59 protein-coding genes and 2 riboswitches (2 of these 61 only partly in view) are annotated in these 54,751 nt (G+C 72.8%); of the genes, 30 read left to right on the plus strand and 29 right to left on the minus strand.

Translation table 11 applies throughout. The annotated features are described in order from the left end of the window. From gcvP to thiM, 6 genes are all read right to left on the minus strand, one after another. A protein-coding gene (gene gcvP / locus B5M43_RS01910; RefSeq protein ID WP_230667551.1) for an aminomethyl-transferring glycine dehydrogenase crosses the window boundary here: on the minus strand, positions 1–229 show its start. It extends 2,582 nt beyond the left edge of the window; the window shows 229 of its 2,811 coding nt (coding positions 1–229); it begins with the start codon at positions 227–229; its stop codon lies beyond the left edge, outside the window. Positions 230–285: 56 nt separating this feature from the next. Beyond that, on the minus strand, positions 286–663 hold the full coding sequence (gcvH, locus tag B5M43_RS01915; protein WP_055989756.1) for a glycine cleavage system protein GcvH: 378 nt from the start codon (positions 661–663) through the stop codon (positions 286–288). Next, on the minus strand, positions 660–1,805 hold the full coding sequence (gcvT, locus tag B5M43_RS01920) for a glycine cleavage system aminomethyltransferase GcvT (protein WP_134745352.1): 1,146 nt from the start codon (positions 1,803–1,805) through the stop codon (positions 660–662). Before gcvT ends, gcvH begins: the two co-directional genes overlap by 4 nt. A 160-nt stretch (positions 1,806–1,965) precedes the next feature. Further along, positions 1,966–2,081: riboswitch (glycine riboswitch) on the minus strand. A gap of 49 nt (positions 2,082–2,130) precedes the next feature. Beyond that, positions 2,131–3,642, minus strand: a complete 1,512-nt coding sequence (gene thiD / locus B5M43_RS01925) for a bifunctional hydroxymethylpyrimidine kinase/phosphomethylpyrimidine kinase (RefSeq protein WP_134745351.1) — start codon at positions 3,640–3,642, stop codon at positions 2,131–2,133. Next, positions 3,642–4,316: a thiamine phosphate synthase gene (gene thiE, locus B5M43_RS01930; protein ID WP_082543015.1), complete on the minus strand. Its 675-nt coding sequence runs from the start codon at positions 4,314–4,316 to the stop codon at positions 3,642–3,644. Before thiE ends, thiD begins: the two co-directional genes overlap by 1 nt. Further along, entirely contained in the window at positions 4,313–5,146 is an 834-nt protein-coding gene (gene thiM / locus B5M43_RS01935) for a hydroxyethylthiazole kinase (protein WP_134745350.1), read from the minus strand. The genes thiE and thiM overlap by 4 nt, the downstream gene beginning before the upstream one ends. Next, positions 5,138–5,234, minus strand: a riboswitch (TPP riboswitch). (Overlaps the previous gene by 9 nt.) Before the next feature lie 132 nt (positions 5,235–5,366). On the opposite strand from thiM, the gene B5M43_RS01940 reads away from it, so the two are divergent. From B5M43_RS01940 to B5M43_RS01965, 6 genes are all read left to right on the plus strand, one after another. Further along, positions 5,367–5,999 (plus strand): NUDIX domain-containing protein, encoded by a 633-nt coding sequence (locus B5M43_RS01940; RefSeq protein ID WP_055990594.1) that lies wholly within the window; start codon positions 5,367–5,369, stop codon positions 5,997–5,999. A 343-nt stretch (positions 6,000–6,342) separates the two neighbouring features. Beyond that, positions 6,343–7,686 (plus strand): quinolinate synthase NadA, encoded by a 1,344-nt coding sequence (gene nadA / locus B5M43_RS01945; protein WP_134745349.1) that lies wholly within the window; start codon positions 6,343–6,345, stop codon positions 7,684–7,686. A 1-nt stretch (position 7,687) separates the two neighbouring features. After that, positions 7,688–9,274, plus strand: a complete 1,587-nt coding sequence (nadB, locus tag B5M43_RS01950; protein WP_134745348.1) for an L-aspartate oxidase — start codon at positions 7,688–7,690, stop codon at positions 9,272–9,274. Next, on the plus strand, positions 9,268–10,140 hold the full coding sequence (gene nadC / locus B5M43_RS01955; protein WP_134745347.1) for a carboxylating nicotinate-nucleotide diphosphorylase: 873 nt from the start codon (positions 9,268–9,270) through the stop codon (positions 10,138–10,140). The genes nadB and nadC overlap by 7 nt, the downstream gene beginning before the upstream one ends. Before the next feature lies 1 nt (position 10,141). Further along, entirely contained in the window at positions 10,142–11,287 is a 1,146-nt protein-coding gene (locus B5M43_RS01960) for a cysteine desulfurase family protein (protein ID WP_055989772.1), read from the plus strand. Between the two features lie 155 nt (positions 11,288–11,442). Further along, complete coding sequence (locus B5M43_RS01965; protein WP_230667528.1) at positions 11,443–12,333, plus strand: glycosyltransferase family 2 protein; 891 nt, start codon at positions 11,443–11,445, stop codon at positions 12,331–12,333. A gap of 1 nt (position 12,334) precedes the next feature. Here the strand turns inward: B5M43_RS01965 and B5M43_RS01970 are convergent, their stop codons facing one another. Next, positions 12,335–14,347, minus strand: coding sequence for an ABC transporter ATP-binding protein (locus B5M43_RS01970; RefSeq protein ID WP_374198147.1), 2,013 nt, complete (start codon positions 14,345–14,347; stop codon positions 12,335–12,337). A 237-nt stretch (positions 14,348–14,584) separates the two neighbouring features. Here B5M43_RS01970 and B5M43_RS01975 point away from each other — a divergent pair, with 237 nt between their 5' ends. Further along, a complete protein-coding gene (locus B5M43_RS01975; protein WP_134745346.1) occupies positions 14,585–16,072 on the plus strand; it encodes a DHA2 family efflux MFS transporter permease subunit in 1,488 nt (495 codons plus the stop codon). 37 nt (positions 16,073–16,109) lie between these two features. On the opposite strand, the gene B5M43_RS01980 is transcribed toward B5M43_RS01975, so the two are convergent. Then, positions 16,110–16,274, minus strand: a complete 165-nt coding sequence (locus B5M43_RS01980) for a hypothetical protein (protein WP_156377123.1) — start codon at positions 16,272–16,274, stop codon at positions 16,110–16,112. 43 nt (positions 16,275–16,317) lie between these two features. After that, positions 16,318–17,091, minus strand: coding sequence for a DeoR/GlpR family DNA-binding transcription regulator (locus B5M43_RS01985; RefSeq protein WP_167626751.1), 774 nt, complete (start codon positions 17,089–17,091; stop codon positions 16,318–16,320). A 127-nt stretch (positions 17,092–17,218) separates the two neighbouring features. Between B5M43_RS01985 and B5M43_RS01990 the strand changes: the two genes are divergently transcribed. The 3 genes from B5M43_RS01990 (at position 17,219) to B5M43_RS02000 (ending at position 19,471) form a co-directional block, all read left to right on the plus strand. Then, positions 17,219–18,175 (plus strand): MFS transporter, encoded by a 957-nt coding sequence (locus B5M43_RS01990; protein WP_205829460.1) that lies wholly within the window; start codon positions 17,219–17,221, stop codon positions 18,173–18,175. A 114-nt stretch (positions 18,176–18,289) separates the two neighbouring features. Continuing rightward, positions 18,290–18,706, plus strand: coding sequence for a CBS domain-containing protein (locus B5M43_RS01995; protein ID WP_055989781.1), 417 nt, complete (start codon positions 18,290–18,292; stop codon positions 18,704–18,706). 63 nt (positions 18,707–18,769) lie between these two features. Then, positions 18,770–19,471: an SGNH/GDSL hydrolase family protein gene (locus B5M43_RS02000; RefSeq protein WP_055989784.1), complete on the plus strand. Its 702-nt coding sequence runs from the start codon at positions 18,770–18,772 to the stop codon at positions 19,469–19,471. Positions 19,472–19,496: 25 nt separating this feature from the next. Here the strand turns inward: B5M43_RS02000 and B5M43_RS02005 are convergent, their stop codons facing one another. Then, entirely contained in the window at positions 19,497–20,495 is a 999-nt protein-coding gene (locus tag B5M43_RS02005; RefSeq protein WP_055989787.1) for a magnesium and cobalt transport protein CorA, read from the minus strand. A 157-nt stretch (positions 20,496–20,652) separates the two neighbouring features. Between B5M43_RS02005 and B5M43_RS02010 the strand changes: the two genes are divergently transcribed. Both B5M43_RS02010 and B5M43_RS02015 read left to right on the plus strand, forming a co-directional pair. After that, the gene (locus B5M43_RS02010) at positions 20,653–21,015 is read left to right on the plus strand and encodes a nuclear transport factor 2 family protein (RefSeq protein ID WP_134745344.1); all 363 of its coding nucleotides are present in this window, start codon (positions 20,653–20,655) and stop codon (positions 21,013–21,015) included. An 80-nt stretch (positions 21,016–21,095) separates the two neighbouring features. Beyond that, on the plus strand, positions 21,096–22,982 hold the full coding sequence (locus B5M43_RS02015; RefSeq protein WP_134745343.1) for a penicillin-binding transpeptidase domain-containing protein: 1,887 nt from the start codon (positions 21,096–21,098) through the stop codon (positions 22,980–22,982). 67 nt (positions 22,983–23,049) lie between these two features. Here B5M43_RS02015 and B5M43_RS02020 read toward each other — a convergent pair whose 3' ends face one another. Further along, positions 23,050–23,274, minus strand: a complete 225-nt coding sequence (locus tag B5M43_RS02020; RefSeq protein WP_134745342.1) for a hypothetical protein — start codon at positions 23,272–23,274, stop codon at positions 23,050–23,052. Between the two features lie 168 nt (positions 23,275–23,442). On the opposite strand from B5M43_RS02020, the gene B5M43_RS02025 reads away from it, so the two are divergent. Together B5M43_RS02025 and B5M43_RS02030 are read left to right on the plus strand one after the other, a co-directional pair. Further along, a complete protein-coding gene (locus tag B5M43_RS02025; RefSeq protein ID WP_134745341.1) occupies positions 23,443–25,257 on the plus strand; it encodes a PTS transporter subunit IIC in 1,815 nt (604 codons plus the stop codon). After that, positions 25,257–25,949 carry a sugar isomerase domain-containing protein gene (locus tag B5M43_RS02030; RefSeq protein WP_055989798.1) on the plus strand — a complete coding sequence of 231 codons (693 nt, stop codon included), beginning with the start codon at positions 25,257–25,259 and terminating at the stop codon, positions 25,947–25,949. The genes B5M43_RS02025 and B5M43_RS02030 overlap by 1 nt, the downstream gene beginning before the upstream one ends. Here B5M43_RS02030 and B5M43_RS02035 read toward each other — a convergent pair. Then, a complete protein-coding gene (locus tag B5M43_RS02035; RefSeq protein ID WP_055989801.1) occupies positions 25,900–26,646 on the minus strand; it encodes a GntR family transcriptional regulator in 747 nt (248 codons plus the stop codon). The genes B5M43_RS02030 and B5M43_RS02035 overlap by 50 nt on opposite strands. Positions 26,647–26,762: 116 nt before the next feature. Here B5M43_RS02035 and B5M43_RS02040 point away from each other — a divergent pair, with 116 nt between their 5' ends. Beyond that, entirely contained in the window at positions 26,763–27,179 is a 417-nt protein-coding gene (locus B5M43_RS02040) for a pyridoxamine 5'-phosphate oxidase family protein (protein ID WP_167626750.1), read from the plus strand. A gap of 27 nt (positions 27,180–27,206) precedes the next feature. Here B5M43_RS02040 and B5M43_RS02045 read toward each other — a convergent pair whose 3' ends face one another. Then, positions 27,207–27,749, minus strand: coding sequence for a dihydrofolate reductase family protein (locus B5M43_RS02045; protein ID WP_055990606.1), 543 nt, complete (start codon positions 27,747–27,749; stop codon positions 27,207–27,209). Between the two features lie 74 nt (positions 27,750–27,823). Between B5M43_RS02045 and B5M43_RS02050 the strand changes: the two genes are divergently transcribed. Further along, positions 27,824–28,117, plus strand: coding sequence for a DUF1905 domain-containing protein (locus B5M43_RS02050; protein WP_134745339.1), 294 nt, complete (start codon positions 27,824–27,826; stop codon positions 28,115–28,117). A gap of 110 nt (positions 28,118–28,227) precedes the next feature. Continuing rightward, on the plus strand, positions 28,228–28,659 hold the full coding sequence (locus tag B5M43_RS02055; RefSeq protein ID WP_055989809.1) for a CHRD domain-containing protein: 432 nt from the start codon (positions 28,228–28,230) through the stop codon (positions 28,657–28,659). A gap of 101 nt (positions 28,660–28,760) precedes the next feature. Here B5M43_RS02055 and B5M43_RS02060 read toward each other — a convergent pair whose 3' ends face one another. Next, positions 28,761–29,222 carry a phage tail protein gene (locus tag B5M43_RS02060; RefSeq protein ID WP_134745338.1) on the minus strand — a complete coding sequence of 154 codons (462 nt, stop codon included), beginning with the start codon at positions 29,220–29,222 and terminating at the stop codon, positions 28,761–28,763. Between the two features lie 161 nt (positions 29,223–29,383). On the opposite strand from B5M43_RS02060, the gene B5M43_RS02065 reads away from it, so the two are divergent. Further along, positions 29,384–30,352, plus strand: coding sequence for a bile acid:sodium symporter family protein (locus tag B5M43_RS02065; RefSeq protein ID WP_055989815.1), 969 nt, complete (start codon positions 29,384–29,386; stop codon positions 30,350–30,352). A 71-nt stretch (positions 30,353–30,423) separates the two neighbouring features. Further along, complete coding sequence (locus tag B5M43_RS02070) at positions 30,424–31,122, plus strand: hypothetical protein (protein ID WP_055989817.1); 699 nt, start codon at positions 30,424–30,426, stop codon at positions 31,120–31,122. Positions 31,123–31,153: 31 nt separating this feature from the next. On the opposite strand, the gene B5M43_RS02075 is transcribed toward B5M43_RS02070, so the two are convergent. Together B5M43_RS02075 and ychF are read right to left on the minus strand one after the other, a co-directional pair. After that, a complete protein-coding gene (locus B5M43_RS02075; protein WP_156377125.1) occupies positions 31,154–31,324 on the minus strand; it encodes a hypothetical protein in 171 nt (56 codons plus the stop codon). Positions 31,325–31,368: 44 nt separating this feature from the next. Beyond that, on the minus strand, positions 31,369–32,442 hold the full coding sequence (gene ychF / locus B5M43_RS02080; RefSeq protein ID WP_055989820.1) for a redox-regulated ATPase YchF: 1,074 nt from the start codon (positions 32,440–32,442) through the stop codon (positions 31,369–31,371). An 82-nt stretch (positions 32,443–32,524) separates the two neighbouring features. Between ychF and B5M43_RS02085 the strand changes: the two genes are divergently transcribed. Together B5M43_RS02085 and B5M43_RS02090 are read left to right on the plus strand one after the other, a co-directional pair. Beyond that, complete coding sequence (locus B5M43_RS02085; protein WP_055989823.1) at positions 32,525–33,112, plus strand: 3'-5' exonuclease; 588 nt, start codon at positions 32,525–32,527, stop codon at positions 33,110–33,112. A 37-nt stretch (positions 33,113–33,149) separates the two neighbouring features. Continuing rightward, positions 33,150–34,460: a DNA recombination protein RmuC gene (locus B5M43_RS02090; protein WP_055989826.1), complete on the plus strand. Its 1,311-nt coding sequence runs from the start codon at positions 33,150–33,152 to the stop codon at positions 34,458–34,460. Here the strand turns inward: B5M43_RS02090 and B5M43_RS02095 are convergent. Together B5M43_RS02095 and glpX are read right to left on the minus strand one after the other, a co-directional pair. Then, positions 34,447–34,662 carry a hypothetical protein gene (locus B5M43_RS02095; protein ID WP_055989829.1) on the minus strand — a complete coding sequence of 72 codons (216 nt, stop codon included), beginning with the start codon at positions 34,660–34,662 and terminating at the stop codon, positions 34,447–34,449. The two genes, B5M43_RS02090 and B5M43_RS02095, sit on opposite strands and share 14 nt — an antisense overlap. A gap of 120 nt (positions 34,663–34,782) precedes the next feature. After that, the gene (glpX, locus tag B5M43_RS02100) at positions 34,783–35,763 is read right to left on the minus strand and encodes a class II fructose-bisphosphatase (RefSeq protein WP_134745337.1); all 981 of its coding nucleotides are present in this window, start codon (positions 35,761–35,763) and stop codon (positions 34,783–34,785) included. 178 nt (positions 35,764–35,941) lie between these two features. On the opposite strand from glpX, the gene fbaA reads away from it, so the two are divergent. Then, entirely contained in the window at positions 35,942–36,970 is a 1,029-nt protein-coding gene (gene fbaA / locus B5M43_RS02105; RefSeq protein WP_055989835.1) for a class II fructose-bisphosphate aldolase, read from the plus strand. A 72-nt stretch (positions 36,971–37,042) separates the two neighbouring features. On the opposite strand, the gene B5M43_RS02110 is transcribed toward fbaA, so the two are convergent. The 3 genes from B5M43_RS02110 to B5M43_RS02120 all read right to left on the minus strand — a co-directional run bounded on the left by B5M43_RS02110 (position 37,043) and on the right by B5M43_RS02120 (position 39,722). Next, a complete protein-coding gene (locus tag B5M43_RS02110) occupies positions 37,043–38,005 on the minus strand; it encodes a D-alanyl-D-alanine carboxypeptidase family protein (RefSeq protein WP_134745336.1) in 963 nt (320 codons plus the stop codon). Between the two features lie 92 nt (positions 38,006–38,097). Further along, complete coding sequence (locus B5M43_RS02115) at positions 38,098–38,649, minus strand: DUF6264 family protein (protein ID WP_134745335.1); 552 nt, start codon at positions 38,647–38,649, stop codon at positions 38,098–38,100. Further along, on the minus strand, positions 38,646–39,722 hold the full coding sequence (locus B5M43_RS02120) for a 4-hydroxy-3-methylbut-2-enyl diphosphate reductase (protein WP_205829459.1): 1,077 nt from the start codon (positions 39,720–39,722) through the stop codon (positions 38,646–38,648). The genes B5M43_RS02115 and B5M43_RS02120 overlap by 4 nt, the downstream gene beginning before the upstream one ends. 92 nt (positions 39,723–39,814) lie before the next feature. Between B5M43_RS02120 and xseA the strand changes: the two genes are divergently transcribed. From xseA to B5M43_RS02145, 5 genes are read left to right on the plus strand one after another with little or no spacing between them, the layout of a single operon-like run. Further along, complete coding sequence (xseA, locus tag B5M43_RS02125; RefSeq protein WP_055989843.1) at positions 39,815–41,128, plus strand: exodeoxyribonuclease VII large subunit; 1,314 nt, start codon at positions 39,815–39,817, stop codon at positions 41,126–41,128. A gap of 9 nt (positions 41,129–41,137) precedes the next feature. Further along, on the plus strand, positions 41,138–41,386 hold the full coding sequence (locus tag B5M43_RS02130; RefSeq protein WP_055989846.1) for an exodeoxyribonuclease VII small subunit: 249 nt from the start codon (positions 41,138–41,140) through the stop codon (positions 41,384–41,386). Next, positions 41,386–42,027, plus strand: coding sequence for a DUF4245 family protein (locus B5M43_RS02135; RefSeq protein ID WP_134745334.1), 642 nt, complete (start codon positions 41,386–41,388; stop codon positions 42,025–42,027). Before B5M43_RS02130 ends, B5M43_RS02135 begins: the two co-directional genes overlap by 1 nt. After that, positions 42,024–42,695 carry a carbonic anhydrase gene (locus B5M43_RS02140; RefSeq protein WP_134745333.1) on the plus strand — a complete coding sequence of 224 codons (672 nt, stop codon included), beginning with the start codon at positions 42,024–42,026 and terminating at the stop codon, positions 42,693–42,695. The genes B5M43_RS02135 and B5M43_RS02140 overlap by 4 nt, the downstream gene beginning before the upstream one ends. 54 nt (positions 42,696–42,749) lie before the next feature. Continuing rightward, the gene (locus tag B5M43_RS02145) at positions 42,750–44,144 is read left to right on the plus strand and encodes an aspartate ammonia-lyase (protein WP_055989855.1); all 1,395 of its coding nucleotides are present in this window, start codon (positions 42,750–42,752) and stop codon (positions 44,142–44,144) included. A gap of 102 nt (positions 44,145–44,246) precedes the next feature. Here B5M43_RS02145 and B5M43_RS02150 read toward each other — a convergent pair whose 3' ends face one another. The 5 genes from B5M43_RS02150 to B5M43_RS02170 all read right to left on the minus strand — a co-directional run bounded on the left by B5M43_RS02150 (position 44,247) and on the right by B5M43_RS02170 (position 50,384). Continuing rightward, complete coding sequence (locus B5M43_RS02150; RefSeq protein ID WP_055989858.1) at positions 44,247–44,477, minus strand: YbdD/YjiX family protein; 231 nt, start codon at positions 44,475–44,477, stop codon at positions 44,247–44,249. Next, the gene (locus tag B5M43_RS02155; protein WP_055989861.1) at positions 44,467–46,698 is read right to left on the minus strand and encodes a carbon starvation CstA family protein; all 2,232 of its coding nucleotides are present in this window, start codon (positions 46,696–46,698) and stop codon (positions 44,467–44,469) included. Before B5M43_RS02155 ends, B5M43_RS02150 begins: the two co-directional genes overlap by 11 nt. A 166-nt stretch (positions 46,699–46,864) precedes the next feature. Beyond that, the gene (locus B5M43_RS02160; protein ID WP_230667555.1) at positions 46,865–48,151 is read right to left on the minus strand and encodes a PhoH family protein; all 1,287 of its coding nucleotides are present in this window, start codon (positions 48,149–48,151) and stop codon (positions 46,865–46,867) included. A gap of 293 nt (positions 48,152–48,444) precedes the next feature. Then, positions 48,445–49,554, minus strand: a complete 1,110-nt coding sequence (locus B5M43_RS02165; protein ID WP_205829458.1) for an aminotransferase class V-fold PLP-dependent enzyme — start codon at positions 49,552–49,554, stop codon at positions 48,445–48,447. 44 nt (positions 49,555–49,598) lie between these two features. Then, positions 49,599–50,384: an isoprenyl transferase gene (locus B5M43_RS02170; protein WP_055989870.1), complete on the minus strand. Its 786-nt coding sequence runs from the start codon at positions 50,382–50,384 to the stop codon at positions 49,599–49,601. A 66-nt stretch (positions 50,385–50,450) separates the two neighbouring features. Between B5M43_RS02170 and B5M43_RS02175 the strand changes: the two genes are divergently transcribed. After that, on the plus strand, positions 50,451–51,185 hold the full coding sequence (locus B5M43_RS02175; protein ID WP_134745332.1) for a hemolysin III family protein: 735 nt from the start codon (positions 50,451–50,453) through the stop codon (positions 51,183–51,185). A 34-nt stretch (positions 51,186–51,219) separates the two neighbouring features. Here the strand turns inward: B5M43_RS02175 and B5M43_RS02180 are convergent, their stop codons facing one another. Next, positions 51,220–51,459 (minus strand): hypothetical protein, encoded by a 240-nt coding sequence (locus B5M43_RS02180; protein WP_134745331.1) that lies wholly within the window; start codon positions 51,457–51,459, stop codon positions 51,220–51,222. Between the two features lie 56 nt (positions 51,460–51,515). On the opposite strand from B5M43_RS02180, the gene B5M43_RS02185 reads away from it, so the two are divergent. Beyond that, positions 51,516–51,911, plus strand: coding sequence for a DUF4307 domain-containing protein (locus B5M43_RS02185; protein ID WP_055989879.1), 396 nt, complete (start codon positions 51,516–51,518; stop codon positions 51,909–51,911). Positions 51,912–51,991: 80 nt separating this feature from the next. Continuing rightward, positions 51,992–52,480, plus strand: coding sequence for a transcription elongation factor GreA (greA, locus tag B5M43_RS02190; RefSeq protein WP_055989882.1), 489 nt, complete (start codon positions 51,992–51,994; stop codon positions 52,478–52,480). Positions 52,481–52,490: 10 nt separating this feature from the next. Here greA and ilvA read toward each other — a convergent pair whose 3' ends face one another. Then, a complete protein-coding gene (gene ilvA / locus B5M43_RS02195; protein ID WP_134745330.1) occupies positions 52,491–53,765 on the minus strand; it encodes a threonine ammonia-lyase in 1,275 nt (424 codons plus the stop codon). Next, positions 53,762–54,751: the 3' portion of an AI-2E family transporter gene (locus tag B5M43_RS02200; protein WP_134745329.1), read on the minus strand. 300 nt of this gene lie beyond the right edge of the window; 990 of the gene's 1,290 nt are visible here — the last part of the coding sequence; its start codon lies off the right edge, out of view — the gene reads right to left on this strand; its stop codon occupies positions 53,762–53,764. The genes ilvA and B5M43_RS02200 overlap by 4 nt, the downstream gene beginning before the upstream one ends.

The raw sequence follows: 54,751 nt of genomic DNA on the forward strand, positions 1-54,751 counted from the left end.
ACGGCGTCAGCGTGTCGCTGTAGCCCAGGCCGATCATGGGCGTGCGCACGCGGTTGCGGCCGGCCAGGGCGCGCAGCTCCGTGAGCGCCTCGGCCTCCGAGACGCCCTCGCGGGGCAGCAGGCCGGCGCCCTTCGGCGCACCGGTCCGGATGACGGCGGGGACCGCGGCGTCCATGAACCGGGCGAGCGGGCGGCGGCCGTCCGCGGCGATGCCGACGGCCGCGGCCATCTCCTCGTGGTCGCGCGCCGACGTGCCGATGTGCCGCGCGGCGTACTCGGTGGAGCTCACGCGTCGCCGCCGGTCAGCGCGACGTACGCGTCGCGGTCGAGGAGCCCGTACGGCTCGCCGGTCACGCGCACGCGGATCAGCCACGCGGCGAAGGCGTCCGCGTTGACCTGGGCGGGATCGGCGTCGACGTCCGCGTTGACCTCGACGACCTCGCCGTCCACGGGTGCGTAGAGCTCCGACACCGACTTGGTCGACTCGATCTCGCCGAACACCTGGCCGGCGGTCACGGTCTGGCCGACGGAGGGCAGGTCGACGTACACGACGTCGCCGAGTTGGTCGGCGGCGAAGTCCGTGACCCCGATGGTCGCGAGGTCGCCGTCGACGGCGACCCACTCGTGCTCGGCGGTGTACTTGAGGCTGTCGAGATCGGTCATGAGTTCCTCCGGTAGAAGGGCAGGGCGGTCACGGTCGCGGGGATGCGCGTGCCGCGGACGTCGATGGTCAGGTCGGATGCGGCGGCGCCGTCGGACGGCAGCGCGTCGGGCCGCACGAACGCCATGGCGATGGGATGGCCGAGCGTCGGGCTGAGCGCGCCGCTGGTGATCTCGCCCACGCGCTCGTCGCCGCGGAAGACGCCGTAGCCGGCGCGGCCCGCGCGGCGTCCCTCGGCCGTCAGCCCGATCAGGACGGGCGCATCGGGGCGCGGCCGCGTGGCCGCCTCCCCGACGAAGCCGGTCTTGCCGGCGGGGATCACGCGGCCGAGCCCGGCCTGCGCGGGCACGATGTCGCGGGACAGCTCGTGGCCGTAGAGGGGCATGCCCGCCTCGAGCCGCAGCGTGTCCCGCGCCGCGAGGCCGGCCGGCACGAGCCCGTGCGGCTCCCCGGCCGCGAGCAGCGCGCGCCACAGCTCGGCGGCGCGCGCGACCGGCACGAGCAGCTCGAAGCCGTCCTCGCCGGTGTAGCCGGTGCGGGCGATCAGCAGCGGTTCCCCCGCGAAGAGCGCCGAGCCCCACGCGTAGGCGCGGATCGCGCCGGTTTCGTGAGAGAGGTCCGTCACGCCCGCCGTCGCGGCGAGGATCCGCTCGGCCGCGGGGCCCTGCAGCGCGATGAGCGCGTAGTCGTCGCTCTGGTCCTCGACCGTCGCGTCGAAGCCTGCGACCCGGTCGGTGAGCTCGCGCGCCACGACCTCGCGGTTGCCCGCGTTCGCGATCACGAGGAACTCGTCGTCCTGCAGCCGGTACACGATCAGGTCGTCCACGATGCCGCCGTCCTCGGCGAGGATCATCGTGTACTTGGCGCGACCGACCGGGACGGCCGAGATGGCGCCGGCGAGCGCGTGATCGAGGAACGCGCCGGCCCCGCCGCCCTCGACGAGGATCTCGCCCATGTGCGAGATGTCGAACAGGCCGGCGGCCTGGCGCACCGCGTGGTGCTCCGCGAGGTCCGACGTGTAGCGGACGGGCATCAGCCAACCGCCGAAGTCGGTGAAGGAGGCGCCGAGCGCCTCGTGCTCGCCGCGCAGGGGCGTGTCGCGCGGCTCCTCGGCCGGGATCCCGGCGTCCGTGGGCTGATCCATGAGTTCTCCTGACGACCTGGCGTCATCCCCGGGTCTCGGATGAGAACCGGGAGAACTCCCCCTCTGTCATGGACCTGAGAGTTTCGGCGGGAGGCGCCGCGAGGGCGGCATCCCGTCTTTCACCGTCGGCGGGAGCGTGGGCTCCGCTTTTCAGAGTGGCCCGATCCACGCGGTACGTGCACCTGAGAGATTGGCGGGGAGGCTTGCTCCTTCGGTGTCGCGGTCGCGCCCGGATCCGAGGATCCCGGCGCCCGGCGACTCTCCCGCGCGGGTCATGGGGCCGTCTTCAGTTGTGCCGCGCCGTGGGAAGCGCGCGGTGTCGGGCTCAGACTACCGCGTGCGCCCCGTCCGGACGAGGCGCCCCGGCGTCCGCGTGGCGCGCGGGGCGCTGCTCGAAGAACGCCCGCTCGTGCGCGCACGACGCGAGGAACGCCTCGCGCATCCGCCCCAGCGCGTCGGGGTCGGCGCGCGTGGCCGCGCGGTCGGCGATCCGGATCGCCCGGCGCGTCGCCTCGGCGAACGCGGGGTCGCCGTAGGTCCCGAGCCAGTCGGCATACGGATGATCCGGATGGGCCGCCGTCGCGAGCCGCCGCCCGACGTCCTCGTAGATCCAGAAGCACGGCAGCACGGCGGCGACGAGCACCCCGTAGTCGCCGGCCGCGGCGGCCGCGTCGAGGTGCGCGAGGTACGCCGCGGTCTCGGCGGACGGGGCGACGGCGGGCTCCCCCACCCGCGAGCGGTGCAGCTCGAGCTCGACCTCGATGCACGTGGCCGAGGAAGCCGCCCAGAACGCGCGCTCGTCCTCGTCGCCGGCCAGCATCGCGGCGCGCGCGAGCACGGCCGAGTACGCGCGCAGGTACAGCGCGTCCTGCGCGAGGTAGTGCTCGAAGACCTCGCGGTCGAGCGATCCGTCGGTCATGCCGCGCACGAACGAGCCGGCGTCGATGGCCGCGCGGACGGGCGCCGCATCGCACCACCACCGCTCGGTGGCCGCTCGCGGGACGCCGTCGCCGCGCCAGAGCGCGTGCGCGTGCTGCAGCGGCCCGTTCCCGCCGCCGACGTCCAGCGCCTCGGCGGCGGCGATCGCTCCGCGCAGCCACTCGCGCGCCAGCCCGGTCGCCACGACCCAGTCGCCGTGGCGGGCGAACAGCGTCGCGAGCGCGGACGACAGCGAGCAGCCCGTGCCGTGCGTGCTGCGCGTCTCGATGCGCCGGCCGGCGAACTCCGCGAGCACGCCGTCGGCGGACACGAGCGCGTCGGGGCAGGCGGGTCCCGGCAGGTGCCCGCCCTTGGCGAGGATCAGAACGCCGTGTCGCTCCGCCAGCGCGCGGGCCTGGCGCAGCGCGGCGGGCCAGTCCCCCGCCACGTCCTCGCCGACCAGCACGGCCAGCTCGGGAAGGTTCGGCGTCACGACGTCGGCCCGGGCGATGAGGTCGTGGAGCGCGTGCTCCGCGTCGTCGTAGATCAGGCGGTCGCCGCTCGTGGCGATCATGACGGGGTCGACGACCACGGCGGGCCGCTCGGCGAGCGCGTCGAGCCACCCGACCACCTCGGCGATCACCGCGGCGCCGCCGATCATCCCCGTCTTGACCGCGTCGATCCGGATGTCGGACGCCACCGCGTCGAGCTGGTCGCGCACGAACCCCGGCGGCGGGACGTGCACGCCGCTGACGGCGCGCGTGCTCTGCGCCGTCAGGGCGGTGAGAGCGGCCATGCCGTAGCCTCCGCTCGCCAGGATGGACTTCAGATCCGCCTGCACGCCCGCCCCGCCCGAGGGATCGGAGCCCGCGATCGAGAGCACGTTCGGGATGCGGGTCGACGCCTCGCGCCCGCGCATCAGGCGACCTCCGCCCACTCGTTCCGCAGCGACCGCGCGGCGTGGGCGGGGTCCTCGGCGGCGCACACGGCGCGCACGACGGCCAGCCCGGCCGCCCCGGCGCGCCGCGCCTCAGCGGCGTCGCCGTGCCCGACGCCGCCGATCGCCACACAGGGCAGGCCCGCGACCGCCGCGAACTCGGCGAACCCGCGCCAGCCCAGCGGCTCGGGGTGGTCGGGCTTGGTCGGCGTCGCGCGGATCGCACCGACGCCGAGGTAGTCGGCCGTGCCGGCGGGGAGCGCGCGCAGCGCCGCGAGCTCATGCGGGCGGCTCGCGCTCAGGCCCACGATCGCGCCCTCGCCGAGCAGCGCGCGCACGCGGTCGACGGGCAGATCGCTCTGGCCCACGTGCACGCCGTCGACCCGGGCGCCAGCCGCCCGCGCGGCGAGCACGACATCCACCCGGTCGTCCACCACGAGCGCGGCCCGCCCGGCCACCGCCTCGGCGGAGCGCTCGACGACGTCGAGCAGCTCCGCTCCCCCGAGCTCCTTGCCGCGCACCTGCACGATCGTCGCGCCGCCGTCGACCGCCCGGCGCACGACGTCCGCGACGGCCGCCAGATCGCGCCCGGCTCGGGAGAGGATCGTGGCGACGTCGGCGACGACGTACGTGCACAGGTCGAGCGCGCGGCTCACGCTCCGGCTCCGGCTCCGGCGAGGAGCGGCTCGCGGGCCGCGAGGGCGGCGGGCTCGACCGTGGCCAGCGCATCCAGCAGCGCGACCGCGAAGCCGCCCGGGGCCGGCGCGACGGCGGCCGCGCGCTCCGCGGCCTCCGCGTAGAGCACGTGCGCGGCGACCGCCCCCGCGAAGGCGTCGCCGCCGGCGGCCGCGACGGCCGCGCCCACGATCGCGCCGAGCGCGCATCCGGCGCCCGTGACCCGGGTGAGGAGCGGATCGCCGCCGTGGACCCGGACGACCCGGCCGCCGTCCGCGATCAGGTCCACGGGTCCGGACACGGCGACGACCGCGCCGGTGCTCCGCGCCAGCTCGCGCGCGATTCCCGCCGTCTGCTCGACGTCGTCGGCGGCGTCGACGCCGCGGCCGCGTCCGCCCGCGCCGGCGAGCGCGAGGATCTCGGACGCGTTCCCGCGGATGACCGCCGGGCCGTCGGCGAGCAGCTCGCGCGCGAAGTCCGTGCGCAGGGACAGCGCGCCCACGCCGACGGGGTCGAGCACCCACGGCGTGCCCGCGGCTCCGGCGGCCGCGACCGCCTCGCGCATGGCCTCGCGCTGCTCGGCGCGCGGCGTGCCCAGGTTCACCAGCAGCGCCGACGCGACGCGCGCGCACTCGCGCGCCTCGCCCGGGACGTCCGCCATGACCGGCGACGCCCCCGCGGCCAGCAGCGCGTTGGCGGTGAAGTTCACCACCACGGAGTTGGTGATGCACTGCACCAGCGGTGCGTCCTCGCGCAGCCGTGCCAGCACGGCTCCCGCATCCGGACCGGACGACAGATACACGTCACTCATCAGCGACATCCCTCCGCTCGTACTAACGAGATCAGGTCGATACGGGTGTGATCTCAGTCCCCCGGTGGGGACACCCCGTGCCACTGCGAGCGATCCTATCCGGGTTGCGCCTCCCGGGCGGGCGACCTCGACCGCATAGGCTCGAGGGGTGAGCAGGACGTCGGATGCGCAGGATCAGGAGCGGGGCGCGACCGCCTCGGGCGACGAGATCCGGGTGGCCGTGTCGACCGTGATCTTCTCGCTGCGCCCCGACCCGGACTCGGACCGGCTGATGATCCCGCTCGTGCGGCGCACGCGCGACCCCTTCGAGGGCATGTGGGCCCTGCCCGGCGGCTGGCTGGACGTGGACGAGGGCCTCGGCGAGGCCGCCTCGCGCACGCTCGAGGAGACCACGGCGCTCACGCCCAGCTACCTGGAGCAGCTGTACACGTTCGGCGACGTCGACCGGTCGCCGACGCGCGTCGTCTCGGTCGTGTACTGGGCGCTGCTGCGCTCCGACCTCGTGGACGCGCAGCGCTCGGTCGTCGGCGCGCCCGAGAACGTCGAGTGGTTCGACGTCGACCACCTGCCGGCGCTCGCGTTCGACCACAACCGGATCGCCGAGTACGCGCTGTGGCGCCTGCGGAACAAGGTGGGCTACAGCCGCATCGCCGCGGGCCTGCTGCCCGACGAGTTCACGCTCACAGAGCTGCGCGAGGTGTACGAGTCCGTGCTCGGCCGCCGGCTCGACCCCTCCAACTTCCGCCGCCTGCTCGAGGGCTCCGAGGCGCTCGTGCCCACCGAGTCCTTCCGCACCGGCAAGCACCGCCCCGCCCGCCTCTACCGCTACAACGCGGAAGCTGAGTCTTTCTAGAAGCGCCTCGCACGCTCGCTTTGCTCGCACGACCGTAGATGCAGGGAGTTGCTGCCGACCCTCACCCCCGGTCGTTGAGCGACGAGCGCCAGCGAGGAGTCGAAACGACGCCGAACCTCCCCAGCCGGCCGGGACGATCCGGCCACGTTTCGACTTCGGCGCTGGCGCGCCTCCGCTCAACGACCACGGGTTGGCCATCGACCGCCGTGCGAGCGAAGCGAGTCGAAACCGCGGCTCCACGCCGGGGCGTGAGCGGAAAGTGATCGAAATTGCGGTTCTGGTCAATGTGACCTAATCTGGGCGCGACAGTAAGTGTCGTTCCGACCAGAAGGCGAGGGCTCACATGGCCGCCTCTCCCCTGACCCTCGCACCGCGCCGCGCCGTCGATGCGTCCGTCGACCACGGCATCCAGGCGATCGTGGCCGGCACGGCCACGGGCAGCACGTGCTCGACGGACCTCGCGGCCACGCCCTGGACGTTCGACACTGTCCCCGGCTACGGTCCCGGCGCCTCGATGGGCGACGTGATCCCCACCGGGTCGCCGCGCCAGGGCGAGCTGCCCGCCGAGTATCGCGAGGCGTCCGAGGACGAGCTGCACGCCCGGATCCGCGCCGCGAAGGAGACCCTCGGCGACCGCGTCGTGGTGCTCGGCCACTTCTACCAGCGCGACGAGGTCGTGCGGCACGCCGACTACGTGGGCGACTCGTTCCAGCTCGCGAACGCCGCCAAGGCCCACCCCGAGGCCGAGGCGATCGTGTTCTGCGGCGTGCACTTCATGGCCGAGACCGCCGACCTGCTGTCGGGCCCGGGGCAGGCGGTCATCCTGCCGAACCTGGCGGCGGGCTGCTCGATGGCGGACATGGCCGACATCGACCAGGTCGAGGAGTGCTGGGAGCAGCTGGAGGACGTCTACGGCCCGCTCGACGAGCCCGACGCCGACGGCTTCCTGCCGGTGATCCCGGTCACCTACATGAACTCCTCGGCGGCGATCAAGGGCTTCGTGGGCCGCCACGGCGGCATCGTCTGCACATCGTCCAACGCGCGCACCGTGCTGGAGTGGGCGTTCGCGCGCGGGCGCCGCGTGCTGTTCTTCCCCGACCAGCACCTGGGACGCAACACCGCGAAGGCCATGGGCGTCCCGCTCGAGCGGATGCCGATGTGGAACCCCCATCGCCCGCTCGGCGGCTCGTCCGAGCAGGACCTGCGCGATGCGCGCGTGATCCTGTGGCACGGCTTCTGCTCGGTGCACCGGCGGTTCACGGTCGACCAGATCGACAGGGCGCGCGCCGAGCACCCCGGCGTGCGCGTCATCGTGCACCCCGAGTGTCCGATGCCCGTCGTCGACGCGGCCGACGAGGCCGGCTCGACCGACGTCATCCGGCGCGCGATCGAGAGCGCGACCGCGCCCACGACGTTCGCGATCGGCACCGAGATCAACCTGGTCCAGCGCCTCGCGGCGCAGCACCCGCAGCACACGATCTTCTGCCTCGACCCCGTGGTGTGCCCCTGCTCCACGATGTACCGGATCCACCCGGGCTATCTCGCGTGGACGCTCGAGGAGCTCGTGGCCGGCCGCGTCGTGAACCGGATCACGGTGGCGGACGAGGTCGCGGCGCCCGCGCGGGTCGCGCTGGAGCGGATGCTCGCCGCGAAGCCCGCGTCCGCGACGCCCGCCCGGACGGCCTGACATGACGCGCGCGCTGATCGTCGGCAGCGGGATCGCCGGCCTGTTCTGCGCGGTCCACGCCGCGCATCGGGGCGTCGACGTCACGCTCGTCACCAAGGGCTCCGCGGATCAGGGCTCCACGCGGCACGCCCAGGGCGGCATCGCGGGCGTCGTGATGCCCGAGGACCGCCTCGAGGACCACGTCGCCGACACGCTCGCGGCGGGCGCGGGCCTGTGCGACGAGGACGCCGTGCGCGTGCTCGTCGAGGAGGGCCCGGAGCGGATCGGCGAGCTCGCCCGCTGCGGCGTCGAGTTCGACCGCGACGCCTCCGGTCGCCTGCAGCACGGCCTGGAGGCCGCCCACTCGTTCCCGCGCATCCTGCACGCCGGCGGCGACGCCACGGGCCTCGCGATCGAGACGGCGCTGCTGCGCACCGCGCGCCGGATGGGCATCCGCATCGTCGAGCACGCGTTCCTGCTCGACCTCGTGATCGGGCGCACGGGCGCCGTGACGGGCGCGCGCGTCCGCATCGACGGCCGCGACGCGGTGCTGTCCGCCGACGCCGTGGTGCTGGCCACGGGAGGCGCGGGCATGCTGTACGCCCGCACCACCAACCCGGCCGTCGCCACGGGGGACGGCATCGCCGCGGCCCTGCGCGCGGGCGCCGCCGTGGCCGACCTGGAGTTCGTGCAGTTCCACCCGACCGTGCTGATCGCCGACGGGCCGGCCCCCGGCGATCCGTTCCTGATCTCGGAGGCCGTGCGCGGCGAGGGCGCGGTGCTGATCGACGACGACGGGCGGCGCTTCGCGTTCGATGCGCATCCGGACGGCGAGCTCGCGCCGCGCGACGTCGTCGCCCGCGCGATCGCAAACCGGATGGCGGCGCAGGGCGGCCGTCCCGTGCGCCTGGACGCCACGGCGCTCGGCGCCGACCTGCTGCGCACCCGCTTCCCCTCGATCGATGCGGCCGTGCGGGCGCGCGGCCTCGACTGGGCGTCCGAACCCATTCCGGTGACGCCCGCGGCGCACTATCTCATGGGCGGCGTGCGCACGGACCTGGAGGGTCGCACGACGCTCCGGGGGCTCTACGCGGTCGGCGAGACCGCGCGCACCGGCGTCCACGGCGCGAACCGCCTCGCGTCCAATTCGCTGCTGGAGGGCGCCGTGTTCGGGGCGCGCGCCGCGATCGCGATCGACGAGCGCGGCCGGCGGCGGTCCGGCTGGCCGGGCCCCGAGCCGACGGCGGCCGCCGCCGAACCGGTCGCCGCGGCCGCCGATGCGCCGCCGTTCACGCGCGCCGCCCTGCGCGCGCTGATGTGGGAGCACGTCGGTCTGGTCCGCGACGCGGCGGGGGTGGCGCGCGCGGGCGCGGTCGTGGCGGCGTGGCGCCGCGACGCCACGACCCCGCGCACGGTCGCCGAGCATGAGGACGCCGGCATGCTTCTCGTGGCCGCGGCGACCATCGCCGCGGCGAGCGCGCGGACCCGATCCGTCGGCGCCCACTTCCGATCCGACGAGCCGCGGCTCTCGGGCGGGGCGCATCCCCCGGTCGAGTCCCGAGCCGCCGATCCCGCCTACGACCTCACGCCGGCAGGAGCCGCATGCTGACCCCGCAGACCATCGACCGCGTCGTCGGCGCGGCGCTCGAGGAGGACGCACCCTGGGGCGACCTCACCGCGCAGGCGTTCCTTCCCGCCGAGGCGACCGCTCGGGCCGAGCTCGTCGCCCGGGAGGCCGGCGTGTTCAGCGGCGGAGCGGTCTTCGCGGCCGCCTTCCGCCTCACGGACCCGGCCATCCGGGTCGACGTGAGCGCGCGGGACGGCGAGACGTTCGACGCGGGCGCGGTGCTCGCGATCGTGAAGGGCCCGGCGCGCGCCGTCCTGACCGCCGAGCGCGTGGGGTTGAACTTCGCGCAGCGGATGTCGGGCATCGCGACCCTGACCGCGCAGTACGTCGCGGCCGTGGCGAACACCGGCGCGCGCATCGTCGACACCCGCAAGACCACCCCGGGGCTGCGGGCGTTCGAGCGGCACGCCGTGCGCTCGGGCGGCGGCTTCAACCACCGCCACTCGCTGTCGGACGCCGTGATGGCGAAGGACAACCACCTCGCCGTGCTCGCGGCGGGTGCGAAGGGCGCCGACTACGCCGCCGCCCTCACGGACGCGCTGCGCGCGGGCATCGCACGGCTCCCCCACACGACGCACGTCGAGGTCGAGGTCGACCGCCTGGAGCAGATCGAGCCCGTGCTCGCGGCGGGCGCGCACACGGTCATGCTGGACAACTTCGCGCTCGACGACCTGAGGCGCGGCGTCGACCTGATCGCGGGCCGCGCGGTCGTCGAGGCCTCGGGCGGCGTGACGCTGGACACCGTGCGCGCGATCGCCGAGACGGGCGTCGACGTGATCTCGGTCGGCGCGCTCACCCACTCCGCGCCGGCCCTGGACCTGGGCCTCGACGTCGCGATCGGCGACTGACATGCCGCACCTCGACGCCCTGTACCTGGACCACGCGGCCACCACGCCCGTGCGGCGCGAGGTGCTCGAGGCCATGGCGCCGTACCTCACGGACGAATTCGGGAACCCGTCCAGCCACCACACGGTCGGCGAGCGTGGCGCAGCCGCCCTCGACGACGCCCGCGCGCGCGTCGCCCGCGTGCTCGGCATGCGCCGCGGCGACATCGTCTTCACGTCGGGCGGGACGGAGGCCAACAACCTCGCGGTGAAGGGCGTCGCGATCGCCGCGATGCTCGACCGCGGGGCCCGCCACATCGTCACGTCCCCGATCGAGCACGAGTCGATCCTGGCCTCCGCCGAGCACCTGCGCCGCGTGCACGGCTTCCAGGTCGCGCACGTGCCCGTGGACGGCGACGGCCTGGTGGATCCGGACGCGCTGGCCGGGGCCGTCCGAGACGACACGGCGCTCGTGACGGTCGCGCTCGCGAACAACGAGGTCGGCACGGTCCAGGACCTCCCGGCGCTGCGCGCCGCCGCGCCCGGGACGGTCTTCCACACCGACGCGGTGCAGGCGGCCGGGTGGCTGCCCCTGGCCGGGCTGCCGGTGGACGCGCTCACGATCGCCGGTCACAAGCTGGGCGCCCCCAAGGGCACCGGCCTGCTGGCCGTCCGGGGCCGGATCCCGCTCGAGCCGCTGCTGCACGGCGGCGGGCAGGAACGCGGCCGCCGCAGCGGCACGGAGTCGGTCGCGGGGGCCGTCGCGCTGGCCACGGCGCTCGAGCTCGCCGAGGCCGAGCGCACGGCGGACGCCGCCCGCGTCGCGGCCCTGCGCGACGAGCTGGTGGCCCGCGTGCTCGACCTCGTGCCGTCCGCGCGACTCACCGGCCATCCGGTCCGCCGTCTTCCCGGCACCGCGAGCTTCACGTTCGCGGGCACGAGCGGCGAGGCCGTCCTGCTCGAGCTCGAGCGCCGCGGCGTCGTGTCGTCGAGCGGCTCGGCGTGCGCGGCGGGCAGCTCGGACCCCTCGCACGTGCTGCTCGCTATGGGCGTGGATCCCGAGGTCGCGCAGACCGCCGTGCGGATCACCCTCGCGCATTCGCACCGGGCGCCGCTCGGCCCGGTCGCCGAGGCGATCGCCGCGTCCGTCGCCGCCGTGCGCGGATCCTGATCCGGCCCTGGACCGAGGAGATCTACCGGATCCCGGAGCTTCCGGCCGGGATTCCTCCTGAGCCGTGCAGATCTCCTCTCCTGGCGTCGCCGCGCCCGTCCGCAGCTCGGCTCCCCGCCCGCCCCGCGCGCGCCGCGCGGCCGTAGGATCGCGACGTGACCTCCGACCCGCTGATCACCGTCATCGTGCCCGGGTGGGACGTCGCCCTCTACGCCGCCGAGGCGCTCGCGTCGCTGCAGGGGCAGACCCTGGACGCGTGGTGCGCCGTCCTGATCGACGACGGCTCGACGGATGAGACGGGCGCCGTCTTCGCGCGGTTCGCGGGGCGCGACGAGCGGTTCCGGCTCGCGCCGCATCCGTCCCGGCGCGGTCTCGGGGCGGCCCGCAACACGGGCCTCGAGCTGGTCGACACGCCCTACGTCGGGTTCCTCGACGCCGACGACGTCATGCTCCCGCGCGCCCTGGAGCTTCTCGTCGGGTCCCTCGAGCGCTCGGGCAGCGACGTCGCCGTCGGCGCCTATGCGCGCCTGCGCCCGCAGCCGGGCGGCGGGTACGCGCCCTCCCCCGTCCAGCCGTGGGTCGTGGCGTCCACGTCCCCGGCGCGCACGGGCGTGACGCTGGCCGAGCACCCCGAGGTGACGGGCAACATCGTCGCCTGGTCCAAAGCCAGCCGCGCCGAGCTGTGGGAGGGCCTGCGGTTCCCGCAGGGGCTGTACGAGGATCAGGCTGTCACGCAGGCCATGTACGCGCGCGCACGCGCGATCGACACCATCCCGGAGCCGGTGGTGCACTGGCGCGTGCGCGCCGAGGGCACGTCCATCACCCAGCACGAGGCGGACCCCGACGTGCTGGCCGCGGCGCTCGACGCCCTGCGCGACGGCGTCGACGTGCTGCGCCGCGAGGGCCCCGAGGCGGCGGTTCGGGCCCGCATCGGCCAGATCCTGCGGATGGACGTCCCCCGCCTCACGGCCATGTCCCAGGACGACGCCTCCCGCGCGCTCATCCGCGACTTCGCGGCCGAGCTGTCGGAGTCCCTCCCGGGGTGACCTAGGCCTCGGGAAGGGGCGCGGGCGACTCGAGCAGCGTGACGGGCGCGGCCGGCGCGCGCTCGTCGGCGGGCGGACGGTCGGCGCGGCGCCCGCGCAGCGCCGGGTCGCGACCCTCCTCGGACTCGGCCTCGGCCTCGAGCACGCGGTTCGCCGCGAGCTGCTCCTCGGCGAGCTCGGCGTACAGACCGCCGCGCGCCACCAGCTCGGCGTGCGTGCCGGACTCGACGATCCGCCCCGCCTCGACCACGTGGATCACATCGGCGTCGATCACGGTCGACAGGCGGTGCGCGATCGAGAGGGTCGTCCGGCCCGCGGCCGCCGTCTCGAGGGCCTCCTGCACGATGCGCTCGGACACGGTGTCGAGCGCGCTCGTCGCCTCGTCGAGCAGCAGCACCGGCGGGTCCTTGAGCAGCACGCGCGCGATCGCGATGCGCTGCTTCTCGCCGCCCGAGAGCCGGTAGCCGCGCTCGCCCACCACGGTGTCGTAGCCGTGCTCGAAGCCCGCGATGATGTGGTGGATGTTCGCCTTGCGGCACGCCTCCTCGATCTCGGCGTCGGTCGCGTCCGGGCGCGCGTAGGCGAGGTTCTCGCGGATCGTGGCGTGGAACAGATAGGTCTCCTGCGACACGATGCCCACGTGGTCGATGATCGACTCGTGCCGCAGGCGCCGCACGTCCTCTCCCGCGAAGAGCACCTGCCCCGACGACGCCTCGTACAGCCGCGGGGTCAGGTACAGCACGGTGGTCTTGCCCGCGCCGCTCGGGCCGACGAAAGCGACCTGCTGGCCCGGCTCGACCGTGAACGAGACGCCGTCGAGCGTGGGGCGCGAGTCGGGGGCCGCATCCGGGTAGCGGAACGTGACGTCGCGGAACTCGATCCGCCCGATCGGCCCGGGCGCCTCCGTCACCGGGATGGCGTCGGGCGCGTCGGTGATCGCGGGCCGCAGATCGAGGTACTCGAAGATGCGGGCGAACAGCGCCGCGGAGGTCTGGACGTCGAGCGCGACGCGCATCAGCCCGATCAGCGGCTGCAGCAGCCGCGCCTGCACGGTCGTGAAGGCCACGATCGTCCCTGCCGTCACGAGCCCCGCGTCGCCGGCCAGCAGGAACCCGCCCACCAGGTAGATCACCGCCGGGACGCTCGCCATCAGCACGTGCACCACGGCGAAGAAGCCCTGCCCGCTCATCGCCTGGCGCACCTGCAGGCGGATCTGGTTGGCGTTCTCCTCCGCGTACCGCGCCGACTCGGTGCGCTGCCGGTTGAACGACTTCGACAGCAGGATGCCCGAGACGCTCAGCGTCTCCTGCGTGATCGCGGTCAGCTCCGACAGCGACTGCTGCGTCTGCGCCGCGATCCTGGCGCGGATCTGCCCGACGCGCCGCTGCACGAGCACCAGGATCGGCATCAGCACCACCGCGATCAGCGTGAGCCGCCAGTCGATCAGGATCATCGCCACGAGCGACGCGACGACCGTGACCGTGTTGCCCAGGATGCTCGCGACCGTGTTGGTCAGGACGCCCGAGACGCCGCCCACGTCGTTCTGCAGGCGCGACTGGATGACGCCGGTCTTCGTGCGGGTGAAGAAGCCCAGCTCCATCCCCTGCAGGTGCTCGAACATCCGGACCCGGAGGTCGCCCGTGACGCGGTTGCCGACGTTCGACGTGAACCACGTCTGCGCGACGCCCACCAGGGCGCCGGCGACGTACAGCCCGACCATGAGCAGCACCAGCCGCACGAGCAGCGGCAGCTGGACCGGGCCGCCGTCGGTCGGGAAGAGCGCGTCGTCGAAGATGCGCTGGATGACCAGCGGAGGGATCGCGCCGATGGCCGCGCCCAGCACGACCAGGCCCATCGTGACCGCGATGCGCGCCCGGTAGGGCCGGAAGAGGGCGAACACGCGGCGGCGCAGATCCGGCACGCGCGGCGCCTCGGCGTTCTGCCGGCGCAGGGCGTCCTCGTCCATGCGCCCGAAGCCGCCCGGGCGATGCCCGCCGCCTCCGCGCATCGCCATGCTCATGCGGTCAGCCTAATGACGGCCGCCGACGCACCGGCCGGTCTGGGACGCTCTGGTGACGCCCCGGAGAATTCTCTCGCCAGGCGGGAATGGGATGTCCGACCCCGCGGTTACGCTTGAGAGTCCGGCGGCCCTCGCGTGGTTCACCCCCTCGCGGCCGCCCGTCCGAGCCTTCGCTCGCCGCCCCGGCCGCCGACACGCGGGGATGATCCGTCCTTTCCGCCGAGGAGCACGATGACCGCCACCGAGACCGCCCCGAGCACCGGATCGATCCCCCGCCAGCCCGAGGTGGACCCGAAGGGCATGCGGGTCATCTGGCTGCTGCTGATCGCGGCGTTCGTCGCGATCCTCAACGAGACCACGATGAGCATCGCGATCCCGCACCTGAACGTCGATCTCGGCGTCCCGCCCGAGCTGGGCCAGTGGCTGACGAGCGCGTTCATGCTCACCATGGCCGTGGTCATCCCGACCACGGGCTTCCTGCTCCAGCGGCTGACCACCCGGCAGGCGTTCCTGCTCGCGATGTCGCTGTTCACGGCGGGCACGCTGATCTGCATGGTCGCGCCCGGGTTCTCGATGCTGCTGATCGGCCGGATCGTGCAGGCGGCCGGCACCGCGATCGCCATGCCGCTGCTCATGACGACCGTCATGCGCGTCGTGCCGGCGCACGCGCGCGGCCGCATCATGGGCCGCGTCGGCATCGTGATCTCGCTGGCCCCCGCGATCGGCCCCACCCTCGCGGGCGTCCTGCTCGACGTGGCGAGCTGGCGCTGGATCTTCGGCGTCGTGCTGCCCATCGCGGTCGTCGCGCTGGCGATCGGCGCGAAGCTCCTCACCAACCTCGGCGAGACCTCCAAGGCGCCGCTCGACGTGCTCTCGGTCGTGCTCTCGGCCATCGCGTTCGGCGGCATCGTGTTCGGGCTGAGCCAGATGGGCGGCGGCTCGCACGGCGGCGCCTCGACGCTGCCCGCCGGGACGGCGGGCGGGATCATCGCGGCCTCGGTCGTCGTGCTCGCGCTGTTCATCTGGCGCCAGCTGCGGCTGCAGCGCGTCGACGACGCGCTCCTCGACCTGCGGGTGTTCCTGTCGCGCAACTTCACGATGGCGATCGTCGTGATGGGCATCCTGTCGCTCGCGATGTTCGGCACGTTCACGGCCCTGCCGCTGTACATGCAGGACGTCGCGGGCCTGACCGCCACGGAGGCGGGCCTCGTCGTGCTTCCCGGCGCCGTCATGATGGGTCTGCTCGGACCGGTCATCGGCCGCATCTACGACGCGCGGGGCGCGCGCATCCTGCTGATCCCGGGCACGATCCTGGTCGCCGGCGTGATGGTGTTCTACGCGACGCTGACCGAGTCGACGTCCGTGGTGGCCCTCGTGATCGCGCAGATCACGATGTCGATCGGCATGGCCATGTCCTTCACGCCGCTGTTCTCGGCCTCGCTGGGCTCGCTGCAGCCGCGGCTGTACTCGCACGGCTCCGCGGTGCTGAACACGCTTCAGCAGGTCGCGGGCGCGGCGGGCGTCGCGGTGCTCATCACGACCATGGCGTCGGTGGCGGCCTCGCGCGAGGCGGCGGGCGTGGCCGAGCTCGCCGCTGGGGCGGCGGGGGCGCGCGCGGCGTTCCTGTTCTCGGCGATCGTGGCGATCATCGCGGTGGGCGCGGCGTTCTTCGTGCGCAAGCCCGCGGACCAGCCCGGCGAGCTCGCGGCCGGCCACTGAGCCGGACGGCTGGGCCCGGACCGCTGAGCCGCGGCGGTCAGTCCGGCAGGCGGCAGACGCCGTCGACGCACAGGCCGGCGGCGTCCTCGCCCAGCGGCACGAGCGGCAGGGCGGCGAGGGACAGGAGCTCCGCCGCCCCGGCCTCGGCTCGCGCCTGAGGCGCGGCGGCGGGGGCGACGGCGTCGTCTTCGGGCGAACTCACGCCCGCCATCGTACGCCCGCCGCGCAGCGGCGTGGGCCGCGGCTCAGGGGCTCTCGGGCACGGGCACTGTGACCACCTCGACGCCGCGGTCGCGCAGGAGATGCACCACGTCCGCGGGCGCGTCCTGCGTGGTCACGACCGTGTCCAGGTCGGCGAGCGCCCCGAAACGGTGCGCCGCCCTGCGGGTGAACTTGTCGGCGGTCGCGACGAGCACGACGCGGCGCGCCGTCTCGAGGAGCGCCCGCTTGACCTGCGCGTCGCCCCATCCGGCGACCGTCAGCCCCGCCTCCGGATCGGCTGCGCAAGCCCCGAGCACGGCGACGTCGAATCGCATGGCCCGGACCGCCTCCGCGGCGCCCGGACCGTGGAACGACAGATCGTCCTGCGCGACCGGTCCGCCCGGCACGATCACCTCGACGCCGGCATGGCGCGCGAGCGCGGCTGCCGCGTGCAGGGAGAGCGCCATCGCGGTCAGGTCGCGCCCGGCGAGCCGGTCGGCCACGGCCAGCGCGGTCGTGCCGTTGTCGATCGCGACCGTCGCGCGCTCCGGGACGAGCTGCGCCGCCGCCTCCGCGAGGGCCTGCTTGGCGGCCCGATCCGAGCCCGCGCGCACGTCGAACGGATAGGGCGAGCCCCGCCGCGGCGCCGGCTCCGCGCCGCCCCGGATGCGGCGGATCGCACCGTACTCCTCCAGCTCGCGCAGGTCCCGGCGCAGGCTGATCTCGGAGACCCCCGTGAGCTCGGCCAGGTCGTCCAGGCGGCGGACGCCGCCCTCGACCGCTCGGATGATCACTTTCAGGCGTTCCGATCGCTGCACCTGATCATTCTGGACCATAACGTGCCGAGCGTGATCTCCTCTCGAATGCCCTCCTCCCGCCGGCAGGTCGCGGGCGCCGGCCTGCTGTTCGCCGGCCCCGCTGATCCGCCGCTTCGGCCCGCTGCCGGTGTGCGTCGCCCTGACGTCGGTGCTGGCCGCTGCCGTGGCCGCGGCCGCCTGGGCGCCGACGGGAGCGCTCCTGGCCCTCTGCCTGTTCGCGGCGGGCTTCGCGGACGCCGTGGTCGACGTCGCGCAGAACGTCGTGGGCCTCCGGGCCCAGACGCGTGCCGGCCGACCGGTCCTCTCCTCGATGCACGCGCTGTGGAGCCTGGGCGGCGTCGCCGGCGGGGCGGTCGCGACCGCGGCCGCCGCCTCGGGCGTCGACATGTGGGTGCACCTCGTGCCGGCCGGGGTCGTCGGCGTGGTCGCGGTCGGCGTCGGCGCATGGCTGGTCGGCCCGATGGACGCGCCGAGCGGCGAGGCCCCGCCGCACGCCGACCGCCGCCTGCGACGATGGGCTCCCGTGCTGCGCGCCGTGCTGCCGCTGGTCGTCATCGCGGTCGCGGGCACGATGCTCGAGGACGTCGCGAACAACTGGGCGGCGCTGTCGGCGGTCGAGCTCGGCGGCGTGGAGGCGGGCGCGGCAGGCATCGCCTTCACGGTCGTGATCGGGAGCCAGTGCATCGGCAGGTTCACGGGGGATGCGCTCATCCACCGATTCGGAAGGGCGGCGGTCGCGCGCTCGGGCGGCGCCCTCGTCGCCGCGGGCGGCCTGGGGATCGTCAGCGGTCAGTCCGGGCTGTTCTTCGCGGGCCTGGCGGCCGTCGGCCTCGGCTGCGCGACGCTCGTCCCCAGCGCGCTCACGGCGGCCTCGCGTGTCCCCGGACTCGCGGAGGGCACGGGCGTGATGATCGTGAGCTGGCTCATGCGGCTGGGCTTCCTCGGCACGAGCCCCCTCGTGGGCGCGATCGCCGACGGGGCCGGGCTGCGCGCCGCGATGCTGGTGCTGATGCTCGCGGGCGTCGCGGTCCTGCTGCTCGGCCGGCACCTGGGCGGCGGGGACGAGGCGCCGCCCGCGCCGTAGGGTTACGCCCCCGCCGCGCCGCTGTCAAGGCGGAGGCGCATCCTGCCGGCCCCTCCTAGCGTCGACTGCACGCCCGGATCATTCGGGACCACCGCACGAGAGAGGACGAACGCCATGACCACCGCACGCGACATCATGACCCCCGACCCCCGCTGCATCGGCGAGAACGACACGCTCGTGGACGCGGCGATGCTGCTGGCGGACCTCGACGTGGGTGCGCTGCCGATCTGCGGCGAGGACGGCAGGCTGAAGGGCATGCTCACCGACCGCGACATCGTCGTGAAGTGCCTCGCGAAGGGCGGGGACCCCCGCACGGACACGGCGGGCTCGCTCGGCGAGGGAACGCCGGTCTGGGTGGATGCGGGCGCCGACGTCCGCGACGCGCTCACGCTCATGGAGCAGCACCAGGTGCGCCGCCTGCCGGTGATCGAGGACCACCAGCTGGTCGGCATCATCAGCCAGGCCGATGTGGCACGCAATCTCGAGGCGACCGAGACGGGCGAGACCGTCGAGCAGATCTCCGAGGAGTGACCGCGCGGGGTGCGGGCGGCGGCGTCCAGGGTCCGGGCAGGATCGGCGCGCCAGACTGAGCGGATGCGTCATCGCCGGATCCTCGCCGCCGTCCTCGCGGCGAGCGCTCTCGCCGCGGGCGGCGCGGTGGCTGCCGTGTCGCTGACGCGCGCGGAGGACGCTCCCCCGGGCTGCGACGACATCCGCGCATACCAGCAGCGCTTCGGCGAGATCGAGCGCCTGGGAGCGGGCGACCGCGAGCTCACCGTGCTGGGCGACTCCTACTCGGCCGGGGACTCGCTGCGCGATCGCGGCCGCCGCTGGACCGACGCGCTGCCCGCGCTCGAGCCCGGTCTGACGGTCGAGCTGGACGCGATCGCGTTCACGGGCTACGTGAACACCGGCGGGTGCGGCCCGAACTCGTTCCGCGACCGCATCGACCGCGCGGTCGCCGAGGTGGATCGGACCCTGGTGATCCAGGGCGGGCTCAACGACGTCTACGCCCAGCCGGCCACGCTCGAGCGGGCGGCCTCGGCCGTGCTCGACGCCGCCCGGGCTGTGGATCGCGTGGTGGTCGTCGGCCCCGTGGACGTGCCGGGGCGCGAGGGAGAGGCCGCCGTGGACGGCGTCCTGGCCGACGCGGCGGAGGCCCGCGGCCTGGCGTACGTGTCGACCCTCGACTGGGACCTGCCTGTGGGCCCCGACCGCGTCCATCTCACCGCGGAGGGGCACCGCGCCTACGCCGAGCGTCTCCGCGACGCCCTCGTCGTGGCCGGCGCGCTCTGAGGCGCGAGCACGGCCCCGCGCGCCGTCACATCCACTTGCGCCACTTGAACACCGTGTACAGCCCCACGGCGGTCACGGTCATGAGCGCGAGAGCCATGGGGTAGCCCCACACCCATTCCAGTTCGGGCATGTGCCGGAAGTTCATGCCGTAGACGCCCGCCACGATGCTCGGGCCGAACAGGATGGCCGCCCATCCCGAGATCCGCTTCACCTGCTCGTTCTGCGCGAGCGCGGTCTCGGTCTGCCGGCGCGTGACGAGCGTCGAGTTCACCGTCAGCGCGTTGTCCAGGATCGCCCGGTACGACGCGAGCCGGTGCGCGATCCGGATGGTGTGGTCCAGCACGTCGCGCAGCGACCGCTGCAGCTCGATGTCGACGCCGTACCGGTCGGCGCCGCGCAGGAGCGACTCCAGCATGGTGCTGAGCGGATCGACCGCTCGCTGGAAGCCGATCACCTCGCGCGAGAGCTCGTAGATCCGGCGGGACAGCTCGGCGCCGTCGTCGCTGAAGAGCAGGTCCTCGATCTCGTCGATGTCGTTCTGCAGGCCGCCCGCGACCGGCTCGTACTCGTCGACCACCTCGTCGAGGATCGCGTACAGCACGGCCTCCGGGCCCAGCGCGAGCAGGTCGGGGACGGCCTCCATGCGCTTGCGCACGCGGGCGAGGTCCGGCGACTCGGCATGCCGGATGGTGACCACGAAGTCCGGGCCCACGAACACGTGCAGCTCGCCGAGCTCGACGGTCTCCCGCGACTCGACGTACCGCGCCGGCAGCAGCACCGCGAACAGCGTGTCGCCGTACCTCTCGAGCTTCGCGCGCTGGTGCCCCGACAGCGCGTCCTCGACCGCGAGCGGGTGCAGCGAGAACTCCTGCGCGACCTTCTGGATCTCCTCCGTCGTCGGCCGGAAGAGGCCGATCCACGCCATGCCGTTCCGGTCCCGCATGTGCTCGAAGGTGTCCTCGAGGCTGGCGGGGTTCTCGATGCGACGTCCGGCGACGTACACGGCGTTGTCGATGATGGGCACTCGCCCATTGTCCCCGCGCCGCCCGCCGCGCCCCGGAGGCGCGCGCCGGCCAGGGCCGACGTGCGCAGCACGGCAGCTCCCCTGTCCCGTCCGGGCCCGCGGTGGGATCATCGAGGAGCGGCGCGCCGGCCCCGCACGGATCGAAGGAGATCGACGCATGTCACGCGCACAGGAATGGCTGGACGGCTACCTCCGGGCCTGGAAGTCGAAGGACGAGTCGGATGTCCGGGCGATCTTCACGGACGACGCCGAGTACTGGTTCCGCCCGAACGACGCCGAGCCGGTGCGCGGCATCGACGCGATCGTCGAGATGTGGGCCGGCGACGAGCCGGTCGAGCCCGAGTACGCGTTCGAGGTCCTGATCGAGGACGAGCGGCTGGGCATCATCAAGGGACATGTGGACTATCCCGGCCACCAGCACTACACCAACCTCTGGGAGGTCTACTTCGCTGCCGACGGCCGCGCGCAGCGGTTCGTGGAGTGGTTCATGACACCGCGCAAGCGCGCCGACAACGGCTGAGGTGCCCGGGCCCCGGGCCGCTGCCATCCTCCGTCATGGCAGTATGGCGGAGCACCCACGGCTCGCTCGGAAGGACGCCCATGCCCCTCTCGCCCCGCCGCGCCGCCGCCGTGATGCTCCTCCCGCTCCTGTTGCCTCTCGCGGCGTGCACGGACGCCGGCGGGGACGCCGCGCGCGCCGCCGCCGCGGACCTGGCGGCCGCCCTGTCGGCGCACACCCTCGACGGCGTCGAGCTCGCCGAGCCGGACGCCGCGGCCGACTTCGCCCAGCAGGTCGAGCCGCTCTCCGACTACGACGTCGAGGTCGTCGCGGACGAGCTGGAACGCGACGGATCAGAGGCCGCCGTCCCCCTGCACTGGACGTGGACCATCGAGGGCCGCGAGTGGACCTACGACACGACCGCCCGGCTCGTCGAACGCGAGCAGGAATGGCTCGTCGACTGGACGCCGTCGACCTTCGTCCCCGAGCTCACGGCGGACGAGCGGATCGAGATCCTCCGCGAGCACGGCCCCCGCGCCGATGTGGTGGACGCCGCCGGCGAGCCCATCGTCACGATGCGCCCCGTGGGCCGGTACGGCCTCGACAAGGCCAACACCCCCGCCGAGGAGGTGGGCGCCTCGGCGGAGCGGATCGCGGCCGCGGTCGGCATCGACCCGGTCGCCTTCCGTGCGGCGGCGGAGGGCGCGGGGCCCGAGGCCTTCGTCGAGGCGCTCGTGGTGCGCGAGGGCGAGGAGCAGGCTCACGTGAGCCCGGACTTCGCCGGCATCCCCGGTGCGCTGCGGGTCCCGGATGAGATCCCGCTCGCCCCGACGCGGACCTTCGCCCGCGAGCTGCTCGGCTACGTCGGGGAGGCGACGGCCGAGGTCGTCGAGGCCTCCGACGGCGCGGTGCGCCCCGGCGACCAGGTCGGACTGGCCGGCCTCCTCGCGGCGCACGACGCGACGCTCCGCGGAACGCCCACGATCCATATCGACGCGGTCGACCCGGATGAGGCCCGGCGCAGCATCGCCACCTTCGAGGGCGAGCCCGCCGAGCCCCTCGCGCTCACGCTCGACCAGGCGCTCCAGACCGACGCGGAGCGCATCCTGTCCGGCCTCGGCGGCGCCGACTCCCCCGACAGCGCCATCGTCGCGATCCGCCCCTCCACCGGGGAGATCCTCGCCGCGGCGAACGGGCAGGGCAACGGCGGCGTCAACGCGGCCACCGCCGGGCAGTACGCGCCCGGCTCGACGTTCAAGCTCGTGACCGCGCTCGCGCTGCTGCGCGCGGGCGTCGCCCCCGACGACGTCCTGAGCTGTCCCGAGTCCGTGACGGTCGACGGGTACACCTTCCAGAACTACGACGACTACCCGCCCGGCGCGATCGGGGACGTGTCGTTCCGGACCGCGATCGCGAACTCCTGCAACACGGCGCTCATCGCGGCGCGCGACCGCATCGACGCGGATGCGCTGGCGACGGCCGCCGAGAGCCTGGGCCTGGGCGGCGTGATCGACCTCGGATACCCGGCGTTCCTCGGTCAGGTGCCGGAGCCCGCGGGCGAGACCGAGTGGGCCGCGGACCTGATCGGGCAGGGCCGCGTGCTCGCGTCGCCGCTCGCGATGGCCACCGTCGCGGCGTCCATCCAGGCGGGCCGCACGGTCGTGCCGCACCTGATCGCCGACCGCGTGGGCGAGGCGACGCCCTCCGTGCCGCTCACCGCCGACGAGGCCGCCACGCTGCAGGAGCTCATGCGCGCGGTCGTGACCGAGGGATCCGCGCCGTTCCTCCAGGCGGTCCCCGGCGAGCCTGTGGGCGCGAAGACCGGCACCGCCGAGTACGGGGAGCCGGACGACGCCGGCTCCCACCCCACCCACACCTGGATGGTCGGCACGCACGGCGACCTCGCCGTGGCGGTCTTCGTCGAGACCGGCGCCTCGGGAGCCGAGACCGCCGGGCCGCTCCTGCAGTCGCTGTTCGAGCGCTGGTGAGCGCGCGGAGCTGAGTCCGCCGGACGGGCGCGGGTCCCCGCGGGCCGGCGCCCGTCCGCGGGCGGACTCAGTCGGCCGAGGCCCGCGTGACCGCCTCGAGGTGGCGTCGCGCGGCCTCGACGACCGACTCGAGCCCCTCCTCCCCGGACACCTTCTCCTCCCCGACCGCACCGGAGGTCGCGTACCGGTGGACGACCTCGAGGAGGTCGAGAGCGAACTGCGCACGCTCCCGCTCATCCATCGGCTTGAGCTGCTGTTCGATATCTGCCGCGAGCATCGTGTCGAGTGCCATGCCGCGACCGTACGCACGATGCGGGCGGCGATGCGAGGGGTTGCGCGCCGGACGACCCGACGCTACCGCGGCGACCGCTGCGGCGTGTAGCATGCCGGAAACAAGTGGGCTATACCATTCCCGAAAACCCCCCACCCATTGCCCACCTCCGGACACACAGGAGTGCCAATGTTCTCGTTCGAAGACCTCATCGAGGTCATCACCAACAACCTGTTCAGCCAGGTATCGGTCCTGATCGGCATCATCGCGATCATCGGCCTGGCCCTGCAGCGCAAGCCGTTCGAGCAGGTCGTCGCCGGCGGCCTGCGCGCCACGATCGGCGTCGTCGTGCTCAACATCGGCGTCGAGATCTTCGTCGGCGGCCTCGTCAGCTTCCAGGCGATCGTCGCCAGCGCGATGGGCCTCGAGCCGCCGACCTCGGACGCCACGCTGACCGGCTTCACCACCGAAGGACCCGGAACCGTCGTGCCGCTGATCATCGCGGGCGGCTTCCTGGTGCACCTCGTGTTCGTGCGCATCTTCAAGGCGGCCCGCTTCGTGTACCTCACGGGCCACCTCATGTACTGGATGAGCGTCGTGATCGCCGCCAGCCTCGTCGAGGCCTTCGGCGACGTGAACCGCTGGGTGCTCGCGGGCGTCGGCTCGCTGCTCATCGGCTGCTACTGGGTGCTCCAGCCGCTGTGGACCGCGCCGGTCATGCGCAAGGTCATGGGCAACGAGGACATCGGCCTCGCCCACACCGACTCGGTGCTCGCGGTCGCGTCGGCGTACGGTGCCAAGGCCCTGCGTCTCGGCGACCCCAAGAAGCACGACTCCGAGAACCTGAACCTGCCGCGCGCGCTGTCGTTCTTCAAGGACATCAACGTCTCGACCGCGTTCGTCATCGGCGTCATCATGCTCGTCGCGATCGCGTTCGCGGACGCCGCGGTCGTCACCGAGCAGATGGCCGGCTCGACCGTCCTGCCCGCGGTCTGGGCGCTGCTGCAGGCCCTGCGCTTCGCGGCCGGCATCGCCATCCTGCTGTTCGGCGTGCGCATGTTCCTCGCCGAGATCGTCCCCGCGTTCAAGGGCCTCTCGGAGAAGGCGCTGCCGGGCTCGAAGCCCGCGCTCGACCTCCCGGTCACGTTCACGCAGGCGCCCACGGCCGTCATCGTCGGCTTCCTCGCCTCGGCCGTCGTGTTCCTGGTCCTCATGGGCGTGTTCGCCGGCCTCGGCTGGTTCGTCCTGGTCCCGCCGATGATCATGCTCTTCTTCGGCGGCGCGGCGGGCGGCGTGTTCGGCAACGCGGTCGCCGGCTGGCGCGGTGCCGTCTTCGGCGGCGTGCTGAACGGCGTGTTCCTGGCGTTCGGCCAGTGGATCAGCTGGGGCGTGTGGAACACCACGGCTCCGGAGCTCGCGACGCTGATCGACTCCGACTGGGTCGTCGTCGGCTGGACGCTCGCCTGGCTCGGCCAGCTCCTGGCTCCCCTGGGCGCCGCGGCGCCGTGGGTCCTCGCGGTCGTCATGGTCGCCGTCACGATCGCCGTGCTGGTGCTCGCCGGTCGCCGGATGCCCGCGCAGGCCGAGCTCTCGGAGGAGACCGAGACGCACGCGGCGTTCGTCGACCCCGCCGCCGAGGCGACCATCGCGTCGACCGACGCGGTGCAGCACGGCGCCCAGCACGCGCCTGTCGCCGTGGCCACCACGGACCGCCCCGAGACGCTCACGGTGCTCGCGGTGTGCGGCGCCGGCATGGGCTCGAGCCTGATCCTGCGCACGACGGCCCAGAAGGCGCTCGAGCAGATGGGCGTGCCCGCCTCGCTCGACCACGCCGACGTCGGCTCGGCGCGCGGACAGCGCCCCCACGTCGTGATCGGCCAGCCGTCGTACCTGTCCGAGGTCGGCGGGATCGCGCCGGTCGCGGTGCCGATCACGAGCTTCGTGGACGTCAAGCACGTGCGTGAGCGCCTCGAGCAGGCCCTCACGGAGAAGGGCTGGCTGTGATGGAGAGCCTCTCCGAGTACGTCGACCACGTCGGCTCGACCAATCGGGAGGCCATCGAGCAGGCGGCCGCGGCGATCGTCCGCAGCGCCGAGTCGGGCGGCCTGGTCCGCCCGACCGGCGCGGGGCACTCCCTCGCCTCGGTGCTGGAGACGTTCTTCCGGGCCGGCGGACTGGCGTTCGTGCGACCGATCTGGCACGAGCGGGTGCTGCCCTTCCACGGCGCCCGCACGGCCACGGCGGCCGAGCGCGAGGAGGGCCTGGGAGCCGCGGCGGCCGCGGCCGCCGAGATCGGCGCGGACGACACCGTGATCGTGTTCTCGAACTCGGGCGTGAACCCGTTCCCCGTCGAGGTGGCCGAGGCCGCCAAGGCGGCGGGCGCGACCGTGATCGCGGTCACGTCGCGGCGGTCGAGTGAGGCGGCGCCGAAGCGCTCCGGGCGCAAGCTGGTCGACATCGCGGACATCGTGCTCGACACGGCCGTCCCCCCGGGTGATGCCACCTGGCCGCCGGAGGCGCCGGTCACAGCGCCGGTGTCGAGCATCGCGAACAACACGCTGTGGACGCTGATCCTGCGCGAGGTGTATCAGCTCGCGCCGGACGCTCCGCGCTGGCGCAGCGCCAACATGCCGGGGAACGACGAGTTCAATCGCGGACTCGTAGAGCGCTTCGAAGCTCAGATCCCCGAACTGTGACCGGAGCGATCCGGGCGGACAGCTCGAACCGCGAGGCGGGGTAGGTCGACGTGGTCCACTCGACCACCTCGCCTCGCGAGACCGAGACGCGCACGAGCTCGAGCACGGGGGCGCCGCTCGGGATCTCCAGGATCTCGGCGTCCTCGTCCCGCACGATGCCCGCCCGGATCACCTGCTCCCCGGCCTCGAACCGCGCGCCGTAGTCCTCCGAGAGGACGCGGTACAGCGACTCGTTCTCGAAGTCGTAGCGGGCGAGGCCGGGGAACCGGTCGGCGCGCAGGCTGCTGCGCTCGATCGCCATGGGCACGCCGTCCGCCATCCGCACGCGGGCGAGCACCGTGACGGGCGTGCCCTGCTCCACCCCCAGCACCCCCGCGACCCTCGCGTCCGCAGGCCGGTCCGCCAGCTCGAGCAGGCGGCTCGACGGCACGTGACCTCGTGCGCGCATGTCGTCGGTGAAGCTCGTCAGCTGCAGCGGCACGCTGATGGTCGGGCGGGCGACAAACGTGCCGCGGCCCACCTCGCGGGTCAGCAGCCCCTCCTTGACGAGTTCATCGATCGCCCGGCGCGCGGTCATCCGCGAGACGCCCGTCTCCTCGGCGAGCTGGCGCTCACTCGGCGCCGGTGCGCCGATCGGGGCCTGTGAGACCTGCTGTCGCAGCATCTCGGCGAGTTCGCGGTACTTCGGAGCGGTCACCCCTCGATCCTCGCACCCGCAAGCCCTCCCCTGCGCGCGCGGCCGGGCCTTGGGCGCACGACCCCAGCGGTCGTACCATCGGAGCGCGCGAGCCGTCGCGCGAGCGGAGGTGCAGGGTGATCGTCACGCTGAGCGAGAAGGACTGCCGAGAGCTGCTGCGCTCCGCGACGGTCGGTCGTCTGGGCTTCGTCCGCGACGGACGGGTGGAGATCATCCCCGTGAGCTATCTGATGCACGAGGGCGACGTCGTCATCCGCACCACGACCGACGGCGTGCTCAGCGCGCTCCCCGATGCCGAGGGCCCCCTGGCCTTCGAGGTGGACTACCACGAGCCGATCGGCGGCATCGGCTGGAGCGTGCTGACGTACGGCACGCTCGCCGTGATGGCCGATGACGAGGTCGCGCGCATCCCGGACCCGGGACGCGTGGTGCCGTGGGCCGGCGGTACACGCCCGCTGCATCTGCGATTCGCGATCGAGAGCCTGTCCGGCCGTCGGGTGCGCCGCGAGCGCGAGCACGGGCGCGGCGACTGAGCCGGTCGGACGCCGTGCGGGCCGCCGTCAGCTCCGGATGCGCCGGTGCCGCTGGTAGACGATCTGACCGATGGCGCGGGACTCGACGAGCTCGAGCGCGAGCGGGCCGGCCAGGTGCGGCAGGTACGGCGTGCCGCCGCCGAGCACGATCGGATAGGTGAAGGTCCGGTACTCGTCGATCAGATCCTGCGCGGCGAGCGTGGCCGCCAGCCCGGCGCCGCCCACCGCGACGAGACCGTCCAGCCGATCGAGCTCGTCCGCGACCGGCTGGGACGCGAGCGTGGCGTTGCCCTCCACCCGCTCGAGCGTGCGCGAGAACACGACCTTAGGCAGGTTCTGCCAGATGCGCGCGAAGTCGGGCCCGCTCTCGCCGAACGTGAAGCCCTTCTCCCAGGGCAGCATGTCCTGGTACAGCCGCCGCCCGCACAGGTGGGCGTCGAGCTCGGCGGTGTGCGCCGTGCGGAACGTCATCTCCTCCTCGTCGGGCGTGGTCCAGTCGATGGACCCGTCGGGGGCAGCGATGTACCCGTCCAGCGAGACGCCGAACTCGTAGACCACGGTCCGTGCCATGCGGATCACCTCCGGCGTCAGTCTGGCGCGGCGGCCCCGAGCGGTCCAGAGGCGTCGCGAGTAGCCTCAGCCGCATGGCATGGGAGTTCGAGGCGGAGCTGATCTCGTGGCGCGGTCCGGCTCCGTTCGTGTTCGCACCCCTGCCGGTGGACGTCTCGGAGGACATAAAGCAGGCCGCGCGCGGCCTGATCTACTGGGGTGAGGTGCCGGTGATCGCCACGATCGGCGACACCGAGTTCGACACCGCGATGTGGCCGAAGGACGGCCGCTTCCTGCTCCCGATCAAGGTCGCGGTCCAGCGCGCCGAGCGGATCGACATCGGCGACGTGGTCGCCGCACGGGTGCTGCTCCCCGGTGAGATCGAGTGACCGCGATCGGGTTCTGAACCCGGACGCGGCCCGTCTCGTGTCCCGTTCACAGGGGGAGCCCGCGGCGCGCCCGCGCCGCGGTGTGGACCACAAGGAAGAGGCGTCACATCATGCACCACCTCACTCGCGCCACGCTCGCGACCGCGGTCGCGGTCCTCGCCGTCGGCGCCGGCACCGCGGCCGCCCACGCCGCACCGGCCATCCCCGTCAACAACGGACAGGAGACGACCGGCGCTGAAGGAGGCGCGCACGGCAAGTTCACCTACACGATCGACGGCGATCAGTTCTGCTACACACTCGACGTCGTCGGGCTGACGCAGCCGGCGGGCGCGGCGCACATCCACATCGGCCCGCGCGACGAGCCGGGCCCCGTGGTCATCCCGCTCGAGGTGCCGGCCGAGACCTCGTTCCAGGTCGACGACTGCACCACCGTCACCGATCCCGCGATCCTCGACGGCGTGCGCGCCAACCCGGGCGCCTATTACGTCAACGTGCACACGCCGACGTACCCCGGCGGCGAGGTGCGCGGCCAGCTGAAGTAGCCAGGGCCCGGGGCGCGACCGCCCGTCCGCTCATCCACAGCCATCGGCAGCGGCGGGTGGTCGCACTCGGCCCCGCGGACCCCGCGGACGAGCGCCTGCGCTCAGTACTCGCCCTTGATCACGAAGTACGAACCACGGATCTCGCCGGCCAGCTTGGAGCGCTGCCGAGCGAACTTGAACGCGGCGAGCTCGGTCGGGACATCCATGCCCTGCGACAGCTTGAACCCGACGGCGCGCTTCCCGCCCTCGGCGAGCGTGTACAGCACATTGATCGAGAGCCCCGACTCGTAGAACACGTAGCTCCACCGGATGCCGTCGACCTCGAACTCCGACACCTCGAGCGGGCGCGAGGCGATCTCGATCCCGCGCTCGTCCTTGAGCACCCGCTCGATGTAGGCCATCACGTCGGGTGCCTCATCGGCGGGCGTGACCTCGAACGTGTGGTCGTACTTGTTCCTGAAGTACCGCGCCTCGTTCGCGCGCAGCCCGGCGAGCGCCTCGGCCACGGGCGACGACTCCAGCCCCTCGGTCGACACGTTCACGAAGTCGACGACGTCCGGCATCTGGCCTCCTCGAGTCGGTGATCGGGTCCACGCTAGCGCGCGAACGAGTGCGGACGAGGGAACGCGACCCACCGATCATTCCGCCCACCTTCCGCGGCCGCGCAGGCCTCGCGACTGCGCAGAACGCACGGTGCACGGGAGAAATCTGATAACCAAGAGGGATGAGCACCATCGAACGCGTCCCCGACGTCGCCTCCCCCGCAGCCGACCGCGCCGCGCGCCTCGCCGTGACGGTCTTCCCCATCCTCGTGATCGTCGCCGGCGTCATCGGCTTCCTGCTGCCCGGCGCCGTCGCGCCGCTCGGGCAGGCGGTGCCGTGGCTTCTCGGGGTCGTGATGTTCGGGATGGGCCTGACGCTCACCCTCCCCGACTTCACGCGCATCCTGAAGCGGCCGTGGATGGTGGCCATCGGCGTGGTCCTGCAGTACCTGATCATGCCGCTCACCGCGTGGCTGATCGCGCTCGCGCTGCAGCTCCCCGCCGAACTCGCCGCCGGTGTGATCCTCGTTGGATGCGCCCCGGGCGGCACCGCGTCGAACGTCGTCACGTATCTCTCCCGCGGTGACACGGCGCTCTCGGTCACCGTCACGACGTGCTCGACCCTGCTGGCGCCGGTGCTCACGCCGCTCCTCACCCTCTGGCTGGCCGGGCAGTTCCTGGAGGTTCCGTTCGCCTCGATGATGATGTCGATCCTGCAGACGGTCCTGCTGCCGGTCGTCGCGGGCCTCGTCGTGCGCCTGCTGCTGCGCCGCTGGGTCGAGCGCGCGCAGCCCGTGCTTCCGTGGCTGTCGACCGTGGCGATCGCCCTGATCGTGGCGGCCGTGGTCGCCGGCAGCGCCGACCGGATCGTCGGGGCCGGCCTGCTCGTCTTCCTCGCGGTGTTCCTGCACAACGGCTTCGGCCTGCTGCTCGGCTACCTCGCCGCGTGGGGGATGCGCATGACCCAGCGCGAGCGCCGCGCGATCAGCATCGAGGTCGGCATGCAGAACTCGGGGCTCGCGGCCTCGCTCGCCGCCGCGCACTTCTCGCCGCTCGCGGCGCTGCCGGCCGCGGTGTTCTCGGTCTGGCACAACCTGTCCGGCGCGATCTTCGCCCTGATCATGGGACGCCGCCCCGTCACGGACGAGTGACGGCGGGCGGCGCGCGAGACCGCTTGATCGCTGCTGTGACCATGAGTCGCGCCATCGAAGGAGCCGCACGGATGTCCCACAACGCCACGATCGGCACGGCGCTTGCCGCCTTGGCCCTCGCCACGATGACACTGGCCGGATGCACCGCCACCGCCGCGCCCGAGGCCGCCGAGCAGACGCCCAAGGCCTCCCCCGCTGCGGCTGCCACTGAGAGCGAGCCGACTCCCACAGCCGCTCCAGCGCCGGATTCGGCCGAGCCGGAGACCTGCTCGCGCATGTCGGAGGTCGTCAGCTACACGGACGATTGGCGCTGGGAGCGAAGGCAGCCTCTGCGGGATCTCGGCGCGCGGGAGTTCGCGCAGGGCGAGGTGACCTTCGGGGACGACGGGGCCCCCTTGACGTACACCGTCGCGGCCGGCGACGTCGAGGCCGTGATCGTTGAACGGCTCTGCGCGTACCCGAACGTCGCCTCGTTGAACCACGAGCGCTACGTGTACCCGGGGCTGGTGCTCTGGCTCACACCGAACCCCGACACCCCGTGGGTGCCGCTCCACAGTCCGGTGGACGCGCAGGCCGGTTTCCAGCAGATCCCTTACCAGGAGGCCATCACGGCGGCGGGCGTGGCGGTCGACGCAGGTGACATCGAGACCGTGCGGGCCATCTGGAACGACACGCTCAAGGGAATGTTCACCGACCAGGACGTCATCCACGCTGTCCAGCAGGTGGTCGACTCCGGCGACCCGGACGCGCTCCGCCAGCTCTTCTCCTGAGCCAGCACCACGGGGCACTCCCGGCCGGATGTCACTCGCTGCGACCGCTGTGGTCCGCGACGTCGGGCTCTGCCCGAAGAACGTCCGCGATCTCCTCTTCCGGCCGGGGCGCGATCGTCTCGTCCTCCTCCAGCTCCGGGATGGTCGACTCTTCGAGCGCTGGGATGTGCCGGGGCGCGATGTCGTCGGCGTCTGCGGACATCGGGATCCTCCTCTCGCCGGGAGGCTCACGTTACGCGCAGAACGTCAGACGTTGAAGCGGAACTCCACGACGTCGCCGTCCTGCATGACGTAGTCCTTGCCCTCGATGCGGACGCGACCCTTGGCCTTAGCGTCGGCCATCGATCCGGCCTCGTCCAGGTCGGCGAACGAGACGACCTCGGCCTTGATGAAGCCGCGCTCGAAGTCCGAGTGGATGACGCCCGCGGCCTGCGGGGCGGTCCAGCCCTTGCGGATCGTCCACGCGCGCGACTCCTTGGGGCCGGCGGTGAGGTAGGTCTGCAGGCCGAGCGTCTCGAAGCCCACGCGCGCGAGCTGGTCGAGGCCCGACTCCTGCTGGCCGAGCGACTGCAGCAGCTCGAGAGCCTCGTCGGCGTCGAGGTCGATCAGCTCCGACTCGACCTTGGCGTCGAGGAACACGGCCTTAGCGGGGGCGACCAGCGCGGCGAGCTCGGCCATGCGCGCCTCGTCGGTCAGCACGCCCTCGTCGACGTTGAAGACGAACAGCGTCGGCTTGGCGGTCAGAAGGCCCAGCTCGCGGATGGGCGAGACGTCGAAGCCGGCCTGGAAGAGGGTCTTCCCCGCGTCGAGCACGTCCTTGGCGGCCTTCGCGGCATCCAGGACGGCCGGGTCCGTCTTCTTGCCCTTGACCTCCTTCTCGATGCGCGGGATCGCCTTCTCGAGGGTCTGCAGGTCGGCGAGGATCAGCTCGGTGTTGATCGTCTCCATGTCGGAGGCCGGGTCGACCTTGCCGTCGACGTGCACGACGTCCGAGTCGGCGAAGCCGCGCACGACCTGCGCGATCGCGTCGGCCTCGCGGATGTTCGCCAGGAACTGGTTGCCCAGACCCTCGCCCTCGCTCGCGCCGCGCACGATGCCCGCGATGTCCACGAACGACACGGGCGCGGGGAGGATGCGCTGCGAGCCGAAGATCTCGGCGAGGCGGTCCAGGCGCGGATCCGGCAGCTCGACCACGCCCACGTTGGGCTCGATCGTCGCGAACGGGTAGTTCGCGGCGAGAACCGTGTTCTTGGTCAGGGCGTTGAAGAGGGTGGACTTGCCGACGTTGGGCAGGCCGACGATGCCGATAGTGAGAGCCACGGGAGTCCAGTCTACGCGGGGCCATGCCCCTCCCCCGGCGCGCCTGCCGGGCCGCCCGCGACCGGGCCCGCAGACTCGAGGCGTGGCACTGGACTTCACGGCGATCGACTTCGAGACGGCCAACGGATCTCGGGCGTCGGCGTGCCAGGTGGGCCTCGCGAAGGTGCGCGACGGCCGCGTCGTCGAGAAGACCGGATGGCTCATCCGCCCGCCCGCGGGCCACGACCTGTTCCAGGAGTGGAACACCCGCATCCACGGGATCACGGCCGCGGACGTCGAGGACGCGCTGGGGTGGGACGAGCAGATCGAGGACCTGATCGGGTTCGCCGGCGACGACGTGCTGGTCGCGCACAACGCGAGCTTCGACATGGGCGTCCTGCGCGCCGCCTGCGAGGTCACGAGCTACGAGCTCCCCGCCTACCGCTACCTGTGCACGCTCGCCGTGGCGCGCAAGGCCTATCAGCTGCCGTCCTATCGCCTGCCCGTGGCGGCCGAGGCCGCCGGGTTCACGGGCTTCGCGCACCACGACGCGATCGCCGACGCGCTCGCGTGCGCGCACATCCTGATCGACGCGGCCCGCCGCAGCGGCGCCGACGACGTCGACGGGCTGGCGGAGGCGCTGGGCGTGCGCACCGCGCAGATCGCTCCCGCGGTCGTCGCGGCCGCCTGATCCGCACGATGTCCGAGGCCCCGGTCATGATGGCCCCATGGACGCACTCGCCCTTCTGCTCGTGATCGTCGCCCTCGCGGCAGGCGCCGCCATCGGGTGGTTCGCGCGCGCCGGCCGGGCCGCTGCCGAGACGGCCGAGGCCCGCGCGGCGCTCGCGGCGCGCGACGCCGAGGTCGGCGCGCTCCGGGAGGCCCTCGAGCGGCAGGAGGACCTCCGCCGGGACGCCGAGGCGCATGCCCAGGCGGAGCGCGCGGCGGCCGAGGAGCGCGCCCGCCGCGAGAGCGCCGTGCTGACGGCCCTGGCCCCGGTGCGCGAGAGCCTGGGGCGCATGCAGCAGCGCGTGGACGAGATGGAGCGCGAGCGCGCCGGGCAGTTCGGCACGATCGCCGAGCAGCTGCGCCGGGCGCAGGCGTCGGAGGAGGCGCTGCGCGCCACGACCGAGTCCCTCGCGGGCGCGCTGCGCTCCACGACCGCGCGCGGCGTGTGGGGCGAGACGCAGCTGCGCCGGGTCGTCGAGTCCGCCGGCCTGGTGCGCCACGTCGACTTCGACACGCAGGCCACCCTGACGGGCGCGGATGCCGCCGGCCGCCCCGACATGGTCGTGCGCCTGCCGGGCGACAAGGCGATCGCGATCGACGCCAAGGCGCCGCTCGACGCCTTCCTGGACGCGACGGCGATCCCCGACACGGCGACGGGGGACGACGCCCGCCGGCGCCGCGACCTGCTGAAGCAGCACGTCAAGGCCGTGCGCTCCCATGTCGACGCGCTCGCGAAGAAGGCCTACTGGACGGGCCTGGCGTCCAGCCCGGAGTTCGTCGTCTGCTTCCTGCCGAGCGAGTCGATCCTCGCCGTCGCGCTCGACGAGGATCCGACGCTGATGGAGTACGCGTTCTCCAAGCGGGTCGCGCTCGCCTCGCCCGTGAACCTCTGGGCGGTGCTGAAGACCGTCGCCTACGCGTGGACGCAGCAGGAGGTGTCGGACGAGGCGCGCACGCTGTTCACGCTGGGCAACCAGCTGTACGAGCGGCTCGGCACGCTCGCGCAGCACGCCGACGACCTGCGCCGCGCGATCGAGCGCACGGTCGACTCCTACAACCGGTTCGCCGGCTCGCTCGAGTCGCGGGTGCTCGTCACCGCCCGCCGGTTCCCCGGCATCGACGCGACCAAGCTGGCGTCCACCGCGGAGCCGAAGCCGATCCTGTCGTCGACGCGCCGGATGGCGGCGCCCGAGCTCATCGAGGCGCTGGACGTGCCCGATGCGCCGGTCACGGAGTCGATCGCGACGCGGCTGGATCAGTCGCGACTGGAAGCCGCGACCGAGAGCGGCGAACCGCTCAGCCGGGGATGAAGCTCAGCAGCGCCGTGACGGCGCCCGAGAACACCACGAAGGAGCCGATGAACCACCAGGCGCTGGGCTCCTGGCCGGGCGCACGGCGGACGCGGAGAAGCACATCCGGACGGCGCGCGGGGTCGACGACCGGCTGAGAGCCCGTCCGCGGCGAGGCGACGTGCTGCTGCACGTTCTGCACCGGCGCGTGCTGTACTGACATGCCTTCGTCCCCCTGCTGTGTCCGCCGTCCGGATCCATTGTCCCAGACGGATCCTCCGAAGTCGGTCACAGCTCCATCACGCGCGGCGCCGTGCGCCACCTGGTGGGAGTCAGCGAGGGGTCAGAGCCACTTCGAGACGAGGTGGTCCGACGAGACGCGGCGCAGCGTGCCGGAGTGGCTGCGCAGCACCACGCTCTCGGTGTAGACGTAGTCCCCCTCGCGACGCACGCCCGCGACGAGCGCGCCGTCGGTGACGCCGGTCGCGACGAACAGGGTGTTGTTGCCCGCGACGAGGTCGTCGGCCTCGTACACGTGGTCCATCTTCAGGCCCGCGTCGATGCCCTTCTGACGCTCGTCGTCGTCGCGCGGCCAGAGCCGGCCCTGGATGTGCCCGCCCAGCGCCTTGATCGCGCAGGCCGTCACGATGCCCTCGGGGCTGCCGCCGACGCCGACGCACATGTCGGTGCGGGCGTCGTGACGCGCGGCGTTGATGCCGCCGGCGACGTCGCCGTCGCTCATCAGGCGGGTGCCGGCCCCGGTCTCGCGGATCTCGCGGATCAGCTGCTCGTGACGCGGACGGTTCAGCACCGACACGACCATCTCGTCCACCGGCTTGCCGAGCGCCTTCGCGAGCAGCCGGATGTTCTCGCCGATGGGCAGGCGGATGTCGACGACGCCCACGCCGGCGGGCCCGGTGACGAGCTTGTCCATGTAGAAGACGCTCGACGCGTCGAGCATGGTGCCGCGGTCGGACAGCGCGATCACGGAGAGGGCGTTGTTGCGTCCCTCGGCGGTGAGGGTCGTGCCGTCGATCGGGTCCACGGCGATGTCGTACGAGCGTCCCCTGCCCGTGCCGACGTGCTCGCCGTTGAAGAGCATCGGAGCGGCGTCCTTCTCGCCCTCGCCGATCACGACGACGCCGTCGAAGTCGACCGTGGAGAGGAAGGCGCGCATCCCGTCGACCGCGGCGCCGTCGGCCGCCAGCTTGTCGCCGCGCCCGATGAACGGCACCGCGCGGATGGCGGCGGCCTCGGTGGCGCGCACCAGCTCGAGCGCGATGTTGCGATCCGGGTGGAGCGGAGACATGTCGGAGGTCTGCATGTTTCGAGCGTAGAGGTGCGAGCCGTCCGCGCACCGCCGATCCGGCCGACAGGAATCGCGATTCTTTCCGATGCGCGAATGGACCCACCGTCCCTCCGCCCCAGGACCCGCCTGAAAGGCGCCCCGCCCGCCGCTAGACTGGCGACGCTTCATAGACCGACATTCCAAGGAGTCGTCCATGCCTTTCGCCACCCCGGATCAGTACGCGGAGATGCTCGATCGAGCGAAGGCCGGCGGCTTCGCCTATCCGGCCATCAACGTCTCGAGCTCGCAGACCATCAACTCGGTGCTCCAGGGCCTCCAGGAGGCCGGCAGCGACGGCATCCTGCAGGTGACGACGGGCGGCGCGGACTACTTCGCGGGCCACACGGTCAAGAACCGCGCGGTCGGCGCGATCGCGATGGCGGAGTACGTCAAGCGCGTCGCCGCCTCGTACGACATCACCGTCGCGGTGCACACGGACCACTGCCCGAAGGACGCGCTCGACAGCTTCCTGCTGCCGATCCTCGCGGCCTCGGAGGAGCAGTTCGCCGCCACGGGCGCCCCCATCTTCCACTCGCACATGTGGGACGGCTCCGCCGTGCCGCTCGACGAGAACATCGAGATCGCCAAGGAGCTGCTGCCCCGCACCAAGAACATCGGCTCGATCCTCGAGATCGAGGTCGGCGTGGTCGGCGGCGAGGAGGACGGCGTCAAGCACGAGGGCTCGAACGAGGCGCTCTACACGACGGTCGCCGACGTCGCCCAGGCCGTCGAGGCGCTCGGCCTCGGCGAGAACGGCCGCTACATCGCGGCCCTCACCTTCGGCAACGTGCACGGCGTGTACAAGCCCGGCGGCGTCAAGCTGCGCCCCGAGCTGCTCGGCGAGATCCAGGAGGGCATCGCCGCGCAGTTCGGCACCGGCGAGAAGCCGCTCGACCTCGTCTTCCACGGCGGCAGCGGCTCGACCGACGAGGAGATCGCGACCGCGGTCCGCAACGGCGTCATCAAGATGAACATCGACACCGACACGCAGTACGCGTTCACGCGCTCGATCGCCGGCTACATGTTCTCGAACTACGATGGCGTCCTGAAGATCGACGGCGAGGTCGGCAACAAGAAGCAGTACGACCCCCGCGCGTGGGGCAAGGTCGCCGAGACGGCGATGGCCGCGCGCGTGGTCGAGGCCACCAAGCAGCTCGGCTCGTACGGCCAGTCGCAGCGCTGACGCCGACGACATCATCCGGAAGCCCCGGCCCGCGCGTGCGGGTCGGGGCTTCCGCCGTTCCCGGCGGGGGCCTCAGCCGATCGCGGAGAGTTGCGACTCGACGGCCGCGTACAGCGCGCGGGACTCGGTGAAGCGCGCCTCGTCGTCGACCTGCCCCAGCACGACCGCGTAGACGCGCACCGTGCCGTCGGCGTGCGCGACGTCCTTCGCGGACAGCAGGCTGCTGCCCTCCAGCGTCCCGGTCTTGATCCCGACGACGCCCGGGTCGGCCAGCAGGTCGTTCGTGTTCTCCACGAGCCCGGCGCCGGGCAGCTCGACCGCGGGGGTCGCCACGATCTCGGCGATCACCGGATGCGCGAGCGCGAGCCGCCCGAGCTCGATCAGCGCGGCGGCCGTGGCCGTGTTCGCCGGGTCGATGCCGGTCGCCTCGACGATCGTGATGTCGGTGAGCCCGTGCCCGGCGAGGAAGTCACGGGCGGCGACAGCGAACGCCGCGTCATCGCCCCAGATGTCGGCGACCAGGATGTCGGCGTAGTTGCACGCGGATCCGATCAGCATGCCCTGCAGGAGCTGGTACTCGGTCAGGATGCCGCCGACGGGCACCTTGAGCGCGGACTCGCCGCGGGCCGTGTACTCCTCGTACGACGCGTTCCACTTCTCCACGAAGTGGTACTCCGCGCCCGCCTCGCCGACGGCGAGGGGACGCTCCTCGAGCACCATCAACGCGGTGACCAGCTTGGTGATGCTGGCCATCGGCACGGCGTGGTCGGACCGCGCGACCACGGGTCCGTCCCCGACGGCCACGGCCGCCGCTCCCTGCGCGGGCCAGGCGAGGCGCGTCGGATCGGTCTCGGGCGCGACGACCGCCGGCGCCTCCGCGACCTCCTCGGCGACCGCCTCCGGCACCCGGTCGGTCCCGGGACCGACCGCCGAGTTGGCGAACGTGGCGATGCCCAGGCCGAGTCCGCCGGCGAGCGCCACGAAGAGCCCGAAACGGGCGAGACGCTGACGACGGCGGCGGCTGAACGGACTCATCGCCGTCCAGTCTCACCCACCGGGACGCCGTCCGTGCGGCGACCCGCCCCGGAACGACCCCCGAGACGACCCGGATCGGCCCCTGATCCGGCCTAGCCGGCGGCCTGGTCGAGCACGGCCTGCAGCACCGCGGGGTCGCTGAGCAGGCCGAACGCCACGACGAGGCCCGAGAGCGCGTTGAACACGAAGCCGCCGGCGAGCGGGATCCAGAACAGGATCCATCCGCGCCGGTGCGCGCGCCACGTGAGCCAGGCGGTCAGGAGCCAGCCGCCCGCGAGCAGGAGCGCGGCCGCGATCCCCCAGCCGCCCGTCGAGGTGACGCCCAGCTCCCCCGCGTCGAGGCCCATCGCGTCGAGCAGCGGTGCGGGGTCCAGCATCGCCGAGATCGCGTTCACCATGCTGACCAGCCCGTACACGAGCAGGGCCACGGCCGCGGCGCGGTCGATCAGGCGGCCGGGAGTCATGCCGGCGGCCTTCACGGGCGCGCCGACCGGGGAGACAGGCGTCGCGGGCGGCGCGCCGGGCTCGGGAAGCGGCGGGAGGGGCTGAGGCCGACGGATGCGGGCGCGCTGCTCCTCGGGCGTCGCGTACTCGCCGTACTGCGGCCGCGGGCGCGGCTCGCCGGGCGACGTCGCGTCGGTCACGCGCGGCCCCGGCCGCCGATGGCGCGGTCGTCGCGACGGCCCGTGGCGTCCTGGCGCAGCTCCTTCGGCAGCGAGAACATCAGGTCCTCCTCCGCGGTGCGCACCTCCTCGACCTCGCGGTATCCGGCGCCGGCCAGGTCCGCGAGAACCTCCTGCACCAGCACCTCGGGCACCGAGGCGCCGCTCGTGACGCCGACGGTCTCGACGCCCTCGAGCCACTCCTGGCGCACCTCGTCGGCGTAGTCGACGCGGTACGCGGCCTTCGCGCCGTGCTGCAGCGCGACCTCGACCAGGCGCACGCTGTTGGACGAGTTGGCGGAGCCCACGACGATCACGAGGTCGGCGTCGCGCGCGACCTTCTTGATCGCGACCTGGCGGTTCTGGGTGGCGTAGCAGATGTCGTCCGACGGCGGATCCTGCAGATGCGGGAACCGCTCGCGCAGGCGGCGCACGGTCTCCATGGTCTCGTCCACCGACAGCGTGGTCTGCGACAGCCACACGAGCTTCTCGGGGTCCGGCACCTCGACCGTGTCGGCCTCCTCCGGCGAGTTGACGATCACGACGTTGTCGGGAGCCTCGCCCGCCGTGCCCTCGACCTCCTCGTGGCCCACGTGGCCCACGAGCAGGATCTGGTAGTCGTCCCGCGCGAAGCGCACGGCCTCGCGGTGCACCTTGGTCACGAGCGGGCAGGTCGCGTCGATCGCCTGGAGACCGCGGTCGGATGCCGCGTTCACGACGGCCGGCGAGACGCCGTGCGCGCTGAAGACGACGTGCGCACCCTCGGGCACCTCGTCGACCTCGTCGACGAAGATCGCGCCCTTCTTCTCGAGCTCCGTGACCACGTGGATGTTGTGCACGATCTGCTTGCGCACGTACACGGGCGCGCCGTAGCGCTCGAGGGCCTTCTCGACCGTGATGACCGCCCGGTCGACGCCGGCGCAGTAGCCGCGGGGCGCCGCGAGCAGCACCCGCTTGCGTCCGGGGCCCGGGATATCCTTGAGGGGCTCGCGGCGGACGTCCGCCCGGCGTGCCGGGACGGCGGGCACGGGCAGAGAGATGGGGGTGGCGCTCACACGTCGATTCTACGGGCGGCCCCTGAGCGGGGCCCGAGCGCGGCCATCCCGTCCGGTACCCAGAACCACTCCCGAGGCAGACCAGAGGTGGCATGACGTCGTTCCAGCCGGTGGCGGTGCCGGGCGAGGCCCCGCCGCCCGACAGCGTCCCGCCCCGCGACTCGCGGCCGGACGCCCCCACCTCCGTGGCGCGCCTGAACCAGACGATCAAGGGCTTCATCGAGCGCTGGGGTTCCGTCTGGGTAGAGGGCGAGATCACCTCCTGGAACGTGCGCGCCGGCGCGGTCTACGCGCGGCTGAAGGACCTGCAGGGCGACTCGCAGATCTCCATCCGGATCTGGTCGAGCGTGCGCGGCCGCATCCCGGCGGACCTCAAGGTCGGCGACCACGTCGTGGCGTGCGTCAAGGCGGACTACTACGCCAAGGGCGGCGACTTCACCTTCCAGGTATCGGCCATGAAGCACGTCGGCCTGGGCGAGCAGCTCGAGCGCCTCGAGCGCCTGCGCGCGCAGCTGCGGGCCGAGGGCCTGTTCGACCCCGCCCGCCGCAAGCCCCTGCCGTTCCTGCCGCACTGCATCGGGCTCATCACGGGCGAGCGCTCGGACGCCGAGAAGGACGTGCACCGCAACGCCGAGCTGCGCTGGCCGCACGTGCGCTTCCGGACCGAGTACGCCGCTGTGCAGGGCGACCGGTGCGTGCCCGAGACGCTCGCGGCGCTGCAGCGGCTGGACGCCGACCCCGAGGTCGACGTCATCATCATCGCCCGCGGCGGCGGCGATCCGCAGACGCTGCTGGGCTTCAGCGACGAGCGGCTGGTGCGCGCGGTCGCCGCGGCGCGCACGCCGATCGTCAGCGCGATCGGCCACGAGAACGATCATCCGCTGCTCGACGACGTCGCCGACCTGCGCGCCTCGACCCCGACGGACGCCGCCAAGCGCGTGGTGCCGGACGTCGGCGAGCAGCGCGCGATCGTGGCGCAGCTGCGCTCCCGCATGACCACGCGCCTGACGCAGCGGATCGCGCACGACATCGCGCAGCTCGAGCAGCTGCGGTCCCGGCCCGTGCTGCGCTCCCCCGAGCACCTCATCCGGACCCGCACGCAGGACGTCTGGCAGCTCGTCACGCGCGGCCGCGAGCTGATCGAGCGCCGCGTCGAGCAGGGACGGCTGCGGACGGCCGAGCTGCGCGCGTCGCTGCGCGCGCTGTCCCCCGCCGCGACCCTGGCCAGGGGCTACGCCATCGCGCACGCCGACGGCGGGGTCATCCTGCGCGACGCGGCCCAGGCGCCCGCCGGCACCCGCATCGTCGTGACGCTCGACCGCGGCTCGCTCGGAGCGACGTCGACCGGCGAGCTGCCCGAGGGCCCGACGACCACGCCGTCCGAGACGTCGGACACCGGAAAGTAGGATGGGATCGTGACCTCCGAGCCCGCACTTCCCGGATCGGCACCGGCGGACGTCGCCACCCTCTCGTTCGAGCAGGCGCGCGACGAGCTCGTGCGCGTGGTCGGCGAGCTCGAGCAGGGCGCGCCGACACTCGAGCAGTCCCTCGCGCTGTGGGAGCGCGGCGAGGCCCTCGCCGCACGCTGCGATGAGTGGCTGCGGGGCGCGAAGCGCCGGCTCGAGGCCGCCCAGGGCGGCGGCGACGCAGAGGACGAGGGCTGATGGCTCGCGAGCCGCGCATCGTCGCCGAGCTCGGACGCCCGGAGACGCCCGAGGAGACGGCCGCCCGCAAGGCCGCGAACTCCAAGGCCTACCGCGAGAGCCAGAACATCCGGAACCTCGTGATCGCCCTCGTGGCGACGCTCGCGATCGTGCTGGTCATCGTGTGGGCCGTGCCGCGCGGCGAGCCGGCTCCCCGCCCGGGCATCGACCCGGCGCCCATCGCGGAGGTCGCCTCCGAGACGTACGGCACCGCGATCGTGCCCCCCGTGCCCGGCGAGGAAGAGGGCTGGCGCGTGAACCAGGCCCAGGTCGAGCCGGGCGCCCCCGCGTCCTGGAACATCGTGTACGTGCCGGGTGACGAGAGCTTCCTGCGCTTCTCGCAGGGCTTCGACGCCGACGCCACCTGGGCCGCGCAGCAGCTGGGCGGCACGGCGCCGGAGGGCGAGGTCGTGATCGCGGGCATCACCTGGCAGACCTACGACGTGAACCCCGACGGCAACGCGAACGTGTCGTACGCGCTCGGCACCCAGGCCGGCGCCGACCACGTGCTGCTGTACGGCTCATCGACCCCCGAGAAGACCGCTGAGGTCGCGGAGCTGATCGCGCCCCAGCTGCTGGAGCTCATGAAGGAGCAGGAATGACGAGCGCCGACGCCACCCGCACAGTGACGCCCGACGAGGCCTGGGCCGAGATGGTCGCGGGCAACGCCCGATTCGTGGCCGGCACCCCCGAGCACCCGCACCAGGACGTGGAGCGCCGCAACGAGATCGCGGCCGCGCAGACCCCCCGCGCCGCGCTGTTCGGCTGCTCGGACTCGCGCCTGTCGGCCGAGATCATCTTCGACATGGGCCTCGGCGACCTCTTCGTCGTGCGCAACGCGGGCCAGGTCGCGGGCGACTCGATCGTCGGCAGCCTCGAGTACGCCGTCGAGGTGCTGAAGGTGCCGCTGATCGTCGTGCTGGGCCACGACGCGTGCGGCGCCGTGCGGGCCGCGATCGAGAGCACCCACGCGGATGCGCCGGTGCTGCCGCCGTCGATCTGGCGCCTGATCGCCCCCATCGTCCCCGCCGTGCGGCGCGTGCTGCGGGCGAGCGCCGACCAGGGCGTCACGCCCGAGACGGTGGACGCCGAGCAGGTCGGCCGCGAGCACCTGCGCGACACCGTGACGGCGCTGCTGCAGCGCTCCGAGCTGATCAGCACGGCGGTCGCCGAGCGCCGCCTCGCGATCGTGGGCGCCAACTACCGTCTGGCCGAGGGCACGGTCGTGCCCGACGTGATCCTGGGCACGTCGAACGACGCCGCGGCCTGAGCCCCACCCCGAACCACCCCCATTGCCGAAGACGCCATCCGAAGGGACGACGAAGTGACCGAGATCGAGTACCGCATCGAGCACGACACGATGGGCGAGGTGCGCGTGCCGGCATCCGCCCTCTACCGCGCGCAGACCCAGCGCGCGGTCGAGAACTTCCCGATCTCGGGCAAGGGCCTGGAGTCGACGCAGATCGCCGCCCTCGCGCGCATCAAGAAGGCCGCCGCGCTCGCGAACAAGGAGCTCGGCACGCTCGACGGCGCGATCGCCGACGCGATCGCCGCCGCGGCCGACGAGGTCGTCACGGGCCAGTACGACGCGCACTTCCCCGTGGACACGTACCAGACCGGCTCCGGCACCTCGTCGAACATGAACATGAACGAGGTCCTCGCGACCCTCGCGACGCAGAAGCTCGGCTCGGACGTGCACCCCAACGACCACGTGAACGCGTCGCAGTCGTCGAACGACGTGTTCCCGACGTCGGTGCACGTGGCCGTCACGCAGGCGCTCATCGAGGACCTCGTCCCGGCGCTCGACCACCTCGCGAAGGCCTTCGAGGAGAAGGCCGAGCTGTGGAAGGACGCCGTCAAGTCCGGCCGCACCCACCTGATGGACGCCACGCCCGTCACGCTCGGCCAGGAGTTCGGCGGCTACGCGCGTCAGATGCGCCTCGGCATCGAGCGCGTCGAGGCCGCCCTGCCCCGCGTCGCCGAGGTGCCCCTGGGCGGCACCGCCGTGGGCACGGGAATCAACACGCCGCTCGGCTTCCCGCAGAAGGTCATCGCGCTGCTCGCCGAGGAGACCGGGCTGCCGATCACCGAGGCCAAGGACCACTTCGAGGCCCAGGCCAACCGCGACGGCCTGGTCGAGGCGTCGGGTGCGCTGCGCACGATCGCGGTCTCGCTGACCAAGATCAACAACGACCTGCGCTGGATGGGCTCGGGCCCCAACACGGGCCTCGCCGAGCTGCGCATCCCCGACCTGCAGCCGGGCTCGTCGATCATGCCGGGCAAGGTCAACCCGGTCGTCCCGGAGGCCGTGCTGATGGTCGCCGCGCGCGTGATCGGCAACGACGCGACCGTGGCGTGGGCCGGCGCGTCGGGCTCGTTCGAGCTCAACGTCGCGATCCCGGTCATGGGCACCGCCCTTCTCGAGTCGATCCGACTGCTGGCCAACGCGTCGCGCGTGCTCGCCGACAAGACGGTCTCGGGCCTCGAGGCCAATCTCGAGCGCGCCAAGGCCTTCGCCGGCATGAGCCCCTCGATCGTGACGCCGCTCAACAAGCTGATCGGCTACGAGGCCGCCGCCAAGATCGCCAAGCACTCGGTCGCCAAGGGGATCACGGTGCGCGAGGCCGTGATCGAGCTCGGCTACGTCGAGCGCGGCGAGCTCACCGAGGAGCAGCTCGACGAGAAGCTCGACCTCCTCTCGATGACCCACCCGGGCTGACGGATCCGCCGTCAGGCGGATCAGTGAGAAGGGCCCGGAGGACATCGTCCTCCGGGCCCTTCCGGTCGTTGAGCGCTCGGTCGCTCAACGAGCAAGGGATGATCAGCAGCAGCGGCTGCCGGGGTTCGCCTCCTGGTCGCGGTAGACGCAGCGCCAGAACTCGCGCTCCGTGAGCGGCGCGCGATCCGGGTGCGCGGCGCGCTCGTGGGCCACGTAGGCGGCGTACTTCGACTCGCCCGTCAGTCCCTTCGCGTACCACGCCAGCGCGCGCCAGGCCCGGCCGAGCGCCCCGAGGGCGCCCGGCCGGGTCGCGACCGCGCTGTCAGTGGCCACGGACCGGCTGCCGTTCGGCGGGAAGCGCGTCCCACTGCTTCTGGATCTCGCGCTCCTCGGGCGTGGCGATCAGGCCGGCGGGCGCGAACCGGTGCGACGGGCGCGCGGGCTCCTCGTTGTCGACGACCTCGGTGCCGCGCAGCGCCTGCACGACGCGGATGATCGACCCCGTGATGACGATGAGCGTCAGCACCAGGAAGACGATCGACAGCGTGCCCTGGATCGCCGTGTTGCGCACGACGGCCGCCATCGCCTCGGGCGTTCCGGCGGTGCCGAACGAGGTCTCCCCGGCGTCGAGCGCCGTGCGGAACGCCACGTGGTTCGCCCAGTAGCCGACGGCCGGGACCGGCGAGAAGATCTTGAACAGCGACGCGGTGACCGTCACGACGGTCACGAAAGCGAGCGGCAGCCCGACGATCCACAGCACCCGGAACGTGCGGCGCTTGGCGACGATCGACATCACGACCGCGAGCGCGATCGCCGCGAGCAGCTGGTTCGCGATGCCGAACAGCGGGAACAGGGTGTTGATGCCGCCGAGCGGGTCGGTGACGCCCATCAGCAGCACGGCGCCCCATCCGCCGACCATGATCGCGGTGCAGATCCACGCGCCCACCCGCCACGAGGTGTCCTTGAAGCGGGGCACGAGGTTGCCGATCGAGTCCTGGAGCATGAACCGCGCCACGCGCGTGCCCGCGTCGACCGCGGTCAGGATGAACAGCGCCTCGAACATGATCGCGAAGTGGTACCAGAACGCGGTCATGGCCGGTCCGCCGATCCACTGCTGCATGATGTGCGCGAGCCCCAGCGCGAGCGTCGGCGCGCCGCCCGTGCGGGAGATCACCGACTCCTCGCCGACCGACTCGGCCGCGCCCGTCAGCACCTCGGGAGTGAGGTTCACGCCCGTCAGGCCGAGGCTGTTGACGAACGCCACGGCGCCCTCGACCGTGCCGCCCGTCGCGGCGGCCGAGGCGTTCATCGCGAAGTACAGGCCGCGGTCGATCGAGATCGCGGCGACGAGCGCCATGATCGCGACGAACGACTCCATGAGCATGCCGCCGTAGCCGATGAAGCGCGTCTGGCGCTCCTTCTCGATCATCTTCGGCGTCGTGCCCGACGAGATCAGCGCGTGGAATCCCGACAGGGCGCCGCACGCGATGGTCACGAACAGGAACGGGAACAGGCTTCCCGGCCACACCGGGCCGGTCTCGCCGCCCGCGAACTCGCTGAAGGCGGGAACCGCGATCTCGGGACGCACGAAGATGATCGCCACGGCCAGCGCGACGATCACGCCGATCTTCATGAACGTGGACAGGTAGTCGCGCGGGGCGAGCAGGATCCACACCGGCAGCACGGCCGCGATGAAGCCGTAGACGATGATGCCCCACGCGATCGTGGTGCGGTCGAGCGTGAAGATCGCCTGGCCCCACTCGGTCTCGGCGACCATGCCGCCCGCGACGATCGCGACCATGAGCAGAGCGAAGCCGATCAGGGAGACCTCGGTGATCTTCCCCGGGCGGATCCAGCGCAGGTATGCGCCCATGAACAGGGCGATCGGGATCGTCAGCGCGACCGAGAACACGCCCCACGGGCTCTCGCCGAGCGCGTTCACCACGACCAGCGCGAGGATCGCCGTGATGATGATCATGATGAGCAGCGTCGCCAGGATGGCGGCCGCGCCGCCGAAGCGCCCGAGCTCGTCCTTGGCCATCTGGCCGAGCGAGCGGCCGCCGCGGCGCATCGAGAAGAACATCACGAGGTAGTCCTGCACGGCGCCGGCGAGCACGACGCCGACGATGATCCAGAGCGTGCCGGGCAGGTAGCCCATCTGCGCCGCGAGCACGGGCCCGACGAGCGGGCCGGCGCCGGCGATGGCCGCGAAGTGGTGTCCGAACAGCACGCGCCGGTCGGTGGCGACGTAGTCCTTGCCGTCCGCCTTGTACTCGGCGGGCGTCGCGCGCCGGTCGTCCGGCCGCACCAGGTGCTTCTCGATGTACTTCGCGTAGAAGCGGTAGAAGATCAGGTAGGTGCAGACCGCGGCGAACACGAACCAGATCGCGTTGACGGTCTCGCCCCGCACGATGGCCAGCATCGTCCAGGCGACGCCGCCGAGCAGCGCGATCGCGGCCCAGATCGCGATCTTGAGCGGGGTCCATCTCGGCTTGTCCTCGGCCGCGACGGGAGGCAGCTCCCGTTCCGGCGCGGTGGTCAGGGTCTCGGACATGAGCGCACGACTCCTTCATCGGTGAACGCAGGACGCCGGAGTCGTCGCCGACCCCGGCGATTCTCACTATAGGAACGCTCCCGGCCACCGGCGCGGCGGGCGCGCCGTGCCCCGACGCCGCGAGGCCGCGCCCCTGCCGGGGTGCGACCTCGCGGGCGATGACGGCTCAGGCGAGCTCGCCGGCCTCCAGGAGGTCGGTCACGAGCGCGGCGATAGCGGAACGCTCCGAGCGTGTGAGGGTCACGTGGCCGAACAGGCCGTGGCCCTTGAGGGTCTCGATCACGCTCGCGATGCCGTCGTGACGTCCCACCCGCAGGTTGTCGCGCTGCGCGACGTCGTGCGTCAGCACCACGCGCGAGTTCTGGCCGATCCGGCTCAGCACGGTGAGCAGCACGTTGCGCTCGAGCGACTGCGCCTCGTCGACGATCACGAAGGCGTCGTGCAGCGACCGGCCGCGGATGTGCGTGAGCGGCAGCACCTCGAGCAGCCCGCGCTGGATGACCTCCTCGAGCACGTTGTTCGAGACGACCGAGCCAAGCGTGTCGAAGACCGCCTGGCCCCACGGGTTCATCTTCTCGGCCTGGTCGCCGGGCAGGTAGCCCAGCTCCTGGCCGCCGACCGCGAACAGCGGGCGGAACACGATGATCTTCTTCTGCTGCTGGCGCTCGAGCACGGCCTCGAGGCCCGCGCAGAGCGCGAGCGCCGACTTTCCGGTTCCGGCCCGGCCGCCGAGCGACACGATGCCGACCTCGGGATCGAGCAGCAGGTCGATCGCGATGCGCTGCTCGGCCGAGCGGCCGTGCAGGCCGAACACGTCGCGGTCGCCCCGCACCAGCCGCAGCTCGCCCTCCCCCGTGACGCGCCCCAGCGCCGAGCCCCGCTCGGAGTGGATCACCAGGCCCGTGTTCACCGGGATGCCGCGGACGTCGTCGTGCGAGGCGACCTCCGTCTCGTACAGGTCCGCCATCTCGTCGCCCGACAGATCGAGCGACGCGATCCCGGTCCATCCGGAGTCGACGGCCTGCTCGGCCAGGTACTCCTCGGCCGACAGTCCCAGAGACGCGGCCTTGACGCGCATCGGCAGGTCCTTCGAGATGACCGTGACGTCGTTTCCGTCCTGCGCGAGGTGCATCGCGACCGTCAGGATGCGGCTGTCGTTGTCGCCGAGCCGGATGCCGCTCGGCAGCACGGTGGCGTCGGTGTTGTTGAGCTCGACGCGGAGCGTGCCGCCCTCGCCCACGGGGACCGGGAAGTCCAGCCGGCCGTGCTCGATGCGCAGCTCGTCGAGGTGGCGCAGCGCCTGCCGCGCGAAGTAGCCGAGCTCCGGGTCGTGGCGCTTGCCCTCGAGCTCGCCGATCACCACGACCGGGATCACGACCGAGTGCTCGGCGAAGCGGAAGAACGCCCGCGGATCGCTCAGCAGCACCGAGGTGTCGAGCACGTACGTGCGCAGTGCCTGCTCCGACGACGCGTCGTCAGGTGCGGCCTCTCGCGCGGTGCTGCCGCGACGGCTGGCCTGCTGAGTTGTGCTGATGGTCACGCCCCACTCCCGACCCCGGGACCTTGCCCGGCTTCACTCGAGTCGACCTAGGGGCCACGAGTCGCGAACCTGAATGGCCGACCCGACCGGGCACCTTGCCCGATGCGGACAACGTACGACCATCCGCGCATTCCGCGCGACGAATTACAGGCGTGTCGTTCGTAACAGGTGCGTGAACTTTCCGCGGCGGCCCGACACGCGCCGGATCAGCCCCGTGCGACGGCCGCGCACGCCTCGTCGAGCAGGCCGAGCGTCTCGTCGTCGGTGCCGACGTGCGGCGCGATCCGCACCGTCCCCGATCGCGTGGTCGCCGTGACGCCGCGGTTGGCCAGCTCGGCGCCCAGGGCCGCGACGCTCGCGGGCGCGAGCGCGACGATGCCGGCACGGCGCTCCGGCTCGAGCGGCGTGTCGATCGGGATGCCGTGCCGCTGCGCGATCTCGATCACGCGATCCACGCGCTCCGTCAGCGCCGCCTCGATCTCGGCGACGCCGGCGTCCGCGACCTGCCCCACGGCGACGGCCAGGCGGGCCGCGGCCAGCACGTCGGCGCCCGAGATCGTGTAGGCCTGGGCGGTGGCGGCCGGCGGCGGCACGGCGTCGGGCGTCATGCCGCCCTCCGCACCCCCGAATCCCGACAGCACCGGAGCGATGGACGCTCGCGCACGCGCGCTGAACCACGCGAAGCCCGTCCCCCGGCCGGCGCGCAGCCACTTGTACCCGTTGCCGCACACGACGTCCGCCGCGGACCAGTCGGCGTCGATCACGCCGAATCCCTGCACGGCATCCACGATCAGAAGCCGGTCGGGCCCGATCGCCTCGCGCAGGCCCGCGAGGTCGGCGCGGTAGCCGGTGCGGAAGTCGACGAGGCTCACGGCGAGCGCGACGGTGTCCGCGTCGAGCGCCTCGGCGACGGCTTCGGGCGTGACCCAGCCGCCCTCGGGCGCCAGCCACTGCGGGCGCACCCGCCCGAACGCGTCGGCCGCGCGTGTGAGCGCCGTCGGGATCGTCGGGAACTCCGCGGGCGAGGCGAGCACACCGCCCGACAGCCCGTAGACCGCGTGCATGACGCCGTACGTCGTGGAGGGCTGCAGGGTGACCTCGTCGATCGCCGCGCCCAGCACGCCCGCGACGGCGCCGCGGGCCTCGTCGATGCGCTCGTGCACGTGCGCGATGCTGCTGGCCCGGCCCGTGCCCAGCATCTCCAGATCGGCGACGACCTCGTCGCGCACCTGGGGCGACAGCGGCCCGAAGGACGCCCAGTTCAGGTAGCCGGGCTCCCCCGGGAACGACGACCGGAAATCCGCGATGGTGCTCACCCGCCCATTCTGGCAGGGGCGCGCGGGACGGGGCCGGGTGGCGCTCAGCCGCCGAAGCGGCGCTCGCGGGTCGCGTAGTCGCGGATCGCGCGCAGGAAGTCGACCTCGCGCAGGTCGGGCCCGAGGGCCTCGACGAAGTAGAACTCGCTGTGCGCGCTCTGCCAGACGAGGAAGTCGCTCAGCCGCTGCTCGCCGCTCGTGCGGATCACGAGATCCGGATCCGGCTGCCCGCCGGTGTACAGGTGCTCACCGATCGCCTCGGGCGTGAGGTTCTCCGCGAGCTCCTCGAGCGTGCCGCCGCGCTCGCCGTGGGCGGCGATGATGCGGCGGACGGCGTCGACGATCTCGTGGCGGCCGCCGTACCCCACCGCGAGGTTGACGTGCAGCCCGCCGTGGTCGCGCGTGCGCTCCTCGGCGTCGCGGAGCGCGGCGGCGAGGCTCTCCGGGAGCAGATCGGCACGGCCGACGTGCTGCACGCGCCAGTCGCCGCATTCGGCGAGCTCGGCCGCCAGGTCGGCGATGATCTCGATCAGGTCGGCCAGCTCGCGCTCGTCGCGCTTGCGCAGGTTGTCGTTCGACAGCAGGTAGAGCGAGACGACCTTGATGCCGAGCTCGTCGCACCAGCCGAGGAACTCGATCATCTTCGCGGCGCCCGCGCGGTGCCCGTGTGCGGCGGTCTCGTAGCCCAGCTGGCGGGCCCAGCGGCGGTTGCCGTCGATGACCATCGCGACGTGATGCGGCACCCGCGAGGAGTCGATCTGATGACGCAGGCGCGAGCTGTACAGCCGGTACAGCGGGCCGCGGCCCTCGATCGATCGCGTCCTTCGCACGTGCCTACGCTACTCCGGCCCGCCCGCGTGCCGCGCACGGCATGCCACGCCGCGTACGCTCGGAGCATGACGCAGGCGCACGACGACGACCCGACCTCCGAAGACGGCGTGCCGCAGCTGCCCCTGCTGGATGCGGCGGATCGGGATGCCTCCGTGGAGGTCAAGCCCACCTGGCGCGGCTGGATCCATGCCGGCACGTTCCCGATCGCGATCGTGGCGGGGATCGTGCTGATCCTGCTCGCCGAGGGAGCCACGGCGAAATGGGCGTCCGCGGTGTTCATGGCGTCTTCGCTGCTGCTGTTCGGCAACTCGGCGGTGTATCACCGCTTCGACTGGAAGCCGGCCGTCAAGGCCGTGCTGCGCCGCGTGGACCACGCGAACATCCTGCTGCTGATCGCCGGCACGTACACGCCGATCGCGGTGCTGGCGCTCCCGCCCGAGAAGGGCACGCTGCTGCTCGTGCTCGTCTGGAGTGGGGCCCTCCTCGGCATCCTGTTCCGCGTGTTCTGGCTCGGCGCTCCGCGCTGGCTGTACGTCGCCCTCTACCTGCTGCTCGGCTGGGCGGCGGTGATGTACCTCGTCGACCTGTTCCAGGCCAACCCCGCCATGATGGTGCTCGTCATCGCCGGCGGCCTGCTCTACTCGGCCGGCGCCGCGGTCTACGCCATGAAGCGGCCCAACCCGTGGCCCGGCCACTTCGGCTTCCACGAGATCTTCCACGTGTGCACGGTGCTCGCCTTCCTGTGCCACTGGACCGGCGCCCTGCTCATCGCGCTGGATCCCCTGCCCCACGCCCTGTGACGCCGCGCCCGCCTCACGGCACGGTCGCGCTCGGTTATCCGTCTTCCGCGTCGCGGCGCGCTTCGCGCTCGCGGGCGGCGGCCTCCTCGGCGTCGAGCGCCTCGTTGGCCTCCTCGCGGTATCGTGCGCGGCGCACGCGCCGCAGCATGTCGAGCACCAGCAGGGTGACCAGGACCACCAGGATGACGATCACGGCGAAGCCCATCGGCCCGGGGCTGACCAGCATGGGGTCGACCGTGGGCGTGGGGGTGGGCATGGTGCCGAGGGCCTGCATCGGGTGGCTCCTGTTCTAGCCTGGTGGGACCAGCCTAACTTTCCCCGAGGACGCGCATGACCACGCAGGCCGAGCTCGACGACCGCTACGGGCGGACGGCCGACCCCGCGCGCCGGCGGATGCTGTGGGGCACCGTGATCGCCGTCGCGGCCGCGGGCATCGGGTGGCTCGGCTGGACCGCCGTGTCCACCTCCCTCGACGCCGTGTCCGTCGACGGTCTCGGGTACGAGGTTCTCGACGAGCACAGCGTCCGGGTGTCGTTCCAGCTCACCGCGCCGCCGGGACGCGACGTCGCGTGCGCGGTCCAGGCGCTCGACCAGGAGTTCGGCGTCGTCGGCTGGAAGATCGTCCGGTACGAGGGCGACGGTGGCCACGCGATGTCCCGCACGGAGACCGTCCCGACGGTCGCCGAGGCGACGACCGGTTTGGTCGAAACCTGCTGGGTCACGTAGTCTTTCCGGACTGACTCGCGACGCCCCGGCCGAACGCCGGGGCGTCTTGCACTATCCCCGCCCGATCGAAGGAGTCCATCGTGTCCAATGACGCACAGGTCACTTTCCTCACGCAGGAGGCCTACGACCGACTCGCCGCCGAGCTCGAGCAGCTCTCGACCACCGGCCGCGAGGAGATCGCCAAGCGCATCGAGATCGCCCGCGAGGAGGGCGACCTCAAGGAGAACGGCGGCTACCACGCCGCCAAGGACGAGCAGGGCAAGATCGAGATGCGCATCCGCACGCTGCAGGCGCTGCTCAAGGAGGCCGTCGTCGGCGAGGCGCCCGAGTCGGACGGCACCGTGCAGTCGGGCACCGTCGTGACCGCGCTCGTGCTGGGCGACGAGGAGCGCTTCCTGCTCGGCAGCCGCGAGATCGCGGGCGGCACCGACCTCGACGTGTACAGCGAGCAGAGCCCCCTCGGCGCGGCCATCCTCGGCCTCAAGGAGGGCGACAAGACCTCCTACACGGCCCCCAACGGCAAGGAAATCCCGGTCGAGATCGTCAAGGTCGAGACCTTCACCGGCTGAGGGACGCCTTCTAGTCGGGCAGCACCTCGGGCTCGTAGCCCGCGTCGCGGAGGATCTGGAGCGTCAGCTCACGGTGCTCCTGGCCGCGGGTCTCGACCGAGATCTGCAGCGCCACCTGGCTGATCTGCAGGCCCTGCCCGTGGCGGGTGTGCAGCACCTCGACCACGTTGGCGCCCGCCTCGGCGATCAGCTCCGACACGCGCGCGAGCTGTCCGGGGCGGTCGGGCAGCGGGATCTTCACCGTCATGTAGCGCCCGGATGCCGCCAGGCCGTGAGCGACAACTCGCTGCAGCAGCAGCGGGTCGATGTTGCCGCCCGACAGCACGGCGACCGTCGGCCCCGTGGCCTTCACCTTGCCCGCGAGGATCGCCGCGACGCCGACCGCGCCCGCCGGCTCCACGACCACCTTGGCGCGCTCGAGCAGCACGAGCAGCGCCCGCGCGATGTCGTCGTCGCTGACCGTGACGACCTCGTCGACCAGCTCGCGGATGATCTCGAACGGCACGTCGCCGGGGCGTGAGACGAGAATGCCGTCGGCGATCGTCGGCTGCGTCTCGACGGACACGGGCCGGCCGGCGGCGAGCGACGGCGGGAACGGCGCGGCGTTCTCGGCCTGCACGCCGATGATGCGCACCTCGCGGCCCTCGGCGGCCGCCCGGGCCTTCGCCGCGGCCGCGACGCCCGCGATCAGGCCGCCGCCGCCGATCCCGAGGATGATCGTGGAGACGTCGGGGGCGTCGTCCATGATCTCGAGCCCGAGCGTGCCCTGGCCGATCACGACGTCGCGGTGGTCGTACGGGTGGATGAGCACCGCGCCCGTGCGCTCGGCGTGCTCCGCCGCGCGCTTGAGGCCCTCCATCACGGTGGCGCCCTCGAGCACGACCTCGGCCCCGTACCCGCGCGTCGCCATGAGCTTGGGCACCGGCACGCCGAGCGGCATGTAGATCGTGGCCGGGATGCCGAGCTGCTGGGCCGCGAGGGCCACGCCCTGCGCGTGGTTTCCCGCCGACGCCGCCACGACGCCGCGCGCCCGCTCCTCCGGCGTCAGCTGCGCGAGCCGGTAGGTGGCGCCGCGCACCTTGAACGACCCGGTGCGCTGGAGGTTCTCGAGCTTCAGCCGCACCGGGGCGCCCAGCACCTCGGACAGGTGCAGCGAGTACTCGAGCGGCGTGTGCTCGACCACGTCGGCCAGGCTGCGCGCCGCCGCCTCGAACTCCTCGAGCGTCGGGATGGCGGGCGCGGCGGCGGTCGGCTCGGCGGGCTGCTGGGGGTCGAGGGTCGTCACGTGTGCGTTCCGTTCGTGGGGGCGGGGCCGCCGGGCTCGGCGTCCCCGGCGCGGGCGGTTCCGGTGCGGTCGTGCCCGTCGCCCTTGGCGGGTCCGATGGTCTTGGGGACGGTCTCCCAGATCAGGTCGCCGTGCAGCGGCTCGCCCGTGCGCCACGACCCCGAGGACAGCGTCACGGCGACCACGTTGACGAACGCGGCGAGCGGGACGGCGAACAGGGCGCCGGGGATGCCGGCGATCATGGATCCGCCCGCGACGACCATGACGACCGCGAGCGGGTGGACCTTCACGGCCGAGCCCATCAGGATCGGCTGGAGCACGTGGCTCTCGATCTGCTGCACAGCCAGCACGACCGCGAGCATCGCGAGCGCGATCCAGATGCCGTGATAGACCAGCGCGATGAACACCGCGACCGCTCCCGTCACGATCGCGCCGACGAGCGGCACGAAGGATCCCAGGAACACCATCACGGCGATCGGGATCGCCATCGGCAGGCCGAGGAAGAACGCGCCGAGGCCGATGCCGACCGCGTCGATCGTCGCGACGAGCATCTGCGTGCGCGCGTAGTTGATCACCGTGCGCCAGCCGTTGCGCGCTGCGGAGTCGACCGCGGCGCGCGCCTCGCGCGGGAACAGCTGGACGGTCCAGCGCCAGATGCCGCCGCCGTCGGCGAGGATGCAGATCAGGGCGAACAGGGTCAGCAGGATGCCCGCGCCCAGGTGGCCGACCGTGGATCCCACGGCGAGCGCGCCGCTCCACAGCGTGCCGGCCTGCTCCTGGAGCAGATCCACGCCCTGCGCGAGGTACGCGTCGATCTCGGCCTCGGAGATGCCGATCCCGACCAGGAAGCCGCGCAGCTGGTCGATCGCCTCGAAAGCACGCCCGCGCACCGAGGGCATCTCGCGCGACACCTGCCACACGACGAGCCACACCAGGCCGGTGACGATCGCGATGGTCCCGATCATGGTGAGCGCGATGGCGGCCCA

Source organism: Microbacterium sp. MEC084, from assembly GCF_004514465.2.
Lineage (GTDB): Bacteria > Actinomycetota > Actinomycetes > Actinomycetales > Microbacteriaceae > Microbacterium.

What these genes read in the sequence shown, in the direction of transcription:
- gcvH (WP_055989756.1), bottom strand. Translation starts at nt 663, where the DNA reads ATGACCGATCTCGACAGCCTCAAGTACACCGCCGAGCACGAGTGGGTC.
- gcvT (WP_134745352.1), bottom strand. Translation starts at nt 1,805, where the DNA reads ATGGATCAGCCCACGGACGCCGGGATCCCGGCCGAGGAGCCGCGCGAC.
- thiD (WP_134745351.1), bottom strand. Translation starts at nt 3,642, where the DNA reads ATGCGCGGGCGCGAGGCGTCGACCCGCATCCCGAACGTGCTCTCGATC.
- thiM (WP_134745350.1), bottom strand. Translation starts at nt 5,146, where the DNA reads ATGAGTGACGTGTATCTGTCGTCCGGTCCGGATGCGGGAGCCGTGCTG.
- nadA (WP_134745349.1), top strand. Translation starts at nt 6,343, where the DNA reads ATGGCCGCCTCTCCCCTGACCCTCGCACCGCGCCGCGCCGTCGATGCG.
- nadB (WP_134745348.1), top strand. Translation starts at nt 7,688, where the DNA reads ATGACGCGCGCGCTGATCGTCGGCAGCGGGATCGCCGGCCTGTTCTGC.
- nadC (WP_134745347.1), top strand. Translation starts at nt 9,268, where the DNA reads ATGCTGACCCCGCAGACCATCGACCGCGTCGTCGGCGCGGCGCTCGAG.
- B5M43_RS01960 (WP_055989772.1), top strand. Translation starts at nt 10,142, where the DNA reads ATGCCGCACCTCGACGCCCTGTACCTGGACCACGCGGCCACCACGCCC.
- B5M43_RS01970 (WP_374198147.1), bottom strand. Translation starts at nt 14,347, where the DNA reads ATGGCGATGCGCGGAGGCGGCGGGCATCGCCCGGGCGGCTTCGGGCGC.
- B5M43_RS01975 (WP_134745346.1), top strand. Translation starts at nt 14,585, where the DNA reads ATGACCGCCACCGAGACCGCCCCGAGCACCGGATCGATCCCCCGCCAG.
- B5M43_RS01995 (WP_055989781.1), top strand. Translation starts at nt 18,290, where the DNA reads ATGACCACCGCACGCGACATCATGACCCCCGACCCCCGCTGCATCGGC.
- B5M43_RS02000 (WP_055989784.1), top strand. Translation starts at nt 18,770, where the DNA reads ATGCGTCATCGCCGGATCCTCGCCGCCGTCCTCGCGGCGAGCGCTCTC.
- B5M43_RS02010 (WP_134745344.1), top strand. Translation starts at nt 20,653, where the DNA reads ATGTCACGCGCACAGGAATGGCTGGACGGCTACCTCCGGGCCTGGAAG.
- B5M43_RS02015 (WP_134745343.1), top strand. Translation starts at nt 21,096, where the DNA reads ATGCCCCTCTCGCCCCGCCGCGCCGCCGCCGTGATGCTCCTCCCGCTC.
- B5M43_RS02020 (WP_134745342.1), bottom strand. Translation starts at nt 23,274, where the DNA reads ATGGCACTCGACACGATGCTCGCGGCAGATATCGAACAGCAGCTCAAG.
- B5M43_RS02025 (WP_134745341.1), top strand. Translation starts at nt 23,443, where the DNA reads ATGTTCTCGTTCGAAGACCTCATCGAGGTCATCACCAACAACCTGTTC.
- B5M43_RS02030 (WP_055989798.1), top strand. Translation starts at nt 25,257, where the DNA reads ATGGAGAGCCTCTCCGAGTACGTCGACCACGTCGGCTCGACCAATCGG.
- B5M43_RS02045 (WP_055990606.1), bottom strand. Translation starts at nt 27,749, where the DNA reads ATGGCACGGACCGTGGTCTACGAGTTCGGCGTCTCGCTGGACGGGTAC.
- B5M43_RS02050 (WP_134745339.1), top strand. Translation starts at nt 27,824, where the DNA reads ATGGCATGGGAGTTCGAGGCGGAGCTGATCTCGTGGCGCGGTCCGGCT.
- B5M43_RS02055 (WP_055989809.1), top strand. Translation starts at nt 28,228, where the DNA reads ATGCACCACCTCACTCGCGCCACGCTCGCGACCGCGGTCGCGGTCCTC.
- B5M43_RS02060 (WP_134745338.1), bottom strand. Translation starts at nt 29,222, where the DNA reads ATGCCGGACGTCGTCGACTTCGTGAACGTGTCGACCGAGGGGCTGGAG.
- B5M43_RS02065 (WP_055989815.1), top strand. Translation starts at nt 29,384, where the DNA reads ATGAGCACCATCGAACGCGTCCCCGACGTCGCCTCCCCCGCAGCCGAC.
- B5M43_RS02070 (WP_055989817.1), top strand. Translation starts at nt 30,424, where the DNA reads ATGTCCCACAACGCCACGATCGGCACGGCGCTTGCCGCCTTGGCCCTC.
- B5M43_RS02075 (WP_156377125.1), bottom strand. Translation starts at nt 31,324, where the DNA reads ATGTCCGCAGACGCCGACGACATCGCGCCCCGGCACATCCCAGCGCTC.
- B5M43_RS02090 (WP_055989826.1), top strand. Translation starts at nt 33,150, where the DNA reads ATGGACGCACTCGCCCTTCTGCTCGTGATCGTCGCCCTCGCGGCAGGC.
- B5M43_RS02095 (WP_055989829.1), bottom strand. Translation starts at nt 34,662, where the DNA reads ATGTCAGTACAGCACGCGCCGGTGCAGAACGTGCAGCAGCACGTCGCC.
- glpX (WP_134745337.1), bottom strand. Translation starts at nt 35,763, where the DNA reads ATGCAGACCTCCGACATGTCTCCGCTCCACCCGGATCGCAACATCGCG.
- fbaA (WP_055989835.1), top strand. Translation starts at nt 35,942, where the DNA reads ATGCCTTTCGCCACCCCGGATCAGTACGCGGAGATGCTCGATCGAGCG.
- B5M43_RS02110 (WP_134745336.1), bottom strand. Translation starts at nt 38,005, where the DNA reads ATGAGTCCGTTCAGCCGCCGCCGTCGTCAGCGTCTCGCCCGTTTCGGG.
- xseA (WP_055989843.1), top strand. Translation starts at nt 39,815, where the DNA reads ATGACGTCGTTCCAGCCGGTGGCGGTGCCGGGCGAGGCCCCGCCGCCC.
- B5M43_RS02135 (WP_134745334.1), top strand. Translation starts at nt 41,386, where the DNA reads ATGGCTCGCGAGCCGCGCATCGTCGCCGAGCTCGGACGCCCGGAGACG.
- B5M43_RS02140 (WP_134745333.1), top strand. Translation starts at nt 42,024, where the DNA reads ATGACGAGCGCCGACGCCACCCGCACAGTGACGCCCGACGAGGCCTGG.
- B5M43_RS02155 (WP_055989861.1), bottom strand. Translation starts at nt 46,698, where the DNA reads ATGTCCGAGACCCTGACCACCGCGCCGGAACGGGAGCTGCCTCCCGTC.
- B5M43_RS02175 (WP_134745332.1), top strand. Translation starts at nt 50,451, where the DNA reads ATGACGCAGGCGCACGACGACGACCCGACCTCCGAAGACGGCGTGCCG.
- B5M43_RS02180 (WP_134745331.1), bottom strand. Translation starts at nt 51,459, where the DNA reads ATGCAGGCCCTCGGCACCATGCCCACCCCCACGCCCACGGTCGACCCC.
- B5M43_RS02185 (WP_055989879.1), top strand. Translation starts at nt 51,516, where the DNA reads ATGACCACGCAGGCCGAGCTCGACGACCGCTACGGGCGGACGGCCGAC.